The following is a 57,671-nucleotide window of genomic DNA, read 5'->3' as shown; positions in this document are numbered from 1 at the left end:
GAAGGCTGGGTAGTAATAAACTCCCTTAGAGGTGGGGCCGCAGGCGGTGGCACCCGGATGAGAAAAGGGCTGGACAAGCGTGAAGTGGAATCGCTTGCAAAAACCATGGAAGTGAAGTTCACTGTGTCGGGTCCGGCTATTGGCGGGGCTAAATCAGGAATCAACTTCGATCCAAATGATCCCCGCAAAGATGAAGTGCTAAGGCGCTGGTACAAAGTCGTGTTGCCTCTTCTGAAAAATTACTATGGTACTGGCGGTGACCTAAACGTGGATGAAGTTCACGAAGTAATCCCCATCACTGAATCTTATGGTCTATGGCACCCTCAGGAAGGTATTGTAAATGGTCATTTTCATGCTACCGAACCTGAGAAAATCCGAAAAATAGGTCAACTCAGACAAGGTGTTTCCAAAGTCCTTGAAGATCCGCAATTCACTCCAAATGGGACTAAGAAATATACGGTATCAGATATGATTACCGGCTTTGGTGTAGCAGAAGCGGTAAGACATTATTATAACATCTGGGGAGGAACAATCAAGGGCAAGCGTGCCATCATCCAAGGATGGGGCAATGTAGGCGCTGCTGCTGCCTGTTTTCTTGCCGTAGAAGGGGTGAAGATAGTCGGTATCCTTGACAAGGATGGTGGGGTGATCAATGCAGCAGGTTACTCGCTTGACGAGGTCCGTGAGCTCTTCCTCAATAGAAAAGGGAACAAACTGGTGGCCGAAAATCAACTTTCTTTCGAAGAGATTGATCAAAAAATCTGGGACCTGGAAAGCGAAATATTTATCCCAGCTGCAGCCTCACGGTTAATCCGCAAGGACCATGCTGAGCGAATGGTCAATGCTGGCTTGGAGGTCATCTCTTGCGGTGCCAATGTGCCCTTCGCTGACCCTGAGATATTCTTCGGACCCATTGGTGTCTGGACAGATCAGCAGACTTCTGTGATACCTGATTTCATCGCAAATTGTGGGATGGCGCGTGTCTTCGCCTATTTGATGAGCGATAATGCCGAAGTCACTGATATGGCCATATTCTCAGATGTCAGCAGAACAATTGAAAATGCGCTGAAAAATGTTCATTCCGCAAACCCTGAAAAAATTAAACTCGCCGAAAGCTCCTTTAGTATAGCCCTGGCACAACTCGTGTAAAAACATTATTTGTCTTTGCCCGATCGAGTTAATTTTTGAATAAATCAGTCGGGTTGGAAAGTTTTGATTGTGCTGTATCAGGCAAAAGCTGTAGTTTAGCAGACGTCAGAATTGACTAACAGCAAATCAATTATTTGCCTAAATTAACCGAAAAGAACACCCAGCTTACCCTATTAGCCTAATGAAGAATTTTGTCTTAAGTTTCTCCATACTTTTCGGAATATTATTTTTTGGTGGATTAAACACACAATTAGCATATTCCCAAAACACTGATGCTGAGAAAGTTTACCTTGCCCAAGCGGAACATGGGGAAACAGGCCAAGCCGCTGCTCATGAGGATTTGGTGGAAGAAGCCGTCGACGAGGAACATCATACCGCACCGATTTGGCTCGTCATTCCATTTGTGGCTTTACTGCTCATGATAGCCACAGGTCCTTTGTTTTATGAGCATTTTTGGCATAAAAACTACCCGAAAATCGCAATCGGCTTCGCCTTGCTGGTAGTTTTCTACTATTTATTTATCCTGGGTAATGTGCATGCGCCAGTCCATGCTTTGGCAGAATACATCCAATTCATTGCACTGCTGGCTTCATTATATATTGCCTCAGGCGGAATCCTGATTGAAATAGATAAGAAAGCCACACCGTTTGCAAACGTTACCTTGCTGGTCATTGGTGCTTTGATTTCTAACCTGATCGGAACAACAGGAGCCTCCATGCTTTTGATCCGTCCTTTCATCAGATTAAACAAAGGGAATATTCAGGCCTACCACATCATATTCTTCATCTTCATGGTGAGTAATATCGGCGGCTCATTGACTCCTATCGGGGACCCTCCACTATTCTTGGGTTTCTTGAAGGGCATTCCATTCTTCTGGACTTTAGAGCACAACTGGCCTGCCTGGATATTTGCATTAGCCGGCTTAGCCGTTGCCTTCTATTTTATCGATAAAAAATTCGGCAGGGCAAATGATGACAGTGAGCTGGAAGAGACTGCTTACACCAATAAGCTTTCCTTAATAGGAATGAAAAATTTCGGGTGGTTATTTATTATCATTTGCTCAGTATTCCTTGACCCTAATGTGATTGAGGGTGTTCCTGCAATCGTATATGATGGCCAAAAATTCTCCTACATAAGAGAAATCATCATGCTGACTGTAGCTTTTCTTTCCTATAGATTTGCAGATCAGAGAGCTATTAAAGGCAATGAATTCAATTTTGAACCGATTCGGGAAGTAGCATTTATCTTCATAGGAATATTTGGGACAATGATGCCTGCCTTAGAACTCGTCGGTGCATTTGCCAAATCCCCGGAAGGTGCGGCAATGATCACGCACAATACACTTTATTGGGGTACGGGCGTTCTCTCCGGGTTCTTGGACAATGCACCAACCTACCTGAACTTCCTGGCGGCCGCCATGGCTTCCAAAGGTGCCTCCATCAATAACATCGAAGAGGTCCGTCAGTTTGCAGCTGATGGATACCATGACTCGGCGTTTGAACTGATGGCCATTGCCATTGCGTCGGTATTCTTTGGAGCGATGACTTACATTGGAAATGGGCCAAACTTTATGGTGAAGTCTATAGCAGAACAGAACGGTATAAAAATGCCCTCGTTCTTTGGTTACATCATCCGCTTCTCTTTGCCGATCTTATTGCCCCTTTTATTGCTGGTGTGGTTGGTATTCTTCGCTTTCGTTTAAGTTATACCTCCCCAAAGCGGAAACAAGATTCTAGATGGTCATTGACTAGTCCCGTTGCCTGCATGTGCGCATATACGGTCGTGCTTCCCAAAAATTTAAAACCACGTTTCTTCAGGTCTTTGGCAAGCAAATCGGATTCTTTAGTAGTGGCCTGCGCTTCAGCCATGGATGATAAGCGGCTTTGAATAGGCTTGCCTCCCACGAAGCCCCAGATGTACTTGGAAAAAGAACCAAACTCCTCTTGGACTTTCATAAAGCATTTGGCATTATTGATTGCTGCCCGGATTTTTAAGACATTTCTGATTATGCCTGGGTCTTGAAGTAACTCCTGCACGTAACTTTCAGGAAATTCTGCGACTACTTTGTAATCAAAGTCAGCAAAAGCCTTGCGATAGCCTTCTCTTTTCTTCAAGATTGTGGCCCAGCTCAAACCTGCCTGGGCAGATTCTAAAATCAAAAATTCGAAATGTACCCGATCATCCCATACCGGAACACCCCACTCCGAATCATGGTACTCAACATATTCTTTGAAACCAAGACACCAAGGACAACGGGACTTTTGATCAGAAACTTGAAAGGTATTTTTCATTTGCATGGCGGTTAAACAATAAAATTAATCAAGAATTGGGATAAGGGAGTAGAGTACCTTACTTTCTGACTTCAATTGACACATTAAAATGATAGCCACCTCCTCTCTAGAAATCAGCGCAAAGGCTTACCGACAAAATATACGCTATATCCGCTCAGAAATAGGTCCAAAACCAACAATCTCTGCTGTGCTAAAAGGTAATGCTTATGGTCATGGAATTTCTCAAATGGTAGAAATAGCAGAAAAGGCCGGAATCCGCCATTTTAGCACGTTCAGCTCGGACGAAGCGTGGGAAGTATGGGAAAAATCAAAAAAAGAATCTGAAATCATGATCCTGGGCATGCTTCATCTGCAAGAGCTGGAAGAGCTTATTCGAAAGGGAATCAGCTTTTACGTTTTTGACTTTGAAAGGCTGGTAAAAGCAATTTCAATCTCTAAGGAAATCGGTATCCCCGCAAAGCTCCACATAGAAATTGAAACCGGATTTCACCGGACTGGATTTGATTGGATTCAACGGGAGAAACTTGCCGAAATGCTGTTGGAAAATATTGATTTCATCTCAATAGAAGGGCTTTGTACGCATTACGCCGGCGCAGAATCTGTGAGTAATTTTGTACGAGTAAAAAATCAGATTGCCAGATATCATGAATTCAAGGACTTTTTCAGGGAAAAGGGAATACTATTCAAAATCTATCATACGGCCTGCTCTGCTGCTGCACTTATTTTCCCCGAAACTATTATGGACATGGTGAGGATAGGAATTGCAGGTTATGGTTTTTGGCCGACTAAAGAGACATTTTTTGCGAAACTCAATTCGCTTCCTAAGGGAAATAAAAATCCGTTAAAGAGGCTGATCACCTGGAAAAGCAGTATCATGAGTTTAAAATCTGTGAAAACCGGAGAGTTTGTCGGCTATGGTAACAGCTATATGGCTTTGGAAAATATCCGTCTGGCCATTGTGCCTGTGGGCTATGGACACGGCTACAGCCGTCTTCTGAGCAACCAGGGAATGGTGCTGATCAATGGTCAGTATTGCCAGGTAGTTGGGACCGTAACTATGAATGCAATTGCCGTGAATGTGGGAAAGCTCAAAGAGTTGAAAGTCGGCGACGAAGTAGTCCTTATAGGAAAACAAGGGGGGAAAGAGATCACTGTAGCTTCCTTCTCCGAATCCACCCAGATGGTGAACTACGAAATGCTGACCCGGTTACCTAAAGACATCCCGCGGAAAATCATTCCTTAATAGAAAATCACCGTTTTGTTTTTGATTGGCATCACCTTACGATCTATATGATATTTGATGGCTTTGGAGAGCACTACTTTTTCTACATCCTGACCGATTTGCACCAATTCTGAGACTGTATTGTGGTGTCTTACACGAGCCACTTCTTGCTCGATAATCGGCCCGGCATCTAACTCTTCAGTCACATAGTGAGCGGTGGCCCCGATAATTTTCACTCCCCGCTCATAGGCTGCGTGATAGGGTCTAGCTCCTACAAAGGCTGGTAAAAAGGAATGGTGGATATTGATGATCCTATTGGGAAAATGCCTGATAAACTCGGCAGACAAGATCTGCATGTACCGCCCTAGTACCACAAAATCTATTCGATTGGTTTTCATCAGTTCCAGCTGTTTGGTCTCAGCAGTTGCCTTTGTTTCAGGGGTAATGGGAATATAATGAAATGGAATTCCAAACGCCTGCACGATTTCCTTCAGACTTTGATGGTTAGAAACTACCACTGGAATATCTACATCAAGCTGCCCAGCATGATGCCTGCCCAGAATATCAAATAAACAATGAGAAAGCTTGCTGACAAAAATAGCCATCCTTGGTTTTGGGAAATTGAAATGAAGCTTGAAATCCATCTTAAATCTCTCCCCAACTTCGGCCCGGAACCTAGAGGCAATCTCATCTTTTGCCAAAGAAAAAGAATCCAATTCCCAGGCTGCTCTCATGAAAAACATACCCATCTGCTCATCTACGTGCTGATCCACCTCCAGTATATTGCCTTCGTAGGCGTAGAGGAATTTAGAGACTTCCGCGACGATCCCCTTCTGATCAGGACACTGGATGATGAGTATAGCTTTTTTCATATGAATGTAATTTGTCTTTTAAAAGCCATATGGAATCTCACATGCATTATAATCATCCCAGTGTGTGGCTCTTGAGTCATGCTCGATTTCATCTGTTTATTATTGTTTTAAAATGGTCAGATGGAATCTTTGACGACTAAAATAATCATTACCCTGAGTGTTTTAATGATGATTTTATTCGTGTCGATTTCATCTTTTTATTTTTAGTTTTTCAGCGGTATGATTTCAACGTTAAGAATTCCAGATCTTCCACGCTGCTTCAGCTTGCAGTATTAGCATTTCATGTCCATTCTTTGCTTTCCCTCCCTTTGCCAAACATGCTTTCATCAGGGCTGTTTCAGATGGATTATAAACCAAATCATAAACAAAATGTGCTGATGTAAGCTGTTCCAAAGGAATGGCAGGGATACCGTCCACATGGGGGAAAGTCCCCAGCGGAGTAGTATTCACAATCAAGTGGTGTGTTTTCATAATCTCCGGATCTGAAGCCAGGTCGTCGTAGGTAATCTGATCCTCATCTTCGGAGCGTGATACGTTGAGAAACTCAATGCCCAACGCATAGAGTGCCTGCTTGACGGCTTTTGAAGCCCCCCCAGTTCCTAAAACCAAAGCCTTTGGTTTTACAGCTCCTAACCAAGGCACCAGGGAATTTTTAAACCCTATATAATCTGTATTGTAACCTGTGAGCATTCCATCTTGAATGTGTATGCAATTTACCGCACCGATTTCCTCGCAGGCTTCATCCAGCTCATCCAGTAAAGCAATGACATCCTCTTTGTGGGGAATCGTGACATTGATTCCTTCTATCTCCGGATCTTCATTTAGAATTCGCTCCAATTCACGTGCATTAGGGATATCATACAACTCGTACAAGCAGCCTTCAATTCCTTCCTTTTCAAATTTCTCCGTGAAATATTTCTTGGAAAATGAATGCGTAAGCGGGTGGCCTATCAATCCGAATTTTCTCATGATTTCTTTAAATATGCTGCCAGTCTATCAATCCCAACGACCAAAATAACCCCAAAAGCAAAGGCGGCAAGTGCCACCATCAGTTTTGGTTCGAAGCCTGTCTGCTCCAGATACTCTCCTGGAAATAAATTCTTTGTTAAAAATGGTTTCTCTTCTCCACTGGAGGATGTCCGATAGGCTGTGACAATTTTCCATGGCCAAAGCTTATTGATAGAACCCAGCATAAACCCAGAAAGTAAGCCGATTGTAACGGAATAAAACCGCTTCAGTAACCAGGAAATTACCCTGCTAAATGATAGAAGTCCAACAATACAGCCTACTGCAAACACTGCCAATGTAGCAAAATCCCGCTCTGATACGGCATGCAATATCGGCTCATATTTCCCCAAAATCAGTAATATAAAACTTCCGCTAATTCCAGGGAGAATCATAGCACAAATCGCTATAGCTCCTGCTACGAAAGTAAACCAAAGCGCATCAGGGCTACTTGTGGGTGGTAATTCCGTGATATAATAGGCCGCGGCCGTACCGATAAGAAGCGCAAGCACTACTCCCATACTCCACTTTTTGATATCCTTCAATATCAAAAAGGCGCTGACCAAAATCAATCCGCAGAAAAAAGACCAAAGCGGGATGGGATGTTCCACCATCAAGTAAGTGATCAGCTTTGATAGGGAGAAAATACTTGTGAAAATCCCCAAAAGCAAACTCAATAAAAACCCACCATTGACAGCTCTGAAGAATGCTTTGAATTCAAACTTCAGCAATAATCCCAGACTTTCCCCAGTGAGGGAATTGATGCTACGAAGCAACTCTTCGTAGATTCCTGTAATGAGGGCAATAGATCCGCCTGAGACACCTGGAACAATGTCTGCTGCCCCCATTGCCATTCCCTTCAGGTAAGTGAGTACACGTTTTCTGATAAAATCCATAGTCAAAAATAAAGGCTGATCGGAGTATTCCAACCAGCCCGTAATGGGTGGGTTATATTACAATTTGATTTCTCCCAGAAAGTGGTCAAATGTATCACCTCTCAAACCCAGTCGGATAGTTTCCAGAGGAATAATTTCTGAAGGGCTGATATTTCCAAGGTTCACATTTGCTCCGATGAGCTTAATGAACCACACTTGCTGGGACTTAATTGGAGCTTCCCAGATGATGCGCTCTTCAGGGATTTGAGTAAGAATCTCTTCTACCAGTCCTTGTCTTACCTCCCCTGAATCTCTGAATAAACCGACATTCCCACCTTCGCGGGCTTCTCCGATTACTTTCCAGGCCCCTGCATCCAATTCTGTCTGCATCTGTTCGATCCATTTATATGGGGGGATAATTTTGGCAGCATCCTTAGATCCTACTTCCGAAAGCACAGTTACCTGCTTAGCTAATGTAGCAATGTATTCACACTTCTTATCGTGATTGAGGGAAATAGACCCATCTGATACCTCAGCGAACGAAAGATCATATTTATCCAATACTTTTCTATAATCGTCAAATTGACCTCTGACTATAAAAGCTTCAAAAAGTGTACCCCCGAGGTAAACAGGAATTCCTGCTTCCTTATAGATGGTAAGCTTCTCATTTAGGTTTTTGGTCACATAAGATGTAGCCCAGCCAAGCTTTACGATATCTACAAAATCGGAACAACTATCTACAAAATCTTCTGTGGCTCGTAGGCTTAGGCCTTTGTCCATGGCCATGGTAAATCCTTTGGTTCGTGGCTTTTCAGTCCGAACGGGGATATTATTCAGCTCATAATTCATTAGCGAGGTTTTAATGTTAAGACTCGAGATTTTCCTCTCGATATTGGGCAATAATCTTGTACAAAGCCTTCTGCTGTTTCAGCTCAGGCATCAAATCATACATGATGGTATGCTTTTCAAAGTCCAAAGTTAACCCATTTTCCAAAAATGAAAATGCCTCTTTGTAATTGCCCATCTTGATTAAGTAAACAACCAGGCGATAATACAGCTCCGCCTCCTCAGGCATTTCCTCAATCCCCTCTCTTGTCACATCAATCGCCTCTTCGAATCGGTTTTGCTCAAAGTAGATAAGTGCCAGATTTACATAAGTTTCCAAAATTCCAGGCTCAAGATTGATCGCTTCTTCATATGCCTCAGAGCTGGCCTGCATATTTCCCAAATTAAATTCAGCATCTGCCAGGCCTACCCAATAATTAGAATTTTCTTTTGTAAGATTTAATGCCTTTTTAAAATAATGTATCGCCTCAAAAAACTTCTCCTTCTTCAGCATGCACATTCCCAAGCCAAACCACGCATCGTCGTACTCCTCATCAAACTTAGCGGACTTCTTAAAATATTTGAAAGCCTCATCTATTTTATCAAGTTTCTCATATGCGGCACCCATATAGCAGCAATTCTCGGCATTCGCTCCTTCACAGTTAATTGTATTTTGGTATGCTTCCAGAGCCAACTCATACTGCTGGGTGTTCATCAGGGCATTGCCGAGATTGAAATAGGCTGAAGCAAAAGCGTCATCGATCAATATGGCATAATCATACGCCTTGATTGCTTCTTCAAACCTGCCCAGACGGTTATACACTACTCCCAAATTGTACCAAGCACCTGCACTATAAGGATCTTGATCAATAAACTCCTGATAAAAGTCAAGAATCTCATCAAAAGAGCCCTCTTCCTCAGTTATCATCGCCAACTGGAAAAGCGCATCTTCATGATTGATGCGGTTTTTTACCGCTTCTTTGAAATAATGACTCGCCTTCTCATTGTTGTTTTGGACACGATAGAGGTTGCCCAAAGAATAAAATACCTCAGCCTTGTCTTCCGCCAATGGCAGGAAATTCTCCAATAGTTCTATGCCTTCCTTGGGAGTTCCTGCCAAAATATAAGCGTTTGCAAGGGCAAGAATAATCTCTTCGTTGTTAGGAGATATGTTATTGATGTTTTCCAGGATATCCAGACCTTCTTCCAATTCATCATTGAAAATCAGGCATTGTGCCTTCAAAAGTTTAATTTCCACGGAGAAAGGGAATCTTTCCAGGGAAAACTCAGCCGCGCGCAATGCCTTAAGAAACTTCTGCTGGTCAAAGTAAAATCGGATGATATCTTCCAATTCCTCCTCTTCAAAATAAAGGTCCAGATTGGATTGCAGGGAATTTTCAAATCGCTCTACCAGCTTCTTGTCATTTTCCCAATCGTGATCGTGATCTCCGGTCATTAGGATGTGTTATGGTTTAGTTAAGTTACCAATTAATTTGGTCTCTCAAAATCTCGATTTGTTAAATTTTATTTTCCTCTTTCGGAGATGATTGTTTATCTCTTGTGAGCCTTTGAGAAGAAACGATTGAGATCAAAAATAAGTTTACTTTGACCAATCTAAGGTTTCATCTAAGCTGTAATAGCTGCTTCCAAGCAGCTTGTTCACTTTAGTATTATCAAAATAGACTTTCTGTTGGGAGATCATTGCCGTCTTTTTGTTAAGTGGGCTTTTACTTAATCCTACTTTCCTGAGAATTGTATTGACAAACACAGCCGCGCTGAGTAACAGTGGACCCACCGACTTTGACGGAGCTTTCTTCCCAAATGCAAAAGCCATTTTCTCAAAGAATTCTTTATAAGAAATCCGTTCTTTATTTAATATGAATCGCTCGCCCCAAACACCCTTTTCTACCAATTCTCTGACTTGTTTAGCAGCATCCCGTACATCTATGTAGTTCAGATCTCCCTCTGGATAATAGGAATTTTCTTCCAATACATAGTGGTAAATATCCGATGAGCTACGGTCATCACTGATTTTTCCCAACAAGATTGAGGGGTTTACAACTATCAGGTCCAGCCCCTCCTGCTCCCCTCTCCAGGCTTCCAGTTCGGCTAAATATTTAGAAATACCATAATCGGTATTAAGTGGAGATTCCACCCATTTGAAATTCTCATCTAGATGCATCAGCTCGGGGCTTCTTCCAATTGCTGCTACAGAGCTTATGTGAATGAGCTTATTCACACCTATGTTCAACATGGCGTTCACAAGATTAGCCGTGCCGGTCACGTTGGTTCTATGTAGAATCTCCTCGTCTTTGGAATCATATGACACTTTCCCAGCAGCATGAACCACCAAATCCATTCCTTCCAGCGCCGCTTCCAGCGATTCAATGTCAGAAAGTTCTCCTTCGTACCAAGTAATAGGAAACCTATGTCCCTCCAAAAGCCTGAGTGAGGAATTATTCCTGCGGAAGCCATGAATCTCTCCAAGTGCAGCAAATTCTTTGGCTAAATAGCTTCCAAATAATCCCGTAATACCTGTGATGAGAATCTTCATTGGCTTACTCACGAATCAAAGAGAAGAATTGAGCAGGTTGAGTTCTTTGATTTTTCCGTAAAGTTTAGATTTAGGCAGAGTCTCCATCATATCCAAGTAACGGGGATTATGGCAGTCAGTCCCAAAAAATCGAACCAAACCGGTCTCTACCAGCATCTCTCCAAAATCTTTCACTGGTTTGGAATAAAATCCCGTGAGTGACAGCAAGTTCACCTGAAAGAGGATTTTCCTGTCTGTCAGATCCTGTAGTAGTCCTTTGTCAGCAATCAGGTATTGATAGCGCTCAGGATGCGCCAGAATAGGCTTGAAGCCCGCCATTTCCAATTGGAATATAATCTCCAAAAGCATTTGGGGCTTATTGATAAAGCCGGTTTCTACCAGTATATAATTATCACCGAACGTGAGGATTTCTTCTCCATTTTTGATTTTCTCCAGGAAAATCTCATCCATGTAATATTCCGCGGCAGCTTCTATCTCAATGGAAATACCTTCATTTTTCAATGCACGACGAAGATCCTCAAGACCCATGTTGATGATTTCAGGTGTATTGCGATAGTACTCCGACATAATGTGGGGAGTAGTTATTATTTTACGCAAGCCATAACCCGCAAGTCGCTTGATCAAATCAAGTGATTCTTCCATAGTTTTAGATCCATCGTCGATGCCTGGAACCAGATGCGAATGCATATCCACCTCCAACCAACTCAAGTCAAGATCTTCGACAACCTCAGGCTTTTTCTTAAACAGATCTAAAAATCCCATTACAAGCCTCCTTCACTAGCTTTAAATTCTTCCAAAGTAGGCCAAATGGCATCTTTTTCAGAAATAATTGGCTCATTTATTTGCCAGTCTATTTTCAATGCAGGATCATTCCAGTGTATCCCACCTTCACTTTCCCTATTATAATAATTTGAACACTTGTATGCAAAAATAGAATCTTCCAGCACAGAAAAACCATGGGCGAAACCTGTTGGCACATACATCAGGTTGTTTCTGTCAGCGTCAAGAATGGCGGAATATTTCTCTCCGAAAGTAGCAGAGCCTTTTCGTAAGTCAATGATCACATCCAAAACCTTGCCCTGAATCACCCGTACCAATTTCGCCTGAGCAAATTCCCCACGCTGAAAATGAAGGCCACGGACTGTTCCTTTCTGTGAAAAGCTCTGATTATCCTGAACCCATCCATGATTTACTCCTTCGGATTGTAACCAATCCGCCCGATAGGATTCAAAGAAATAACCTCTTTGGTCTTCAAAAACTCTAGGGAAAATTTCTAAGACACCCGCTAGAGGTGCTTTTTTTATTTGGGCCATCTAGGTATATGTTGTTTCCTGAATTAAAAGGCAAAATAACCACCAGTCAAAGGACTATCCTAATCAATTCTAAGGAAATATGTCGAACTTTGTGCCATCTTTTCGCACAATTCGAAAAATCATGGTTTCAACTTGCTATTTCTAAGCAAATAGGAAACTAAATCCCGGTCTTTCGCATTGTTTTGACATAGCCCTTAACTTATGAGTAAACATTCCCGGAAACTTCAAAAACTTCACGAAACAGCTTCAAAAGAAGAAACAGCCATTTTAGTAAGTGTAGTCCGTCAGTACCAAACCGATCAACAGACAGAGGAATACCTGGATGAATTGGCTTTTTTGACTGAGACTTTAGGAGCTAAAACAGTGTATCGCTTTACCCAGAAAATGGAAAAGCCGGATATCAAAACTTTTGTGGGTTCTGGTAAGCTTGAAGAGATTCAGGCATATATAAAGCATTTTGAAGTGGACATGGTCATCTTTGATGATGATCTTTCCCCCTCTCAGATGAGAAATCTGGAGAATGAGCTCAAGGTGACGATCTATGACAGATCACTATTAATATTGGACATATTCCTACAACGAGCTCAAACGGCCCAGGCCAAAACTCAGGTCGAGCTTGCCCGCTTCCAGTACTTACTGCCTAGACTGACGAATCTATGGACTCACTTAGAGAGACAAAGAGGAGGTACTACCACACGTGGCGGTGCGGGGGAAAAAGAGATAGAAACAGATAAACGGGATATCCGAAACCGTATTACGCTGCTCAAAGAGAAACTTCGTGAGATCGAAAAACAGGGAGAAACCCAACGCAAAGGAAGAAAAGGGATTGTTCGTGTAGCTGTAGTCGGTTATACCAATGTTGGCAAAAGCACACTCATGAATCTCATCACCAAGACAAATATACTTGCCGAAAACAAGCTTTTCGCCACAGTGGATTCTACGGTAAGAAAGGTGGTTTTGGATAATGTACCTTTCTTGCTTTCCGACACGGTCGGGTTTATACGAAAACTCCCTACGCACCTAATTGCGGCCTTTAAATCGACATTGGATGAGATCCGTGAGGCGGACTTGCTTGTGCATGTGGTGGATATTTCCCACCCAAATTTCGAAGACCATATTGCTGTAGTCACCCAGACATTGAATGAGATCAAAGCAGGAGATAAGCCGATTTTGCTTGTCTTTAACAAGATAGATTTAGTAGAAACCATGCCTAGTGAGGAGGAGAGCATGAAAATGACAGAACTTGAATTGGAAGAAGCTAACTTTCTGGATTTCGATGCTTTGGCAGAGGCATACAAAAAGAAAACGGGAATTACGCCGGTATTTATGGCTGCAGCAAGTGGACAGAATGTAGAAGGCTTTCGTCAGGCTTTAATCGCAGAAGTGAAAAAACAACACCGAAAAATGTATCCCCATTATTTGGAAGATGAGACTTTCACACTAGAGGGATGAACTAGTTCATTGGCCATCGGTTATCGATGGCCAATCTTTTTTTACTCATCTTTTTCCAGTTTTAATTATTTTTTGTCTATCCTCGTTTAAGTTTTACAGCCAGGCACCCTCAAGTCATAGTAGAATGAATTCGGAATTCTCCCAATATGACATATTCTTTGACTTAACACCAGATTTGGTCTGCATAGCGGGTTTTGACGGTTACTTTAAAAAAGTAAATCCCGCAGTCAAACAAACGTTAGGTTATTCATACGAAGAATTGTATTCCGAACCAATCCATCATTTCATTTACAGAGATGACAAAGAGAAAACTGCCAATGTAAGGAGTGAAATACTCAAAGCAATTCCCTTGATTAATTTCGAAAATAGATATGTCACCAAATCAGGGGAAATAGTTTGGCTTTCATGGACTTCACAGCCGGTAGAAAGTGATCAGGTAGTATTTGCTATCGCAAAGAATATCACCCAGAAGAAAGAACAGGAGGCAGACAAAAATGCGCTTTTGAACAAGCTCACCGAATTAAACAAAGACCTTCGCCATATTGGCCACATGACTTCGCATGATTTGCGGTCCCCCGTGAACAACCTCCTTTCTATTTATGAGTTGATAGATTTTTCCAAAATCACCGATAAAGAAACGTTAGAACTTATGGAGGCTTTTAAAATGTGCTGTGGAGATTTACGGGAAAAATTGAATGTTTATTCCAAGGTGCTCAGAGAAAAGCAGTCTCTTTACGTTCCAATTCAAGAAGTGGAGCTCAAAAAAGCGATAACCAACGTTTCCACTTCCATCGGCGCACTCATTAAAAATACTAAAACCAGTATAGTCACAGACTTTGATAAATTACCAAGAATTACTTCCAATAGTATTTTTCTGGAAAGTATTTTCCTCAATCTGGTCACCAATTCTATTAAGTATAAAAGGCAGGGAATACCCCCTATTATTACCATTTCTTCAAAGTACCTAGAAGATAAAATTCAGCTTACTTTTTCCGATAATGGGCTTGGTTTTGATCTGGACAAAGTCGGAGATAAAATTTTTGGATTCCAACAAACTTTTCACCTTCTCGAAGATAGTCATGGAATTGGCCTTTATCTGGTTTACAACCATGTGCAAAGCTTGGGAGGTACTATTGAAGTGGAAAGCAAACTTGGCGAGGGCACTACCTTTCGGATAATTTTGAATTCTTAGGTAATTCCAAAGCAAATTTAACTTTTTTAAAAAGTTTCCCGCAAAAAAGACGATGCAGGACAGGTAAACCAAATATATCAATTTGTTTGGTGCCATCGAGTAAAACTATTAATTAGCATCAATGAAAAATTTGATATTCCTTTTTTTGATTACCGCTCTAGCGCAATTCTCCTGCTCACAAAAAAAAGAATTTGGAAGTGAGATAAGTTCTGATTCAGAACAGATACAGGCAGGAAAGTTACTCTTTGAAAATAACTGCAGCACATGTCACAGCTTCCAGCAAAATGGAATTGGCCCTAACCTGAGCGGAGTGACCCATAACGTAGAAACTGCGTGGGTCAAAAATTTCATCAAGGATCCTTCCAAAATAATCGCTTCAGGAGATCCACGGGCGCTCAGGCTGGTAGAAAAGTACAAAGCCCATATGCCTCCCTTCGCTGGGTTTTCTGAAGAAGAATTGGATGCCTTGATGGCCTATCTACATACTTACCAACACCTGCCGGACACGTTACCGAAGGCAGGGATAGAAGATCCTATTCCTGATACGGTTCCCGACTCTGGAATTCGTATTGAGCTGGAATTATTCTCCCAGCTACCCGCCTCCGATACCATTCATCCCTTGGCCAAAATGACCAAAATGCAAGCCATTCCAGGAACAAAGCGTCTTTTTATCAATGATCAACGGATAGGGCTTTATGAACTCGTAGATAAGAAGCCAAACTTATATTTGCCTATTAATACGTTGAAACCAGACTTAGTTAGTAGTCCGGGCTGGGCAACAGGTATGGCCAGCTTCACTTTTCACCCAGAATTCAAAGACAACGGGCTAGTATACACTGCCCATACAGAACCTGGCGGTACGCAAAAAGCGGATTATAGCTATCCGGACAGTATCCGTCATTTTATGCAATGGATATTGACTGAGTGGAAAGCCGAAGATCCCAATGCTGTGAAATTCAAAGGCGAAAATCGGGAAATTCTTAGAGTGGATATCCCCTCCCAAGCTCATGGCATGCAAGAAATCACCTTTAATCCGCACGCCAAGAAAGGTGATGAAGATTATGGCCTTCTATATATTGGCTTCGGCGATGGAGGGCTAACAGAGCAGGGATTCGCGCATCTTTCTGATACTAAAGGCCGTGAAATTTATAGCAGCATTCTGCGAATCGATCCTTTGGGAAACAATAGTCCAAATGGCAATTACGGAATACCGGCGACCAACCCTTTTGCCGGGAATCCTGAAAAAGCAGGTGAGGTTTATGCCTATGGTTTTCGCAATCCCAACAGGATTTTTTGGGATAATGATGGAGATATGTTTGCCACAGATATCGGGCAACATAGCATAGAAGAACTTAATAGGATAGAGAAAGGTAAGTTTTATGGCTGGCCGATCAGAGAGGGCAGATTTATTATCAATCCTTATGGCAAGTTTAATGAAATCTTTGAGTTGCAGGAAAATGATGAAAGATTTGGTGTGACCTATCCAGTCATCCAGCTTGACCATGATGAACTCGCAGCGATATTTGCAGGATATATAATGCCTTATGGTCCACTGGAAGGAAAATTTATCTTTGGTGATATTCTTTCAGGCAGACTGTTTTTCGCAGACTTAGCTGATCTAAATTCTGGTGTAAAAAGCTGGGGGGTTATTTTTGAAGGCAAAGAAATAAGCCTTCTTGAGCTATGTGGAGGAAAGAGAGTCGATCTCAAATTCGGACAAGATGCAGAGGAAAATATTTATATAATGAGTAAAACCGAGGGAAAAATATATAAGGTTATAAAGTAAACATCGCTGAGAAAGTCTCCTACTACTCAAAAAAACGGGGAATGCAGCGTATTGCATTCCCCGTTTTTGGTCAATTCCCCGAGATATTCATTGTTCCCACGTAGTAATTTTCATCCACCTGGATTTTGACATTCTTCTGTGGCATATCTACGGATTGCCATTGCTGTGTAGGATTTAGGTGCATCTCCTTTTCATCAACAAAGATTTTTACGGGCATCTCAAACCCATCGACCACATTTTCCCAGCGGTAATTAAGCTTCCCCGCCACCAAATTATAACTGAAAATCGGAATTCGAATATCTCTCAGGTATTGATCAAATACAGGAGTCAGGTTGATTCCTACATTCTGGCTGATGTAATTTTCGATCTGGCGGGTGGAAACAGTTTTATGATAAAACTCAGTATTTAAACCCCGTAAAATTGTTCTCCACTTTTCATCGTCATTCACTAGCTGACGAAGTGTGTGTAACATATTGGCGCCTTTGTAATACATATCACCAGATCCCTCTGAGTTTACATTATACCTGCCAATGATCGGAATGTCATTGTTGATCGCCATCCTGGTCCCCAACACATATTCTTTGCTCGCTTCCTTTCCATAGAAGTAATCCAGGAACAGATTTTCCGAATAGGCAGTGAAACTCTCATGAATCCACATATCGGCTACATCCCGATAGGTGATGTTATTGGCAAACCACTCATGTCCAGACTCGTGGATGATGATAAAATCAAATTTCAGTCCCCACCCCGTACCGCTCAGGTCACGCCCCAGATAGCCATTCTCGTATTCATTTCCATAAGTCACTGAGCTCTGGTGTTCCATCCCCAAATAAGGGACTTCGACTAGCTTGTAGCTGTCTTCATAGAAAGGATACGGCCCAAACCAATGCTCAAATGCTTTCATCATTTTTGGAGCATCTTCAAATTGTTTCCTGGCTTTTTTCAAGTTCTCGCGAAGCACATAATAGTCCATGTCCAGTTCGCCTTTCTCTCCTGCATATTTTTCACCAAAGTGCACATAATCACCTATGTTGATATTAATCCCATAATTATTGATAGGATTTTTCACTTCCCAGTGATAGGTTTTGGTCTTTGCTTCTTTATCATGATCAGTACCAATCAGACGGCCGTTGGATACATCCATTAAGTTTTCCGGAACTGTTACGCTCATTAGAACACCCTGATCCGGCTCGTCGTAGCCATGGTCTTTATTTGGCCACCAGATGCTCGCACCAATTCCCTGATTGGCATTTGCAATAAAAGGCAATCCATTGCTGTCCTTCTGCCAGGTCAGTCCCCCATCCCAAGGAGGACGGATCGCCTCCACCGGTTTTCCTGCAAAAGTCAACACAACTTCTTTTTCTTCTCCCACATTTTGCGATGCTTTCAGGGTGATAAAATGGGCATTTCCCTCGTGCTCGATTTCCAGTTCCACTCCTCCTTGCTCAGCTTTGGTGAGCTGCATGGGGGCCTGCAAGTCAATTTGCATACGCTTCGCAGCTTCCAGCACTTTGTATCTTACGGTGTTTTTCCCCGAAAGTGACTTCGTCGCCGGATCTACTTTTACTTCCAAATGATAATGCTGCAGATCCCACCATACACGCTCGGGCGTAATTGTACCCCGAAGCGTATCCTGCCTGGTAAATTCCTCTCCGTGAGGAAACATTTGGGCCTGGGTACTGAGAGAGAAGACAAAGCAGAAAATAACAAGTATAGACCTCATAGATAAAGCAAAATTTGGGATTTGAAGCCACAAGATACTGGGAAGGATTAATTGAAAAGCCATATTTTTCCACAAAAGGACTTAATTTTAGTAAAAACAACTGCCTGAACTTATGATAAAACCTGATGAATCGATACTGATCAACTACAATAACCGAGCTTTCAGGGCTGTGCAAAATTCTGAAAACGGAGAAACATCAGCTGAGACTATATTCCACTACTACCAAGAAGCCAATATTCTAACTGCAGAGTACGCTGGTGGAAAAATTATCAAAGGCCATTTGATCGGTTTGGTGGATCAGTCAGGAAACATCAACATGCGCTATCATCAAGTGAATTCAGCCGGGGAATTGATGACTGGAATCTGCCATTCCATTCCTGAAATCCTGGAGAACGGTAAAATCCGCCTCCATGAAACTTGGGAATGGACTTCAGGTGATCGATCAAAAGGTGAAAGTGTAATTGAGGAGATTTAATTCATAAGCTGGAAGACCAACCGAAGTAGCCTAAATGCCAATTTTGAAAATAATCTATGTTCCTTTTACTTTAAATTAGTAAGATCCAAATCAAACGGCTATGAAAATCGAATCCTGACTACCAAGAGAGAATTCATTTTTTAAAGGCAATTGAAGAGGAACAATGATATCAAAAACGAAAGCTTTTTGGGTCTGGAAGAAGTAAAGCCAAGACTTTTTGGAAAACTGAAACCGCGATCAGAGGACGCCAAAATGGGAAATTTATCATCCAAGAAGATTTAAAAAAGTAAGCTGAATTGTAAAAAGAAAGTTGCTTAATCTGCGTTCTCCTCTGAAGACCTCGGTGCTCAATGCGGTTATACTAATTTAGAAAAATCGCCCGGTGGATACTTCCACCACCGGGCAAATGATTCTTAGCCCACAGGCTCAGTCACCGCTTCACGCAGTTTCTTCGCAGCAGACACCATTTCGATCAGCGCTTTCCTGGTTTCTTCCCAATGGCGGGTCTTCAATCCACAATCAGGATTTACCCATAAATTCGCTGCTGGGATTACTGCTTTCGCTTTCTCCATTAATGCGATCATTTCGGATTTAGACGGCACCCTTGGTGAGTGAATATCATATACCCCCGGGCCGATTTCATTTGGATAATTAAATTCTGCAAAAGCATCCAGCAGCTCCATTTGGGATCTGGAGCATTCTATAGTAATCACATCCGCATCCATGTCGGCGATATGCTGTATGATATCATTAAACTCTGAATAACACATGTGTGTGTGGATCTGCGTTTCGTCTTTCACCCCGCTTGCGGATATCCTAAATGCACGGACCGCCCATTCCAAATAAGCCTGCCAGTCGGCTTTGCGAAGCGGAAGTCCTTCTCTGATTGCAGGTTCATCGATCTGGATCACTCCTATTCCAGCCTTCTCCAAATCCACCACTTCATCCCGGATAGCCAAAGCAATCTGGGTACAAGTCTGAGACCTGGGCTGGTCATTGCGCACAAAACTCCACTGCAAGATCGTCACCGGCCCTGTTAGCATTCCTTTAACGGGTTTGTCGGTAAGCGACTGCGCAAAAGCTGACCAACGCACCGTCATCGGCTCCGGTCTGTATACATCTCCATAAATAATCGGTGGCTTCACACATCTACTGCCATAGCTCTGTACCCATCCAAACTTGGTAAAAGCAAATCCTGCCAATTGCTCGCCAAAATACTCGACCATATCATTACGCTCAAACTCCCCGTGCACGAGCACGTCCATCCCAATTTTCTCCTGCCAAATGATTGAATCTCTGGTTTCTTCCTCCAGTAATTTCTCGTAGGCCTCCCTGGCCAAATCGCCTTTTTTAAATCTAGCTCTCCAGGATCGTACTTCTGTGGTCTGTGGGAATGAACCAATGGTGGTTGTGGGGAAAAGTGGGAGGCTTAATGACTCCTTTTGCCTGGATTGGCGGATGGAGAACCCACTTTTCCGCTGGTCATCACCGGTTTTGATAGCATTTACCCGGTTTTTCACTTGCTCATTGTGGATAAGTGTAGAAGATTTTCTGCTGGCGCCTGCAACCACATTTTGTGAAAAAGCTTCCAAAACCTCTAAATCTTCATTATTTTCCACCAGCTTTTTCAAGGTCACAACCTCCGCAATTTTCTGCTTTGCAAAAGCCAACCATTGCTTCACTTCTACAGGAAGGGATTCGGTATTTTCTTCCAGATCCAAATCACAGGGTGAATGGACCAGTGAGCAGGAAGGCGCTATCCAAATACGCTCAACACCGATACAGTCTACCGCTTTATTAATCAGGGAAAGGGACTGTTGAAAGTCATTTTTCCAGATGTTTCTACCGTCAATTATTCCCAGAGAAAGCTTCACATTGGCCTTCAATTTCCCCGAATCCAAGATATCATCCAATTGGGACGGGCATCGTACCAAATCCAAGTGTAGGGTGTGAACAGGAAGGGAAAGTGCGGTTTCAAGATTTTCTCCAAAGCAGTCGAAATAATTGGCAAGGATAATTTTAAGAGAAGGATAAGCCTTTTTTATCTCCTCATAGGCATAGGTAAAGCCCTTTTTCTCCTTTTCTGTAAGATCCATAGCCAAGAATGGCTCGTCAAACTGCACATATTCTACGTGAAGGGCATCAAGCTTTTTCACAAGTTCCAAGTAAACCGGAAGCAGGTTTTTGAGCAGATCAATCCGCTCAAAGCCTTCCTCTTTCTCTTTGCCCAAAAGCAGATAGGAAACCGGGCCGATCAGGACTGGCTTGGTCAAAACCCCAAGCTGCTTTGCTTCAGAAAATTCCTTGATGACTTTGGTGGAGAACAGTTTAAACTGCTGGTTTTTGGTAAACTCGGGAACAATGTAATGGTAATTGGTATCAAACCACTTGGTCATCTCCATAGCGGTGATGTCCAGACCATTTTGCTGATAGCCCCGAGCCATGGCAAAATACAGGTCTAGTTCGTTTCCACCTTTCTGCAAAATTACCTCATGATAGCGCTCCGGAATTGCACCGACCATCAGGGACATATCCAAGACTTGATCATAGAATGAGAAATCATTGGAAGGGATTAAATCAATTCCCGCTTCTCTCTGAAGGTTCCAGTTCGCTTGACGGATCTTTTCTCCTTCAGTGAGGAGCTCAGAAAGTGCGATTTTGCCAGCCCAATACTGTTCACAGGCTTTTTTGAGTTCTCGGCGGCTACCAATTCGCGGATAGCCAAGATTATGCGTTTGCATCTCTTTTAACTGTTAATGATGAATAATTAGTTAAAAGCTCTTTGGCTAGATTTCACAATGCATGCGAACTGGCAATCGGAAAAGAGAAATACGCACATAGCAAGTCAGGTCCGGGCCGCAAGACACAGATAAACAGGATATAAGAAAACGTATCAAACTTGACTAAAAGGCCTCATTTCGCGGAAGCAACGTCAAAACGGAATAGGCAGGTCTCCTGACTTGTAGCGACTTTCACCGTCCTTCCCGTCACCATTGGTGTTGGCTACAGTGGACATGCGAGGATGATCGTCTTTGGTATGCTACTTACAGTTGCGCGACAGTTCGTGATTTTCACACGATTCCCTATTAATCTACAGCTAAGTAAAACCTCTTCCGGTTGATTAAGAAATAAAGTTAAGAACTATTTCAGCGGTGAAAGTAGTGAATTTTATATTATGTGCCATAAAACCCCTTCATCGTTTTAGTGTGGATGGGATGTAAGGTACAATGCTAACTTACCTTATGAAAGGATATGTTGACGGATAGTTTTCTGTGATAATTCGCCTATTGGGCAAAGAATCCATCGCCTCAGGGCAAATCCCGGTGTAAAGTACAGGATGTAACAACCCTAATTGAAGAGTGGATCCTTGTTTTAACCATGGATATAAGCTAGAGAATAAGATAGAATACGATGCAGCATGAAGTCGACACACAGGTCATACAAGGTCATGATCTACCTGACAAAGGAACAAGCATCTTTGTTGGGCAAACACTCCGGGCATTGTAGCTTTGCTTTCAACAGGTTCTTAAATAAACGAAAAGAGAAGTATCTGAATGAAAAAAAAACGTAACTAGTATGACAGCGCAAGGACTTTAACTGATCTGAAAAAAGAGGAGGGCTTTCTCTGGTTAAAAGTAGTGAACAGCCAATCATTGCAGGCATCTATCAGAAACCTGGATACTATGTAAAAGAACTTTTTTAACAGGCAGAACAAATTCCCAGGATTTAAATCAAAGTAGGGCAGTCAAAGTTTCAAAATACCACAAAATGTATCCGTCAGTCTCTTTATTAGCAGAAAAACAAAAATATGGCAATTACATTTAGTTAACCGGAAGTTCAGTGTTAGATGCCCGATACCTTCTATACAATCACATCCTAATCCTCCACTCCTTTGGGTAATAGTTATTCACACGGTTTCCGAGATTTTTGACCCAACCCAAGGGAAGGTTTTTGAAAGTTATCAACACCCATCCGATGGGAAGACCAGAAATTTCGAAATCATTTTTCCGCAGGAATTCAATGGCTTCAGTTTCCGAGAGTTCATGGGAAGGAAAACCATGTTTAGGCAAAATCGACAATGCCCACTCGTGCGTAGGAATCCAGTCCCTTTTCTGTTTTTTGCCTATCTCCACTCCAAAATACTTCAAACTCAAATGCTGGGAAATCTTCTGAAAATGAAGGTTCCAGTCCTTCGAAATTCTAAAATAGGAATCATTCAGCGTGTAGTATTTTCCGCTGCCATCAAATCTCAATTCATCATCCAGATCGGAGGATTCTCTATTCCAGACTTCCTTCAAGTAAGGGTGTTTGAAGTCCTTTATTCGCTTTGGTTCTTGAATGTAGGCTTCTGATGATCGCTTCATAACCGTGATAAAAAACCCTTCTCCTTTCACCAGATGAGGGAAAAAGCGGTATCCATAAAAAGTTTTGCCTTCAGTTTCCACGGATGTTTCCCGGATATTCCAAGTGCTCTCGAGCGGAATTCGTACGGGCTCGTATGAAAATTCTTCTGTTAGAAACCGGATCATTTCTTCATTTTCCTGCTCATTGAAAGTGCAGGTACTGTACACCAAATATCCATCTGCTTTCACCAAAGCACCAGCTTGATCCATTATGCGTTTTTGGCGGGCGGAGCAAAGCTGTACATTGTCAATCGACCATTCCTCACGTGCCTGGGGATCCTTGCGGAACATTCCCTCACCGGAGCAGGGGGCATCCACCACAACCAAATCAAAAAATCCTTCCAACGGTCCGAAATGCTCAGGATCATTATTGGTCACAATCGCATTCCCCAGTCCCCATTTAATTATATTCTCCTTCAGAATCTGAGCTCTTGACTGAATGACTTCATTGGCAACCAACATTCCTTCATTTCCTAAATAGGATGAAAGCAAGGTAGATTTTCCACCAGGTGCGGCTGCCAAATCCAGATATATCCCCTTAGGAATATTCAAGGAATGAAGGATATGTTCGATAAAAATCGAGGATGCTTCCTGCACATAATAAGCTCCGGCATGAATTGCTGGATCAAGTGTGAAAGAGGGCCTTTCTTCGAGAAAAAATCCAGTTGAAGACCAAGAGATGGGTGTATTAGCCCAAGTAAGCAAAAAAAATTTAGCAGAATTTAATCTGATGGAAGTGTGTGAAGGGGTGTTGATTGCTTCTTTAAATTGCTCAAATTCGGCTTGACCGAGTAGTTCGAGCATCTGAGACTCGAAATCGATAGGAAGATTAGTTTCAGGCATGAGACAAAGATAGTGATCAGCTTGGAGTGATCTGTCCCAGTAGTAGATTAAAGCCACTGGATAAATTAGTCGTTGAGTGCGTTTAGTCTTTATGTTCTGGACACTGTGACAGTACACTGGATACTATTGCTTATCTTATTGAGAAAATTTCATCTTATGGAACTACTTGCCGATATTCTGATTGGTGCTATTGCCGCTCTCCATCTTTATTTTCTCTATTTCGAAATGTTTGCCTGGGAAACTATCGGCAGAAAAACTTTCAAACAATTACCCGCTGAATTATTTCCCAAAACCAAAGGTTTGGCTGCCAATCAAGGCCTGTACAATGGGTTCTTAGTAGCTGGGTTGATCTGGTCACTGCTGATTGAAGATCCGAGGTGGTCCTTCTATGTTGCTGTTTTCTTCCTGAGTTGCGTGTTAGTAGCGGGAATCTTTGGAGCCCTTACTGCAAGTAAAAAAATCTTCTGGGTTCAGGGACTTCCGGCGTTGATTGGGTTGATTTTGGTGCATTTAAACTAGCTGACCAGCGGGAATTATCGGATTCCAAATTTCCCGCTGGTTATCGCTGATATTTCCGCAAATACCCGAACCCTAAAATTCAGTGAATATCCGCGCCTTGGTTTGAATCACACATCGTCCTCCTCGAAATCATCTCCATCACCCGGCCCCATATCAAACATGGAACTGAACAAATCCTTAAACTTCAAACCTGTATCCAACACTTTTTTGCTGAGCTGGGAGAATTCTGCCAGCCCATGAAGCGCAAATTCCATAAAGAATTCCTTTTCCTTTTCAGGCAAATCTTTCACCAATTGAGTCACTACTTCTTCCAATCCCGGAACGGAATGAAGTGCAGATTTGTAGTCTTTATCTCCCTGAGAAGCTAAAATATCCAACTCATTACCTTCTCCAAACCAAGCCAATGGCAATACATAGGGGTTTCCTTGCCTTTCCTTTCTCTTCTGTTCAGGCGAAGGGAAATAATTCACAAATTGTGTACGAATCGCTTTTCCAATTAAATTGTATGCAACCAATCCTGCACCTTCTTGCTCGCCTTCATAGACAAGTTCTACTTTCCCTGTAATGGCTGGAATCACGCCTATCAAATCGGCAATACGGACGATGGTATTGCTTTCTCCATTCATATACATTCTACGCTCAGCTGCAGAAATCAAGTTTTCGTAAGCAGAGATCGTCAATCTGGCAGAAACTCCACTTTTTTCATCCACATATTCCGATCCTCTGGCTTCGATGGCAATCTGCTCGATCAGGTCCTTCATCAATTCAGGCACGTAAATTTCCTTTACAGGCTTTCCTTTGAGATTTGCCTCCTGCGCAGTAATCCTTCTTCCAATTTCAATGGATTTGGGATAGTGCGTGATGATCTGGCTTTCAATCCGGTCTTTCAGGGGCGTGACAATACTGCCGCGATTGGTGTAATCCTCAGGGTTTGCCGTAAAGACAAACTGTATATCCAATGGCAATCTCAATTTGAATCCCCGGATTTGGATATCGCCTTCCTGCAGAATATTGAATAATGCCACCTGAATCCTCGCCTGCAAATCCGGTAATTCATTGATCACGAAAATGGAGCGATGCGATCTGGGAACCAGCCCATAATGAATTACCCGCTCATCATTATAACTCAGCTTCATTGTAGCCGCTTTGATTGGATCTACATCGCCGATCAAATCCGCCACAGACACATCCGGCGTGGCCAATTTTTCCGTGTAACGATCCTTTCTATGCCACCAGATGATGGGGGTATCATCCCCTTTTTCCTCAATTTTATCTTTCGCATAAGTGCTCAAAGGAGCCAGCGGGTCATCATTCAGCTCTGAACCAAAAACCACAGGAACATACTCATCGAGAAGTTGTGTCATCATTCTGGCGATCCTGGTTTTTGCCTGACCTCGCAGACCCAGCAAATTGATATTGTGCCGGGAAAGAATCGCCCGCTCAATATCAGGAATCACCGTATCCTCATATCCCCAGATTCCTTCAAAGACATTTTCCTTTCGCTTGATCTTTGAGATCAAGTTGTCACGAAGTTCTTCTTTGATGGATTTGGGTTGGTAGCCGGCAGCTTTAAGCTGACCAAGGGTTTTTATTTGTGTGAGTTCTTTTGGTGTCAGTTTTTGGTAGTCCATATTGCTTAAAAGCGTTTCGTTCTATTTCGTCTATAATCTTCAAAAATCAGGTCGCCGAGCCCCTTCAGGCTACTGTAATAGGCATTTCCGTTGTTCACTTTTGTGAATTCTTTTACAAATTCCTTCAGGTAAGGATCCGAGGCTATCATAAAAGTCGTCACCGGAATTTTCAGTTTTCTGCATTGGGCAGCGAGTTTCAGTGTTTCGCTGAGGATTTTGCTGTCAATCCCAAAAGCATTCTTATAGTATTTGATTCCTACTTTCAAGCAGGTCGGCTTGCCATCGGTGATCATGAAAATTTGCTTGTTCGGGTTCTTTCTTCTTCGCAGTAAATCCATCGCCAGTTCCAATCCGGCTACCGTATTGGTGTGATAGGGTCCCACCTGAAGGTAAGGTAAATCCTTGATTTCAATCTGCCAGGCATCATTTCCGAAGACAATGATATCAAGGGTATCTTTTGGATAGCGAGTTTTGATCAATTCTGCCAAAGCCATCGCCACTTTCTTGGCAGGGGTAATCCTATCTTCTCCATAAAGAATCATGGAATGGGAAATGTCGATCATCAAGACGGTGGAAGTTTGGGAGCGAAATTCATTTTCCACTACTTCCAAATCATCTTCGGTCAGTAAATAATCCCCAGAAAAACCGTGGTTAGCCTGCGCATTTCGCAGGGAATCTGTCAAAGCGATCTGATCTAGGTTATCCCCGAATTCATAAGCTCTTCGGTCTGTCCCCCTTTCTTCCCCCTGACCGGAATGTGTGGTTTTATGCTGTCCTGATTTGCCACGTTTGAGTTTGCCAAAAATCTCTTCCAAAGCTGATTTTCGAATCGTCTGCTCAGCTTTTCCAGTAATCTTAAATTCGCCTTTTTGATTTTCCTCGGTCAGATAGCCTTTGCTTTTCAGATCTTCTATAAAGTCTCCGATACCATACTTCGGATTGGTCATGCCATAGCGATTGTCCAAGTTGGTAAGCCAACTCAAAGCCTCCGCTACATCACCGCCGGTCATGGTGATGAGTTGCAAAAATATATTCAGCAGATTCTCAAACGTGTTCTTCTCAGGATCCTGAGTGGGCACGAACTGAGTAAATCGAAATCCTTTCATTGTTAGATTTTAGTAGCAAGATTGAAGATACAAGACTGGTTTTACATCTACCAACTAGTCTCATGCTAAATCATAATAAGCCGGAAACAATTGAAACTGAATAAAAACCTATTTTGAAAATCTCCGACAAATCCCATAACACTCAGATAGCTATTGGAGTTTAATTAACGGAGCAAAAACCCAAAAAAGATGAAATCGAGCATGACGAAAGCATCACACACTGGGATGATTATAATGCATGCGAGGTTCCATTATGGCCCTTAAAAGACAACTTATAAACAGACGAAAAACTATCTGGCTGCAGTGGGGCTTGTCCCGGGCATCCTCATCCTATTCGTAACATCTATCCAGTTCAATTTAGCTATGTTTCTGATTTGGACACTGTTTCTTTCTAGCCCGATTTTGATCTGCTGGATGGTTTGGTCTGTACTCACTGCAGATGTGGTGGTCAAGGAAACTTTTGAGCAGAGATGGCATCAGGATACACCGGAGCTAAACCAATTATAAATCAGCTGGCAAAAAATTCCTTTGAAGAGAGAACAGGGACATCTCCATCTGCATATTTAAAATCTTTTTTATCCCGTGTTACAAAAAAATCCATTTTATTGATGATAGCGGTAAAATATTGAAGCCCATCCTCTTTGTCCTTGAAATCTGAATCCATGGAATTTAAAAATGCTTCTTTTCCTCCCGAAACCACCCCACAAAAACCAATAAACTGAATCAGTTTTTCTTTGGCATCTAATAGCTTGTACCGGTCAAAGGACATGTAAATCAGCAGACCTAAAGAAACTTCAGAAATAAAAAGCTGAGCTTCCCCATCTGCTACCAGAGAAAGAAATGGCTTAGAATCTTCAATAAATGGTTCCCGATTCGCTACCAAATCGAGTGCAACATTTGTATCCAAAAATATCCTATACATACTTTTTATCCCGGTGTTCGCGGATTAATTCTTTGTCTGTCTTCTTAAGGGATTTGATTGGAGTCTCTCTTTTTAATCTCTCCAAAAATCTAGCTGCAGCAAGCTGTTCTGGAGTTTTCTCGACATGCGGAATCTCCTTTTTAAAAATCTCTTCAAACATTCTTGAAAGTGAAATACCTCTGCTGGCTGCTTTAAGTTTGGCCTCCTCTACAATTTCTTTTTCTACAGTGAGCGTGAGTTTGGTTTTCATGGTTACACGTATTTAAATTAAATATACGTGTAATGTGTGGGAAAAGTTCCAAATAGACCTATGATTCTTCCTTAAAACTTAACTCCCCTATCTTTGCCCTATGACTACCTCAGAGAAAAATGCCTCCATTATCAAATCTACAGCCAAGAGGCTGGGGTTTGACTTTTGCGGCATAGCGAAAGCGGGATTTTTGGAGGAGGAAGCACCGAGATTGGAGGACTGGCTTAACCGGAATTATAAGGGCCAAATGGGCTACCTGGCCAATCATTTTGACAAACGCCTCGATCCAACCAAACTCGTGGAAGGTGCCAAAACGGTGGTTTCATTGGTCTATAATTACTATCCAAAGGAGAAACTTTCTACTGGAAAATCGGATATAAAACTTGCCAAATACGCCTATGGGGAGGATTATCACTTTGTGATCCGTGACAAGCTCAGTGAATTTTTGGAAATCCTCAGAGAAGAAATCGGTGAAATCAGCGGTCGTGGATTTGTGGATTCTGCTCCGGTCATGGAGCGGCAATGGGCACAGAAAGCCGGCTTGGGTTGGCTAGGGAAGAACAGTCTCTTACTCAATAGGCAAATGGGAAGTTTCTTTTTTCTGGCCGAACTCATCATCGATCTGGAAGTAGCACCAGATACTCCTCTTGCCAAAGATTACTGCGGCACTTGCACCGCCTGCATCGATGCCTGTCCCACAGATGCCATTGTAGATAACGGTGTAGTTGATGGTTCCCGATGTATTTCCTACCTGACCATCGAGCTGAAAGATGCCATTCCCACCGAATTCCAAGGGAAAATGGAAAATTGGGCTTTTGGCTGTGATATATGCCAGGATGTTTGTCCCTGGAACCGCTTTTCCGAACCAAATCATGAACCTCGGTTTTCACCCAATGAAGAACTGCAGGAATTATCAAAAACAGATTGGCATGAAATCACCGAGGAAACTTTTCGGAAGGTTTTCAAAAAATCGGCAGTAAAGCGCACTAAACTTGCTGGACTGAAAAGAAATATCGACTTTATCAAGTCGAAATAATCAAAGCCGAGATCTTATGAGCCCGCAAGCACCTAATTTAAAATCTGTACAGAAGCTCTTCAAACCCAAAAAGAAGAAAAAGGCAAAGACACATAAAATCGGCTTGCCTCCTGGAGCTTTGGTCTTTACGGGAGATAAAAAACTTGAAAAAGTTTTAATCAACCTCATCGCCTATGATGAAATTGATCTCTACGAGGAGTCTATTCATCTCGGTCAGTTGGAAGAGCATTTGAAACTGAAAAAAAAGGTGCTTTGGATAGACATCATAGGCCTTCATGATGTAGAGTTACTTGAGCAGATCGGATTGCTTTTCGGTATCCACAAACTTACTCTTGAGGATATTCTAAGCGTAGACCAACGTCCGAAAATGGAGGCATTTGAGGACTATCTCTTTGCGGCGATGAAGATGATTCAATGCGCCTCTCCGGAAGCTCCTATAGATGATGAGCAGATCAGCTTTGTACTCAAAGATGGAATTCTGCTGACTTTTCAGGAGAAAAAGGGGGATGTATTTGATTTTGTACGTAGCCGATTAGCGGATCCAAAACGGGCAATACGACAGAGAAAGGCTGATTATTTGCTTTATGCCCTACTCGATGCGGTGATTGACAACTATTTTATCGTAATGGAAAATGTGGGTGAGCGGATCGAAAATCTGGAATCACAAGCCATGACTGCCCCTGGCAATGAAACACTCAATGCGCTTTACAGTCAAAGACGTGAGATGATGGATTTGAGAAGAACGGTCTATCCGCTTCGGGAAGTAATAGGCTCTTTTGACAAATACGCAGATGATAAGATAAGTACAGAGACAAGGCCTTTCATCCGCGATCTTTACGAAAACACCATTCAGGTCATCGAGACCATGGAAGTCTTCCGCGATATGTCTTCGGGTGTACTGGACCTCTATATGAACAGTCTCTCCAACCGTATGAATAACATCATGAAGGTGCTTACGATCATCTCCACCATCTTTATTCCCCTGAGTTTTGTGGCAGGTGTATATGGGATGAACTTTGACAACATGCCCGAATTACACTGGAAGTATGGCTATTTCTATGTAATAGGTGGTATGGGTCTTGCTGCAATTGGAATGCTGTTATTCTTTCGTAGGAAAAACTGGTTTTAAGTTTTACTGCAGCTTTAGGATAACATCTTTACTCCCGTTTTTCAACAGCATCATGTTATCTTTAAATTCATAATACCTCACTTGGTCCAGCAAATCAAGAAACCTGTTTTCAAAATCCATATTCTGACAGGCCATTTTTGTGGCTCCGATTTCTGAAAACCGGATAGCGTTTTTCCTATCCAAAGCATACTGACCAAAGATTCTATTACAACCTCCACTGCCATTAATGACACCGTTTTCTGAATTGAATATCAAGTGCGCATCACTCGTGGACCCAGAAGTCTGTACGGGAGTTCCTGTCATTTCTACGACAGTCAAGTGCTTTCCATACCACTTATTAGTTGGAAATGAATCAGAGCTACAACTAGCTAGCATGAAAGCGGCAATTACATAAATTAAATATTTCATAGTTGGTTTTGGTTAATCTATTATTTAGACACTGATTAAGGGGAAACGTCACACTGGCAGCAGACTCAGAATGCTTTCAAACTAATATCTAGGCTACTAACAGAATGCGTAAGCACTCCCATTGAAATAAAATCAATCCCGCATTCTGCCACGGGAACCAAGGTCTCTTCTGTGATCCCTCCAGAGGCTTCGGTCTTATAGTTGTCGCCTACCATTTCCACAGCTTTTCGCATAGTGGTATAATCCATATTGTCCAGCATGATAAAATCAACTCCGCCGACTTCAATTACCTCAGCCACTTCATCCAGCGTTCTGGTTTCCACTTCGATTTTGAGATCAAGATTATTTTGATTCAAATAGCTTTTACACGCTTCAATAGCCTGGCGTATGCCTCCGGCAAAGTCTACATGGTTGTCTTTCAGCATCACCATATCATACAGCGCGAAACGGTGATTCACCCCTCCTCCGATATGGACGGCCCATTTTTCCATCAACCGGAAATTTGGTGTAGTTTTCCTCGTATCCATGAGACGGGCTTTGGTATGAAGGATCTTCTCAGTCAGTCGATGAGTCAATGTAGCAATACCGCTCATTCGCTGCATACAGTTCAGCACCAGTCTTTCTGAGGAGAGAATGGATGCAGAAAGACCCTTAACCACCAGACCAATATCCCCATACTTCACTTTATCCCCATCTTTGACAAATAATTCTACTTCAAGATTTGGGTCGAAAGTCTTAAAAATCCGTACTGCCAATTCTACTCCGGCTATAATTCCATCGTCCTTAATAATCAATTTGGCCTGGCCTCTCTTCCCATCAGGAATCGATGAAAGTGATGAATAATCGCCCGGGCCGATATCTTCGACAAATGCTGCAGCAATAAAGGAAGAAATGGCTTCTTCAGTGAGATAGGATGGTTTCATGCTCAAAAATAGGCAATCATAAGAGCTTAATTAATTTTTTAGAAAAATTGCCTTATCCTTTGACAAATTCAAGACTGTAGATTTTAAAGTCTGCCGCTTGTTGAGAAACTTTAATAAAAACTTTGAACAGCCCTTGAGCAGACTGATAATCACCGATATAGGAACTTAAGCTAGGATTGTTTTCACTACGGAAAACAAGGCTGAACCCCATAGGTGGATTTTTTCTAAAAAAATCTTTCAATACAAGTTCTGCCTGGTTTTTAGAATAATCTCCCTGTAATCCGTTAATATTTAAAGAAATACTGGAATCAAAATAGTTAGCCAGCTCACTGCTGGATCCATTGTCAATGGCAGAAATAACCGTCTCGATGGAATTCAACGAGCGAATCTCCGCCTTAGGGGATTGGACAACTATGAAGATTGAAACGATTAAACTTAATACTGAGGTCATTGCGCATGCTAGGCAAATATTATTCCAAAAAAGGAATTGTGTTCTGCATTTTAAAGTTTACCAATTACACATCCATGAAGTTTTGTCTAATCGGGATTTCGAGGCAACTTTGCTCTGAATTATAATATATTTGCGGTATGGATAAGAAAGTACTTTTAATGATTTTGGACGGCTGGGGAATAGCCACCAACCCTTCGGTTTCTGCGATTGACAAAGCAAAAACGCCTTTTGTTGACAGCCTTTACACCAAATATCCACACGCTAAATTGGAGGCTTCAGGTCTTGCAGTCGGCTTGCCTGAAGGTCAAATGGGCAATTCTGAAGTTGGCCACATGAACATCGGTGCCGGTCGCGTAGTCTATCAGGATTTGGTAAAAATCAATCTTGCGGTAGAAAATAAGGAATTGAATTCTCATCCGGTATTGGTAAAAGCATTTGCAAAGGCCAAAGCTTCCAACAAGAAAGCCCACTTTATGGGATTGCTTTCTGATGGAGGTGTACATGCACATATTACCCATTTAAAAGGACTTTGCGATGCTGCAAAATTCAACGGTATGGAGAATGTGTTTATTCATGCATTCACAGACGGAAGGGATACAGATCCAAAGGGAGGCATTGGCTACTTGGAAGATCTTCAGGAACACTTGACTCATTCTGCCGGTCAGATCGCCTCCGTGGTCGGAAGATATTATGCCATGGACCGGGACAATCGCTGGGAACGGGTAAAGCTAGCCTACGACGCTATGGTGAAAGGTGAGGGCGAAAAGTCCAAGGATATCATTGCCGCCATGCGTAAATCTTATGAAAATGGTGTAACCGACGAATTTATCAGGCCGATCATCCATGCCGGTGCTGATAATAAGCCTTTGGCGACAATAGAAGATGGTGATTTGGTCATCTGCTTCAATTTCCGCACGGATAGAGGCAGGGAGATTTCGCAGGCACTTACCCAGCGGGATTACGAGGATTTCAATATGAAAAAACTGAATGTAGATTACATCACATTCACGAATTACGATGCTACATTCAATGGAGTGGAAGTTCTTTTCGAAAAAGACAACCTCAATAATACCCTTGGGGAAGTGCTGGAAAGAGCAAACAAAAAGCAGATCCGTATAGCCGAAACCGAGAAATATCCGCATGTTACCTTCTTCTTCTCGGGTGGAAGGGAAGATGAATTCAAAGGAGAAAGCAGATTGCTTTGCCCTTCACCGAAAGTGGCAACTTACGATCTTAAGCCAGAAATGAGCGCTTTTGAAATCGCTTCTAAAATCAACGGTGAACTGAAGAAGAAAAGCGCTGATTTCATTTGCCTTAATTTTGCCAATGCAGACATGGTGGGTCACACAGGCGACTTCGATGCCGCCGTGAAGGCATGTGAAGCAGTAGATGCTTGTGCAGACAGTGTGATCACAACTGCTTTGGCTAATGATTATACTATCATTGTCATCGCCGATCATGGCAATAGTGATATGATGATCAATGAAGATGGCACTCCAAATACTGCGCATACTACTAACCTTGTTCCTTGCATCATGGTGGACAAATACGACCGGCTTACTATTAAGGATGGAAAATTGGGAGACTTGGCTCCGACAATTCTTAAGCTCATGGGCGTGGAAAAGCCAGCTGATATGACCGGGAATATCCTTTTGACTGAATGAAGCCACTCCAAAGTTTTTTCTTCCCCTTTGTCATTCTGATTAATATAGGGCTTTCTTCTTGTGTAGATGAAACGACAAATGCACTTGAAAAACAGCCTTATTTTGACCTTAAAGGATTTATTTCAGAAAAAATCCAAGAAGTTGACAGCGTGGAAGTAATTAAGGTATCCCAGGTTCAAGACGAAGTAAAAGAGACCAATGTAGTGTACTCCATAAAGGATTGGGAGGAAGAATTTGGCATATTCACGGAAGCGGATATAAACAAATCCTCCTTGCTTCAATCCTATGAGACCAACTCATCAGATACTTCACTTACGCATGAGCTTTCCCCCAAAGCAAAGGCAAAAGTGAAATACCTCAGAATCACTTACGCTGATGAAGCAGTAAGCAGTGTATCCATCAAGGTAGCAGAAGAAAACTTATTCTATACTTCTATAACTTTGGCTGAGCTCTTTCTGAATAGTGCTTCCAATAGGATAGACCACTATTCCATTGAGACTACCCAGAAGATTTGGTTTTTGGAGAAAAACCATATGAAAATCAAAGGAACGATAGCCTCAAAGCACTAGGCTCAGCATCAGTACTAAACCAACAAAGGAAAGTTTGGAGATCCCCTTCAGGTCCTGCCTTTGTTGGTTTATTTATCAAACATCGGAGGGCGCCTGGCCTGCCAATCGCTGTTTTTCTGAATTAAATCCCCCAGCATCACTAGTTTTTCTTCCTCAAATAAATTTGCCAGCAAAGTGATCGAGGTGGGATTTCCACTTTTGTTGAAACCATTAGGTAGGCAAAGGGCAGGATGGCCAGTAAGATTGGTGATCTGAAGCTGCGCGCCTCCAAAACTTGGCGTCACTAGTACATCATAGTCCTTCATGATTTCATGCATTTCCCGGATCAGAATAGTCCTTTGCCTGGCAGCCTGCACATATTCGACTGCAGGGATAAATCTTGCCGCACGAAAGGTATTTGGCCACGCATTTTTGTGTTGGGCTACCAGTTGATCATCCCAGCCTGATCTTGTCAGTTCGTCAAATGCTGCTGCACCTTCTACCGAAAGCATGATCTGGATTGCCCTGGGATTGACAGTTGTTTTTAATTCCACCGGATGTAGCTCATATCCCTGGTTTTTCAACAAGTCAAGGACATCCCTGTTGTTTTGCATATCGGGACCAGCTCCTTCGAAATACTCCTTGAAGTAACCTACCTTTAGCGTTTTCACATCCTTATTTGACGAATAATTAAAAGCAGCCTGAATGCTGCTGGCATCCATAACGTCAGCACCGTTGATCACCGATAAAATTATCCCGTCATCTAAGGCTGATCTGGAAATGGGCCCAATTTTATCCATTGACCAGCTCAAAGCCATGGCCCCGTACTTACTCACCCGGCCGTATGTGGGTCTCAATCCCGTGACTCCAGTTCTGGTGGAAGGAGATACTATGGAACCCAGCGTTTCAGTTCCGATGGCAAAAGGAACCAACCCCGCGCTTACAGCAGATGCTGATCCTGCAGAGGATCCACTGGACCCCTGCTCAAGATTCCAGGGATTTTTGGTCACACCTGCATACCATACATCTCCCATGGCCAAGGCTCCCAAAGTGAATTTCCCTACCAAAACGCCCCCTGCATCGTTCAACTTATTCACTACGGTCGCAGTCATATCGATCTGCTGATCCTTATAGGGCATCGCTCCCCAGGTAGTTTTGGTGCCTTTCACAGCCAAAAGATCTTTGACTCCGTAAGGAATACCGTGGAGAGGGCCCCGGTATTTCCCTGCTGCGATCTCCGCATCCATCGCTCTTGCTTTTTCCAACGCTGAATCTTCAAGCAAGGTAATCAGGCATTGTAGGGTATCTGAGTAAGTTCTTATACGGTTTAGGTAGATTTCTGTCAGCCGCTCACTCGTCAGTTTCTTGGTTTTGATCAATACTGCCAGCTCATGCACAGGCAGAAATGCAATATCAGAATCCTTTTCAGGAAGGTGGATTTCCTTAACCAAGCCCCAATCCAGAGGCTTTTGGATTTGATCAGGCTGAAATCCTGTAGGCAGAGGATTGAATACCAGTGAGGGTGCAACGGAATTATCCAGTGCTATTTCCCGTAGTGACTCATATCTGCTTCGCTGGTTCGTTAACGAGCCAACCATACTGTCTTTTTCTGCTGGTGTAAAAGACAAGCCGAAGATCTCAGACGCCCCTTCGATGGAAATAGGCGTGATCTCGCCCGTATTACGACCCAGTGTAAAGCCGAGCAGCATGCAGGATGCAGCGCCGAGCAGCATAAAAGCCCTTGATGAAACTATGTTTTTTGATCCCATTGAATAGTTTTGTAATAATGTAACTCCCTATTGCCGTCTGCATTTGGATTTACCCAAGATAATCAACCTATGGATCAAACACCTCCCTTTCCTGTATTCCCCATGCATTTTCGGGGAATTCTCCTGCTTGCCGGCATGTACTCTTTTTCTTGGTCTGCACTCTACAGCCTAATTGGAGGGTCACTTTTAGAGTGGTTGGCAAATGGAAGTTTAATCGATACCAACTTGCCTGTTTCTTATTATGGGGGTTTTGGAATAGCCGTAGGCTTGTTGATTTTTTTTAGTGCCTTCTATCCTATCAGCTGGGTTTATCTGATTATTGCAGGCATTACGGGAAAAATAATTTCAGCAATCTGGTTTGGATTGGAATTTATACCAGAATTAGGTTGGAATAAGCGAACTGCTTTTCAGTTGATTTTCAATGAGATTTTATGGATCATTCCCTTAATTGTCGTATTTCTAAGGGGCTGTCAGGTGAAAAACCACCTTGCTCAGAATCACGAAAAATAAAAAAAGGAAAGCTATGGTGAGCTTTCCTTTAGTGTGACAATAACAGGTGATCAGGTCACCAAGATCAGAATCAATAAAATAATGATAATAGCACCCACAGAAATATAAACCCCGCCACCTGCGCGCTTGGCTTCCTCTTTCATAGCTTTAAGCTCCATCCGCACGTCCTTCTTTTCCTCTTTACTCATGGTGCTGAAATCCATAGCTTTGATCTCCTCCACCCTGGTTTCAATTTCTGCAAGACGTTCTTTCTGCGCTTCTGTCAATTCTGTGTCTCCCTTTTTGTTTTTAGTATCATTGTCATTAGCAGGTCCCGCCATAACTAGCTGGGCAGAGAGAAACAATGCTAAAATTGCAAATACTTTTTTCATGGTTTTTTTCTAATGGTTTAGCCATCCAAAGAATCAAAATTGCCGCCAAAGGCTGTCAATTCCTGCGGATAACACTATCTTTTGCGTCAGCCCTATCGGAAAATTTGTAACTTACCAAGCCTAAAAATGACCTGCCTTTTATCATAAAATCATCTTAAAATGTCCCAAAAACAGCCCTGTAAGCTTTTTTTACTCGATGCCATGGCGCTTATCTATAGAGCCCATTTCGCCTTCAGCAAGAACCCAAGGATAAACTCAAAAGGACTGAATACCGGCGTAATGCTAGGCTTCACAAATACGCTGCTCGAAATCGTCGACAAGGAAAAACCTACCCATATTGGGGTAGCATTCGATACGCATGCCCCAACCTTCAGACATGTCCAATTCGAAGCCTATAAAGCCAACAGACAGGAGCAGCCCGAAGATATCGCCACTGCCATTCCCTGGGTGAAAGAAATCGTGAAGGCCTTCAACATCCCGATTTTGGAGTTGGATGGCTACGAGGCTGATGATATCATCGGAACCTTGGCAAAACAGGCCGAAAAGCAGAATTTTACCGTCTATATGATGACCCCTGACAAGGACTATGGACAGTTGGTAGATGATCATATTTTCCTGTACAAGCCTTCTTTTATGGGCAATGGCGTGGATATCATGGGGCCAAAGGAGATTTGTGCCAAATGGGATATCGAGCGTGTGGATCAGGTGAGGGACATCCTGGGCCTGATGGGTGATGCAGTGGACAATATCCCCGGAATTCCCGGCATAGGCCAAAAAACCGCTGTGAAACTGCTGAAAACTTACGGGACAGTAGAAGAATTGGTAAAAAACACAGCCGATCTCAAAGGCAAGCAAAAAGAAAATGTGGAAAAATTTGCGGCCCAAGGAATTCTCTCAAAAGAGTTGGCAACGATCAAGTGCGATGTTCCCATAACCTACATAAAGGAAGACCTGAAATACGAGGGAATAAATGAGGAAAAAGTCCGCGCCATCTTTACAGAACTTGAGTTCCGAACCCTGGCATCCCGGGTATTCAAAGGCACAGATAAGATAGCAGCAGTCCAAAAAAATGAGCAGCTGGGCCTTTTTGGCGAAGCTCCTGCTCCCACGGCTACCCTTTCAGTAGAAGTTAAATTTGAAGAGGAAACAGTGAATGTGGTTGAGCAAAAAGCACCCGATACTATTCTCAGCAACATACAAAATTACCATAAAATCAAAGGAGAGGCTGATGTCAAAGAGTTGGTAGAATTTCTTGAAATTCAAAAAGAACTTTGCTTTGATACCGAAACTACTTCTGTGAACCCCATGGAAGCAGAACTCGTCGGGATTTCTTTTGCCTATGTCACTGGAGAAGCTTATTACTTGCCCTGTTCTGAGAATAGAGATGAAACCTTGGCCATCCTGGAACTGCTCAGACCAGTCTTTGAAAATGAATCTATCCTGAAAATCGGACAGAACATCAAGTACGACATTCTGGTTTTGAAAAATTACGGCATCGATGTGAAAGGCGTCCTTTACGATACCATGCTGGCACATTACCTGATCGACGCTGACGGCAAGCATTCAATGGATTGGCTGGCTAAGCAATATTTAAATTATGAGCCGGTTTCTATTACCGAATTGATTGGAAAAAAGGGCAAGGGTCAAGGAAACATGCGGGAGGTGGATGAAGATGAGGTGACAGCCTACGCCAGTGAGGACGCGGATATCACGCTAAGACTGAAAGCAGAATTTGATCCTTTATTGAAGGAAAATAACCTGACAAAACTTTTTGATGAGGTAGAAAATCCGCTGATCAATGTGCTTGCAGACATGGAATTTGAGGGCGTCCGTATCGACACTGAAAGTCTGGCTGAAATGTCCGTTTTACTTGAAAATGAAAGCAGGGAAATAGAAAACAAAGTCTATGAAATGGCCGGAGTCCGCTTTAATTTGGCCTCACCAAAACAACTTGGAGAAGTTCTTTTCGACAAATTAAAGCTCGATCCCAAAGCTAAGAAAACCAAAACCGGCCAATATGCTACCGGAGAGGAAGTCCTCAGCAAACTCGCCCATGAGCACGAGATCATCCAGAACATTTTGGACTTCCGCCAGATGGTCAAGTTGAAATCTACCTATGTGGATGCCCTGCCTACTATGATCAATTCCAAGACAGGGAGGATTCATACAACCTACAACCAATTTGTGGCAGCTACAGGAAGGCTTTCCTCTATCAACCCCAATCTTCAAAACATTCCTATCCGCACCGACCGTGGGCGTGAGATCCGTAAGGCTTTCGTCCCAAGAGATGAAAATCATATCCTTTTAGCAGCCGATTATTCTCAAATCGAACTTCGGATAATGGCTTCTTTTTCAGGAGATGAATCCATGATTGAAGCGTTCCGGGCCGGCCGTGACATCCATGCCACTACTGCGGCTAAAATATTCCAGGTTCCACTTGAAGAAGTGACTTCAGATATGCGTAGAAAAGCTAAAACGGCCAATTTTGGTATTATTTATGGTATTTCCGCATTCGGCCTATCCCAGCGCTTATCCATTCCGCGCGGAGAAGCCAAGGAGATAATTGATTCCTATTTCAAGGAATTTCCAGCAGTAAAAGAATATATGGATGGAGCCATACAAAAAGCCAAGACCCACGAATACGTAGAGACGATCCTTGGTCGCCGCAGATATCTCAGGGATATCAACAGCCGAAATGTAACCATGCGCGGTTTTGCCGAGCGAAATGCCATCAACGCACCCATTCAGGGTTCGGCTGCTGATTTGATCAAAGTAGCCATGATTGATGTGCATAAATGGATGAAAAAGGAGAAGTTGAAATCAAAAATGATCCTTCAGGTTCACGATGAATTGGTTTTTGATGCGCATAAGGATGAAGTGGAAATTCTGAAAGCCAACGTGCCTGGATTGATGTCAAATGCAATCCAAATGGCTGTACCGGTGGAAGTAGAAGTAGGTACGGGAACGGATTGGCTTCAGGCGCATTGATTTTAATAGTAAGTCGTAAGTAGTACTTCATTATTCACGATCCGGTTTCACTTCTGAAGTTCCTCAATCTCATAAATCTTAATTCGTATATCATACCTCCCCAATGGCCAAAATAAAAACCACTTTCTTCTGTCAAAACTGTGGGGCTCAAAGCCCGAAATGGTTGGGGAAATGTCCTGCCTGCGGGGAATGGAATACCTATGTGGAAGAAGTAATCCAGAAGGAAGAATCCGGCAAGGGAACGTGGAAGTCTCCAACCGCTGGCACTAAAAAGGCCAGTGTTCCAAAGAAAATCCAGGAAGTCAATTACGAGGAACAGCCACGGTATGTTACTGGTGATGCTGAACTTGATCGGGTTTTAGGAGGGGGAATTGTACCCGGTTCGCTCGTGCTGATCGGTGGAGAACCTGGAATCGGTAAGTCCACACTGATGCTTCAGATTGCCTTGATATTAACAGGAAAAAAGATTCTATACGTCTCCGGAGAGGAAAGCGAGGCGCAGATTAAGATGCGGGCTGATCGGATGGAAGCAAAGAATCCTGAATGCTACGTGCTTTCTGAGACCAATACCCAGCAGATTTTCCAGCAGATCGAAGCGCTCAAGCCTGATTTACTGATTATAGATTCTATACAGACATTAACCTCTCAATATGTAGAATCAGCCGCTGGTTCAGTTTCGCAGGTACGGGAATGTACTGCGGAATTAATGAAGTTTGCAAAGGAAACCGGAACCCCTGTCTTTCTGATCGGGCATATCACCAAAGACGGATCTATCGCCGGTCCAAAAGTCTTGGAGCATATGGTGGATACAGTTCTGCAGTTTGAAGGAGACAGACATATGAGCTATAGAATTTTGAGAACTTCTAAAAACCGCTTTGGATCCACGCATGAACTCGGAATCTACGAGATGCGGGTAGAAGGTCTTCGGCCAGTAGCCAATCCTTCTGAAATCCTCCTTACCCAGCGGGAAGAAGTACTCAACGGTGTGGCCATCGGGGCTATGATGGAGGGAAACCGTCCTCTGCTGATAGAAATCCAGTCACTGGTAAGTCCCGCTACTTATGGAACCCCCCAGCGAAGTAGCACAGGACACGATGCCAAGCGCCTCAATATGTTGTTGGCTGTTTTGGAAAAGCGAGGTGGAATGCGACTTGGCCAGCAGGATGTATTTCTGAATGTCGCAGGAGGTCTTAGAGTGGACGACCCCGCTTTGGATCTGGCAGTCTGTGCTTCTTTGATTTCAAGCTACGAAGATACACCGGTTTCTGAGCAGATTTGCTTTGCCGCAGAAGTTGGTTTGGGAGGAGAAATACGTGCTGTCCATCGAATTGAAAACCGTATCGCAGAGGCGGAGAAATTAGGCTTCAAAAAAATTATTGTCTCAAAATACGCCGTCAAAGGACTTGATCTAGCTAAATATAAAATTGAAGTAATGGCTGTAAGTAAACTGGAAGAGGTTTATCAGAAGATTTTTCAATGAATGTGTAATAGCTGCCTATCAATTACCGGTATTTTTACCAAGGAATGATCATACGAACGAAAATGGCAAAGTTCTATTCTTAGTCCTAATAAAAGGATATGATCTGTATTCAATGAAGTAGATTAACAATAAATGTATGAATCTTCATCTGAGCCTAATAAATATTCTGATTCTTTTCGGTGCGATCCAGGGATTGATTTTTTCAGTTGTGCTTTTCACTTCCAAGCGCCACCCCGGAACATTTTACTTGGGTCTGGTGATAGTAGCCATGGTTTACAATGGCCTGGAAACTTTCAACTGGAGTTCAGGATTGGAAGACTATTTTTCTTTCTTTGACTTTTACCCATTTGTGACGATCTTTTTACTGGGGCCTTCTTTTTACCTCTATTTCAATGCCCTTTATTTAAGAGACACCCAGGTTTCCAAAGCAAAAAAAGCGCTTTTTTTCACTCCCTTCTTTTTCCAGCTCTTGGTGCTGACAATAGGTTGGATCGCTACACTGTTCAACCTATTGCGCATTTTTGACATGAGGCATTGGCTGGAATGGACGATGAATCTTTACCTAAGCTACAGTGAGCCTTGGAGTTTGCTCTTTTTCCTGATTTTTACCGGATTGGCTTTGCGGGATTTTTCAGGTGATCAGGAAGAAAGAAGAACAGATAGAAAGACGGTTCTCCGAAGTCGGGAAATCAGGTCCTGGGTAAAAAAGCTGCTTGTTTTTCAAACCCTATTAGGTGTGCTTTGGACGGCTACCTTGTTGGTGCCTTATGTACTGGAATGGCCATACAACTGGTCATACTATTACCCCGTGGAGATTTTCTTGGTGATTTTTCTCTACTGGATCGCGATAGTAGGGTATTCTAAATTGAAAACTATCCACTTTCCTGAACCAAACTTAATGCCTTCGACGGAAATTTCCCAAAATGGTGAATCAGCTAAAAGTCTCCGCCTGATCACCCATGCAATGGAAGTGGACAAGCTCTACCTAAATCCGGAACTAAGCCTAGCTATTTTGGCAAGCCATACGGGCATCGCTCCCAAGTTGATTTCTCTCACACTCAACCAACAAGCAAGATCAAATTTCAATGATTTCGTGAATTCATTTCGTGTCGAGGCATTTTGCACCGAAATCCAAAAAGAAGAAAACAGCAAGCTGACACTGATCGGACTGGCTTCTCAATGCGGTTTTAATTCTCCCGCCACTTTCCAAAGGACTTTCAAAAAGATGAAAGGAGTGACGCCAAAGGTTTTTGCCAACCGGCTAAAATTATCCCAAAACAATTGAGAAATTGGAAGAAACCTCTCAAATCAGGATTTGAGAGGTTTTGAGCATGAAAAATGTTCGCCACTTAGCTTGTATTCCCGTTTTTTGAAGCACGAATCCTACTGTTTAGCTTCAATCTAATGAACCAACTTTATCTGAAATTTCACATCCTCCTTTTCTGCTGCCTTGGCATCGCAACGGAGATTTTTGCACAGCAACATGTTTTCAGGGGAAAAGTAGTCAATCTCGCAACTCAAGAAGAAGTCCCTTTTGCACATATCTATTTTCCGGATTTGGATAAAGGAGCCATCGCGGGGCTAAAAGGAAACTTTGAGCTCACCCTGCCCAATAATATTCAAGCAGGTACTCCGGTGATTTTTTCCTGCATGGGCTTCAAAACTGTATATATGGTGTGGTCACCAGCTCTTGGCGTGGTGAAAGTGGAATTGACGGAGGAGTTTTTGGAACTCGATGGAGTGGAAATAAAGCCTGAGGATCCAACCGAACTTATCCGGGAAGCTGGCCGTCGGATTCTTGAAAACTACGGCACAGACAGCGCTTTCCTTCAGGGCTATTTTAAAAATTTCACGCTGCTGGACGGGAAAAATCTCAGATATACCGAGGCATTCATCGATCTCATCAAGCCTCCTTACGCGATGCATAATGAGCAACAGGATCTGGTCAGTGATTCGATCCATGTGCGTGAAGTCCGAACCAAGCCTTCAGAATTTGACGACTGGAAAATCATGCTGCTGACGCCTTGGGAGCTCAATTCCTATCTGCTATTGAACCGGGATCTGGCGAGGGATTTTACTTCGAACTGGCAGATGAGGGAGTTTGTCAGTAGCTACACCTATGAGTTGGAAGATCCGGTCATCCTCGATGGCCGACCCACTTACAAAATCAGAATATTCCCCATTAAAAAAAAGAAATATGGGGTATGGTTGGGACACATCTACCTGGATCAGGAGACGCTGGCATTTGTGAAAGTTGACTTCCGGTCCAGCCCCAAGCTTTTCAAGGATCTCACCAACGAATTCGGCTATCAAGTGGTGACGAATTTATATAGATTTCACTACAATGAAGGGGAATGGAGAGAGGTGATCCAATACCGATATAAAGACGGGAAATGGATTTTTGATGAGGTCAATTCCAGCAAACATTTTGTAGTCACAAGCAAGAAAAGGGGGATGGATCATGTGCCCTTGGTGCAAACCCTTCACTACAAAACCGAATATGAATCGGGGATGCCGAAAGGCCAAGACATTGTTTTCTTACCCCATGATGTAGGTCAGGCCAATTCGTATTTTGAGAAAAATTACCGTGCTGATTTTTGGAGGGATTTTGATAGTAGTAGAGGGGTAGAAATGGACGAAAAAATGTACGGATTCAAATCTCCCGAAATGGAAACCAAGCCTTATGTCTTTTCAAAATTCGATACGCTGAAAGGAACCTTGACTCCGATCCGGACGGCTTTTGATGTGGAATTTTATCACCTGGATGTGGAGGTTTTCACGGAGGAAGAGCTCATCACCGGGAGCAGTTTGGTGAGATTCAGGGTGATCGAACCTAAGGATAGGATCCAGCTGGATCTATATTCTAAAATGGACATTGACAGCATTGTGCACCGATCCCAATCCCTTTCTTTTTCCAGGGAACATGATGCGGTTTACATAGATTTTCCGGAGGTGTTGAAGGTAGAATCCACTGAGGAAGTCCATGTGTATTTCCGTGGGAGACCCTTGGACTACGATCCGATGACTCCTATGTATGCTTCTTTTCTGTGGATTAAGGACGAGGAAGGTAATCCATTTATTCAAGCAATTTGTCAAGGATATGGGGCAAGTGGCTGGTGGCCAAACAAGGACCATCTGTCAGATGAGCCTGATTCTGCACGGATCAGCGTTACTTTTCCTTCAGACCTGAAAGCCATTTCCAACGGAAGAAAAATCGAAACCCTAAGTTTGGGAAACGGGAAAACCCGCTCCACATGGACTGTGAGTTACCCTATCAACAACTACAACATGATCCTGAACATAGGGAACTATGAGACTGTGACGAAACTGGTTTCTTCGCTGGAAGGTGAACTGGACGTGGAATATCACTTCCTGAAAGGCCATCAGGAAATCACCGAAGTCAAGAGCGATTTCATTGTGCCTGTTTTGGAAACGTATGAAAAGTATTTTGGCGCATATCCATTTCCACGTGATGGGATTAAATTTCTAGAAACTCCCCACCCAATGGAGCATCAGAGTGCGGTGGCTTTGGGTACCGAGTTTTTTCGACAGGAGGAGAAAGACTGGAGTAAGTTTACTGATGAGGATTTTGAAAAAAGCTGGATTCCTTCACAGATTCTACTCCATGAATTTGCCCATGAATGGTGGGGAAACAGCGTGAGCTGTGGGGACAATGCAGAGCTTTGGATTCATGAAGCCTTTGCAACCTATTCTGAAGTGCTTTTTATTGAGGATCGCTTTGGCTACGAGTCCGGTCAAATTTACATCAATTCTATATGGCCGAAGGAGGGAGAGAATAGCCCTATCATAGGAAAGTTTGGCGTAAATCATGTTCATTACGACCTCTGGTCGATGTATGACAAAGGCGCACACTTTCTAAATTCCATTCGCAAAATTGTGGCTAATGATGGAGTCTGGTTTGCTTTTCTGAAGGAAATCCAAAGCAAATTCAAGTACCAGGTCATTGATACTTCGGACGTTCTCAACCTTCTCAATGAGCGTTCTGGAAAGGATTTTACCCTATTCTTCGATTATTACCTGAATGAGGTCAGTCTCCCAAAATTGGAGTACTTCCTTGAACAGACTGAGGGTGGTTTCTATGCAAATTACCGGTTGAATATTGACTTAGGTCCACTAACTATTCCAGTCATTTATTCCTTGAAAAATGGAGAGAAGGAACTGCTGTTTCCGACAACAACGTGGCAGAAAATTCTGGTGACAGAAGGAGAAATGGAAGATTTTCAAGTTGATGAAAAGAGTTTTTTGTTGGAGTTTGCCCGGGTGGGGAATAGTGTGACCAATTAAATATACTTGGGTAGATCAGGCGTAAAATGCCGGGGTCACGACTGACACTGGAATTAAGGTTGGGCTCTATCCCATGCCGACACAAAGCACAAACTTAAAAAATAGGAGAAACAAAGCATGTCAACCTTTGAAAGTAGACGCTCCCTTTGAAGAAATCGGAACAAACAATAAGTTCCATTTTGTCATACCTATTCCGATATAACCAGCCTCCATTACGCTATGGAGCTGATAAATGTCATTATATCGTCAACTTTTCAGACTCTCCCGCCAGATATATACCCCCCTCCTTTTTTTCTTATATTATTGGTATATAAAAATTCTTCTACTATGAATTTTACCCTCGCCATTGTTCTACTAAGCCTAGCTTGTAATTATAATCCAGCTAGCGAAGTGACCACTGCTATGATCCCGGAGGCAGGAGATACGCTAACCTACACCAACCCGGTCTTTGAACCGGTATTGGCAGATCCGACTGTGGTAAAGGTTGGCGAACAATTCTATGCGTATGGTACCGAAGATAATTGGGGAGAAGAGGGCGGATACCATTTGGTCCCCGTGATCAGGTCTGAAGATCTTGTCAACTGGGAATTGGTGGGTAATTCGATGGCCAAAAAACCAACCTGGAAAGACCGTGGGGGTATTTGGGCCCCAGATGTCACGCAAGTAGGTGAGCAGTTTTTCATGTATTACTCCTTTTCGACTTGGGGAGATCCAAATCCGGGAATCGGATTAGCAATCGCTGATTCCCCAGAAGGACCTTTTGTTGATCAGGGGAAGGTGTTTGATTCAGAGGAGATTGGGGTTCCTAATTCTATAGACCCGTTTTATATCGAAGAAAACCATAAGAAATTTCTTATCTGGGGAAGCTTTCATGGATTGTATCTGACAGAACTGACAGCTGACGGTAAAAAGCCAACAGGAGAAAAAATTCAACTTGCAGGCGATCATCTTGAAGCTGCCTATATATTCCAAAAAGATGGATATTTTTACTTATTTGGTTCCGCAGGTACTTGCTGCGAAGGAGCAAATAGCACCTATAAAGTTTTGGTAGGAAGATCTGAAAATTTGCAAGGCCCCTATTTTGACAAAAAGGGTAACAATATGCTAAACACAAACGCCGGCACTTTAGTGGTTGGCACGAATAGAAACAAAAGTGGCTACGCAGGTCCTGGGCATAATGCTGAAATCGTACGAGATAAGAAAGGTCAAAGTTGGCTCCTTTATCACGGCATGTCCAAAGAAAAACCGAAACTAAATAATGGCACAAATCGCCGTGTGCTTCTTCTGGACAAAATTCTTTGGGCAGATGGATGGCCTAGTATAGCCGGGCACGAGCCAAGTACAAGTAAACAACACGCACCCATATTCTAACAACCCAACCCAATGAAATTACCTAAAAATTTACTTTTAAGTTTTTGCCTGATCGCGCTCGTTCAACAAATTTATGCCCAAAATAAAGTCGATCTGGATGATTTTTCCACTAAAAATGGAGCCACCGTTACCGAGCAAAATGAGAACATCATTTTATCCTGGCCAGCTGGAAATGGGAAAAAAGGTATTTTAAACTTGGATATGAGCGAAGGAAGCCCCCTTTTCTCCGCATTGCAGATTGAGGATAATAAAGGTAAGACAGCTATTGTAAAGCGGGTTAATCCGCATTTTTTACTGACTGTAGGCCAACGGGATCTAAGCAAGGAAAGTGGGTGGAATATATTTTTTGACCGAACCGCCTACAAACCCTCTGAAGCTTTCAATGTTTCGTTAGAGAAAAAGGGTGCTAAAGTAACAAGTCATGGCCAACGGACTATCATCCGGATTGATTCTATGCAAGCTGGAAATTTTAACGGCTGGCTGGAAATCACCCTTTATCATGGCAGTTCCCTGATGAACATAGCTGCCGTGATGAATACCGCAGAAGATGCCAAGGCAATTATTTATGATGCCGGTTTGGTAGGTAAAGAAAAGTCCTGGGAAGAGGTATTTTGGTCTGACACAGATGGCTACCTGCAGTCTTCCCAAAATACCGGTGTGGATCAAGCTGCTGCAAATCTTGCTGTGAAATACCGCACAATCATAGGCGAAAGTGAAGGAGGCAGTATAGCAGTATTTCCGGCACCGCACCAATATTTTTATCCATTGGACAATGCCTACAACCTGAACTATGTATGGTTTGGAAGCAACTATAGAAATATGACTGAAGGATTTGGAATGGGAATCAGGCAAGATCTGATGGGTGACAACCGTCACGTCCCCTGGTTCAATGCTCCTCCTCATACCAATCAGCGACTGAATTTCTTTGTGCTCTTATCCAGCTCCAAGGACGGGCAGATTCTCGAGGATGTAAAAGCATACACCCATGCTGATCAATACAAGCCATTGGATGGATACCGCACGATGGCCAGTCATTTTCATACCGAGCACATGGATGATATTTTGACTCATAAGCCTATTCCTTCTATCCCTGGACATGTGAAAGCTTTGCGAGGTATGGGTGTAAATATTATGCATTTGGGTGAATATCATCTCGCTGGGAATCCACGCGATTCAGGGCCGAGGAGATTGCCAGAATTGAAATTGATGTTTGAGGAAAGCGCTCGCTTATCCACTGGAGACTTCCTGATGATTCCAGGAGAGGAGCCAAATGTGCATTATGGTGGGCACTGGATGAATATGTTTCCAAAACCGGTTTATTGGATAATGTCAAGAGATGAAGGGCAACCATTTGTGGAAGAGACAGAAGAATATGGCAAAGTATACCGGGTAGGGAACAAAGATGAAATGCTTCAGCTTCTAGAAGCTGAAAATGGTCTAGCTTGGACTGCCCATGCCCGTACAAAAGGTTCTACAGGATATCCAGATAAGTATAAAGAGGAGGAATTCTTTCACTCCAATACTTTCAACGGGGCAGCCTGGAAGGTAATCCCCGCGGACCTATCTCTGCCAAGTATGGGAAGAAGAGTACTGGATCTGATGGATGATATGGCTAACTGGGGCGAACGAAAATATGTAATTGCGGAAGCCGACCTATTTAAACTGGAGCCAGATTATGAGATTTATGGCCCCATGAATATCAACTACCTACAGCTTGACAAGCTTCCAAAATTTGAAGATGGATGGCAAAGTGTATTGGATGCGATGCAAACAGGCAAATTTTTCTCAGGGACTGGTGAAATTTTGATGCCTTTATTTACAGTGAATGGGAAAAGCAGTGGAGAAACGCTCAAATCCATGGGAAATTCCACAGCTGATGTTAAAGTAACTATTGATTGGACATTTCCTCTGAACTATGCCGAGATCATCTATGGAGATGGGGAAGAGGTTTTCCGAAAGAAAATTGATCTGAATGATACGCAATCTTTTGGTAAGCAAGACTTTCAGTTCAAGGTAGATTTGAAAGGTAAAAAATGGGTACGGTTAGAAGTCTGGGATGTGGCTGCCAATGGTGCATTCACTCAGCCTGTATGGATTGAATAAAAATGGCAATTAGAATGAGTTTAAAGTTTTCATTCTAAGCCAGCTGTCTTAACTTTAAGGGTTAAACTGTTTACAATTTTCAATTTTAACCCAAACCTATTATGAAAAAGACATATACTCGAAACACAACTAAAATCAAACCTAGTTTGAAACAAGGTGTTGCGATTTCAGGAACTTTCATTGTTCCAAAACCTCCTAAAAATGTCAAGAAGCCTCTTTAAAAACTCTCTTGTAACACTGCTAATAACGGGGCTGGTAGCTTGTAATGGTAAATTTATCTCTGAGGATGGGGTGGTTACTCTTGTGGACCGCATCCCTTCGGAAAAAACAAATCAGTTTTACATAAGTAACCGTACACCTCTTGTCCCAAGTGCCTTAATCAAGCTTCCGGTTGGTGCTGTAAAGCCTGAAGGTTTTTTGAAGGAATATCTTATTCGTCAGAAAAACGGCTTGACCGGGAATCTTGGAGAAATTTCCGCCTGGCTTCAAAAAGAAAATAATGCTTGGCTTTCTAAGGATGGCACCGGCGAATGGGGTTGGGAGGAAGTCCCCTATTGGTTGAAAGGCTATGCCAATATCGGCTACATCATGGAGGACCAGGCCATGATCGACGAGTCCATGATCTGGCTGGAAAGCGTGCTGAATAGCCAGCGGGAAAATGGTGATTTTGGCCCGAGATTGATGGATGGTGATCATCCTGATTTCTGGGCCAAAATGATCATGCTCTATTGTCTTCAGTCTTATTATGAATATTCAGCCGATGATCGGGTGATCGATTTGATGACCAATTATTTCAAATACGAACTGACTGTTCCGGATGAAGAATTTTTGGAAGGATACTGGCAACAGCTTCGTGGCGGTGATAATCTACACAGCGTAATCTGGCTTTATAATCGAACAGGGGAAGAATTCTTGCTGGAATTGGCAGAGAAAATCCACCAAAACACATCAAATTGGAGAGGAAGAGATTTGCCACTTGAGCAGATCAAGAACCACTATGAAGTTCGGGATGGTGGGGAAGTTCCAGACTGGTACCGGGATCAGGTGGATTGGCACAATGTCAACCATGCGCAGGCATTTCGCGAGCCCGCACAGTATTATTTACTGACCAAAGACGAAAAGGATCTTCAGGCAACCTATGAGAATTTCAAAATTATCCGGAATCATTTTGGTCAGGTTCCCGGGGGAATGTTCGGTTCGGATGAAAATGCGCGGCCTGGCTATGCTGACCCGCGACAAGGAGTAGAAACCTGCGGAATGGTAGAGCAGATGAACTCCGATGAGCATTTATTGAGGATTACAGGAGATCCGTTCTGGGCAGATCATGCAGAAGAAGTCGCGTTTAACACATATCCGGCGGCGGTGATGCCAGATTTCAAGGCGTTGCATTACATCACTTCACCAAATATGGTGCTTCTGGATGCAGAGAACCATTCTCCTGGGATTGCCAATAGCGGCCCGTTCTTGATGATGAACCCTTTCTCATCCCGTTGCTGTCAGCATAATCATGCACAGGGGTGGCCATACTTCATTGAGAATCTATGGATGGCAACTCCTGACAATGGAGTCGTGGCAGCCCTTTATGGCGCAAGCAAAGTGAAGGTAAAAGTTGGTGATGGAACTGAAGTAACCATAGAAGAAACAACTCATTATCCCTTTGAAGAAGAAATCAAATTTGCCATCAGTTCGGAAAAGCCGGTTGAATTCCCACTTTACTTACGAATTCCCGCTTGGGCAAAAGGAGCTACGGTTACAGTAAATGGCGAGTTATTGAAAGAAGATATTTCTGGGATCGGCTATGCCAGAATTAGCAGGACCTGGTCAGGCGGAGACCAAGTCGCGCTGACACTTCCAATGGAAATCCATACCAAAACTTGGGAGAAAAACAGTAACAGTCTCAGCGTGAGCCGAGGCCCATTGACATACGCTCTTAAAATCAGAGAAAAATATTTTAAAAAAGACAGTGACCAGACAGCACAATGGGATTCCAAGTGGCAGAAAGGTGCAGACACAAAGAAGTGGCCGTCATGGGAGATTCATCCCGTTACTGATTGGAACTACAGTTTGGTGATCGATGAAACTAATCCAGCTTCCTCATTTGAAGTAATGAAAGGACATTGGCCAAAGTCTGATTTTCCGTTTACGCTAGAAGAAGTTCCTATTAAAATCGTAGCCAAAGCCCGACAGATTCCTGAATGGAAATTGGATCAGTATGGACTGGTAGGTGAATTAAAAGACCTGCCAAAGACCTCTCTCCAGCCTGTGGTGGATGTGACGCTGGTGCCTATGGGTGCTGCGAGGTTACGGATCACTGCTTTTCCCCAATTAGACAATAATCCACAGAATAATGAATAGGCTTTTTAGCTTCCTTGGAGTTGTTACAACTCTCCTGCTTTTGGTAGTAACCACCAATCATAGTTTTGCCCAAAACCGAGGTTTTGACAATCCTGTATTGGCGGGGGATCGGCCTGATCCCACCGTAGTGAAAATCGGAAAGTACTACTATGCTTCCGCCACTTCAAATGAGTGGGCACCACTTTTTCCTATTTTCAAGTCAACCGATTTAGTAAATTGGGAACTGGTGAATTACATTTTTCCTGACGGTGCCCCTGGCTGGGCGAAGAATAACTTTTGGGCGCCGGAACTTTCTTACGATGAAAGTCAGGGAAAAATTTATGCCTACTATACCGCTAGGGACAAAGACAGCAACCGTCTGAGTGTGGCGGTGGCGAGCGCGGAATCCCCTGAAAGCAAATTCACAGATCATGGCCCGCTTGTAGCACAGGAATATGGTTCCATTGATGCATTCGAGGCCAAGGACGAAAACGGCAATATCTATGTCCTTTGGAAAGAAGATGGAAACAGCAAAGGCCAAAAAACTCCCATCTGGGCACAGAAAATAAATGAAAGTAGGACCGAACTGGTCGGTGAGAAGCATGAGCTTTTTCGTAACGATCAGCCTTGGGAAGGAGGACTGGTGGAAGGTGTAGCTATTTTCCGGAAAAACGGCTACTTCTACGCCACCTATTCGGCACGTGGCTGCTGTGAAATCACCTGCGATTATGTCACTGGAGTTGCCCGAAGCAAATCACTTTTGGGCCCTTGGGAGAAGTATGACATGAACCCGGTACTCAAGGACAATGAGAACTGGAAATGTGCAGGGCATGGCACAGTGGTAGAGAAAGGCGGCGAGCTCTGGATCCTATACCATGCCTACAACACAGAGGGAAGCGTGTATGTAGGACGTCAGGGAGTCTTGGAAAAAATCCAGTGGACAGCTGATGGCTGGCCTATTCTGGCAAATAAGGCAGGTTACGAGCGCAGCAAAGCCTCATTGGAATTTACGGACAATTTCAAAAAGAGATTGGATCCGGTATGGCAATGGAGAGTGACACAGGATATCCAATATGAAACCGGCAAAAAAGGGCTCAAGCTTCAGGCTTCGCAAGAGAATGAAACGTTGGGAACGCTACTCGTGCAAGGCACTAAATCACTCGATTATCAATATGAAGCAACGGTTATTCCGGATGGAGAAGCTTCGGCAGGATTAGCAGTTATTGGTGGAGCAAACAATGGTTTCGGAGCTCCACCGGCGGGAATGGGCATCTCCGTGAAGGGAAACCAGCTAGTTCTCTGGGAGACAATCAACCAAGAGACTAGGGAAATTGCTACGGAAACAATCCCTTCTAATAAGGAAGTGAAGCTTATCTTAACCATGAAAGACGGTTACAGAATGACCACTTCAGCTAGTGTAGATGGAAAAACAATCCAAGTTGGTGAGGAGCAAGATGTAAAGCATTTGGTTCCTTGGGGGATGGGTTTCAGACTGGGATTGGTAGCCAAAGGAACAACAGACGCTTATGCGCATTTTAAGGAAGTGAGGATTTATTAAGAGAAATAAATAAGTAAAAATAGTTTCGTATTTCAGTGAGTAGCCCTTATTCCCCGAATTGGATTACAAAACATTTCAGTAAATACAATATTCACAACTTCTCGCGAAGATAAATGAGTGAAGTAAACAACTTTCTGCTATACACTGCGCCCTCGGGTGAGATTCGGGTACAAGTTTTCCTGAAAGATGAGAGCCTTTGGTTGACTCAAAAGGCGATGAGTACGTTGTTTGGTGTAAATATACCTGCGATAAGCAAACACCTTAGTAATATTTTTGAAGAAGGTGAACTTCATGAGAGTTCAGTTATTTCCATTTTGGAAACAACTGCTTCCGATGGAAAAAATTACCAAACTAAATTCTATAATTTAGACGCAATTATCTCAGTTGGATATCGGGTCAATTCTACTAAAGCTACACAATTTAGGATCTGGGCCACACAAACCTTAAAGGAGTATATCATCAAGGGATTTGTAATAGATGATGAACGACTAAAACAAGGCTCAACTACATTTGGCAAAGACTACTTCAAGGAATTGCTTCGCAGAGTTCGCTCAATCCGTGCCAGTGAACGCAGAATCTACCAACAAGTAACAGATATTTTTGCCGAGTGCAGTATAGACTATGACCCCAGATCTGAGATCACCAGGAATTTCTATGCCATGGTGCAAAACAAATTTCACTTTGCTATCACCGGTAAAACGGCTGCTGAAATTATTCATCTTGCTGCTGATTCAAAGAAAGATAATATGGGGCTCACCACCTGGAAGAACAGTCCCGATGGCAGAGTGCTAAAATCCGATGTGATCATTGCCAAAAACTATCTTCAGGAAAAAGAAATCCAGCAACTTGAAAGAACAGTATCCGGCTACTTTGACTACATAGAAGGACTGATAGAGCGGGAAAACACGTTTACCATGGAAGGGTTAGCTGAAAGCGTGAACAAATTTCTGGCATTTAACGAGTACAAAGTGCTTTCGGGAAAAGGTAGTATCTCTAAATTAAAAGCAGACAAAAAAGCAGTAAGTCAATACGACGAATATAATAGGACTCAAAAATTCATTTCTGACTTTGATAAAGAAATCAGAAAACTAAAAAACAAGTAATTTATAAGAAATCGCTTTAGTCTGATTTTAAAATAACTGACTTTAAACAGCGATACACATAAACCTATCCCTATGAAGAAAACACTGATCTTGGGAGCATGTCTGCTTTTTGCGCAGCAGCTGGCGACCGCACAAACCACTACCTACAAGCCTGTAGAAGGTAAAATCATGACGGAATGGGCCGCTCAGGTCACTCCTGAAAATGCCCATCAGGAATATCCAAGACCGCAGATGACCCGGGAAAACTGGGTGAATCTAAACGGGCTCTGGGATTATGCCATCAAACCAAAAGGACAGGCGATACCTTCCGCATTTGACGGGGAAATCTTAGTGCCGTTTGCTGTGGAATCTGCACTTTCGGGCGTTGGAAAAACTGTTGGAGCAGATAACGAGCTTTGGTACAGCACCACATTTGAGCGACCAAAGAAATCTTCGAAAGACCGTGTTCTGCTACATTTTGGAGCTTCTGACTGGCAAACTGAAGTATTTGTCAATGGAAAAAGTGTAGGTAAGCACAACGGTGGATATGATCCTTTTGAATTCGACATCACTGAGCAAGTGACCGGTAAAACAAATACGTTGCAGGTACGCGTGTGGGATCCAAGTGACGATGGACCACAGCCCCGCGGCAAGCAGGTTAAGAATCCCCATGCCATTTGGTACACCCCCGTGACGGGAATATGGCAGACAGTTTGGCTGGAAACCGTGCCTAGCTCCTACATCACTGAACTGAAAAATGCATCAGACATCCATAGCAAGCAGCTATTGGTAACCCCTGAAGTAATTGGAGCTGAGGAAGGTCAACAAGTAAAAGTAAGCGCCTGGAAAAACGGACAGCTACTGGCCGAGCAGACAGTGAAGCCTTCCCAGACAGCTAAGCTGACCATTGAAGATGCCCAACTGTGGGAACCTGGAAATCCTGTGCTTTATGAGTTGAAAGCGGAACTTGTAGATGGGAAAAAAACTTTGGATGCAGTCGGAAGTTATGCTGCGTTGAGAGAAATCTCCATGGCTCCAGATGCGGATGGAATTCAACGCATGATGCTAAATGGCAAATTTTTGTTTCAATACGGCCCGCTAGATCAAGGTTGGTGGCCTGATGGTCTATACACAGCTCCAAGTCATGAAGCGATGGTTTTTGACATTCAAAAGACTCAGGATATGGGCTTCAATATGATCCGAAAGCACGTAAAAGTGGAGCCAGCAACCTGGTATCATGCCTGTGATAAAATGGGATTACTCGTATGGCAGGATATGCCAAGCGGAGATATGGGCAACGGCTGGGAGATGAAACTAGCCGTGCTCGGTGAGCAGTCAGACCGGGACAGAACTCCAGAATCTGAGGCTATTTACCGGGAAGAGTGGAAAGAGATTATGGATGATTTTTATAATTTCCCTTCGATTGTAGTGTGGGTACCTTTCAACGAAGCCTGGGGCCAGTTTAAAACCAAGGAGATCACCGCATGGACTAAAGCGCATGATCCATCCAGATTGGTGAATTCTGCCAGTGGCGGAAACTTTGAAATGGAAGGAACAAAAATAGCCGGTGACATCATCGATCTACACAATTATCCGGATGCGAAAATGCCAGATCCTAAAATCTATGGTAAAGACAACATCCTTGTTTTGGGCGAATTTGGAGGTTTGGGTCTTCCTGTGGATGGTCATGTCTGGCAGCAAAAAGACAACTGGGGCTATCAAAGCTTTAAAAACCAAGATGAGCTTTTTGACCGATACGCAGGTCTGGTGAAAAGGCTTGGCGAATTGGTGGATGCTGGTCTTTCGGCGGCAGTCTATACCCAGACCACCGATGTAGAAATAGAGACAAACGGCCTGATGACCTACGATAGGAAAGTGATCAAATTCGACGTGTCCAAAATGAAAAGCTTACATTCCCCTCTCTATAAAAAGTAAATGCTATGAAATCGACACAATTAAAATCATCATTAAAACACACAGGCCAATGATTATTTTAATCGTCAAAGATTCCATACGACCTTAGAAAGACAAATTATAATCATATGAATAATCATTTCAACAAAATACTTGGTGCAGCTGCACTTGGGATTTTACTTTACAGTTGCGAGAGCAAACCCAAAGAAGAAACCAAAGTTGAAGAACCTTCACAAGAGAGGACATTCGGCACAACTTATCAAAACAAGAACGTGGAAACATACGAAATTAAAAATGCCAATGGCATGAAAATGAAAGTCACCAATTTCGGCGCAAGGGTTATTAACCTGTGGGTGCCGGACAAAGATGGCAACCCGGTGGATGTAGTCCTGGGATTTGAAACGTTAGACGAGTATCTGAAAAGCAGCGAAAAGTACTTCGGTGCGGCGATCGGACGGTATGGAAATCGTATTGCCAATGGAAAATTCACCTTAGATGGAGAAGAATATACCTTGCCGCAAAACAACAACGGGCAAACCCTACATGGCGGCCCAGGCGGAATGGATTTTGTGATCTGGGACGCGGAGAAGTCAGGAGAAAATGGATTGGTCTTCACCTATACTTCTCCGGACGGAGAGGAAGGTTTCCCAGGTGAACTGAAAGTAAAAATGACCTATACTCTCACAGATGACAATGAATTCAAGATCACTTATGCAGCGGAAACGGATAAAGCTACACCTGTGAATTTGACTCATCACTCATTTTTCAATCTGAATGGCGCTGGAAACGGGGATGTGCTTGATCATACGCTCCAATTAAACGCCAGCAAATTCACTCCAGTGAATGATGTGCTCATTCCAACAGGAGAGGTGGCCACGGTAAAGGGTACCCCGTTTGATTTTACTTCGGCTACGCGGATCGGAGAACGGATAGCTCAGGAAAACGAGCAGTTAAAATTCGGTGGTGGATATGACCACAACTGGGTGCTGGACAAATCAGGCAGCGAACTGACTCAAGCCGCAGTAATTTCCTCACCACAAACGGGAATCGAAATGGAAGTTTGGACTACAGAGCCCGCTATTCAGTTTTACAGCGGAAACTTTCTGGATGGAACAATCAAAGGCAAAGGGGGTAAAGTTTATGAGCTTAGATCGGCATTTTGTCTGGAAACCCAGCATTATCCTGATTCCCCAAATCAACCTAATTTCCCTTCCACAGTTTTGAAACCGGGAGAGAAATACGGACAGACTTGTATTTATAAGTTTGGCACAAAATAAAAACAGAAAGCCATCTCGAAATCGGGATGGTTTTTTTGATCC

46 protein-coding genes and 1 riboswitch (1 of these 47 running past the window's edge) are annotated in these 57,671 nt (G+C 43.0%); of the genes, 25 read left to right on the top strand and 21 right to left on the bottom strand.

The features are described from left to right. Positions 1 to 1,149: the 3' portion of a Glu/Leu/Phe/Val dehydrogenase dimerization domain-containing protein gene (locus AS141_RS08460; RefSeq protein WP_057937200.1), read on the top strand. 78 nt of this gene lie to the left of the window's left edge; 1,149 of the gene's 1,227 nt are visible here — the last part of the coding sequence; its start codon lies off the left edge, out of view; the stop codon is at positions 1,147 to 1,149. A gap of 181 nt (positions 1,150 to 1,330) precedes the next feature. Beyond that, a complete protein-coding gene (locus AS141_RS08455) occupies positions 1,331 to 2,851 on the top strand; it encodes a sodium:proton antiporter (RefSeq protein ID WP_057937199.1) in 1,521 nt (506 codons plus the stop codon). A 1-nt stretch (position 2,852) separates the two neighbouring features. Here the strand turns inward: AS141_RS08455 and AS141_RS08450 are convergent, their stop codons facing one another. Further along, positions 2,853 to 3,440 (bottom strand): DNA-3-methyladenine glycosylase I, encoded by a 588-nt coding sequence (locus AS141_RS08450; RefSeq protein ID WP_057937198.1) that lies wholly within the window; start codon positions 3,438 to 3,440, stop codon positions 2,853 to 2,855. Between the two features lie 88 nt (positions 3,441 to 3,528). Between AS141_RS08450 and alr the strand changes: the two genes are divergently transcribed. Continuing rightward, on the top strand, positions 3,529 to 4,683 hold the full coding sequence (gene alr / locus AS141_RS08445; RefSeq protein WP_057937197.1) for an alanine racemase: 1,155 nt from the start codon (positions 3,529 to 3,531) through the stop codon (positions 4,681 to 4,683). On the opposite strand, the gene purU is transcribed toward alr, so the two are convergent. From purU to rfbC, 8 genes are all read right to left on the bottom strand, one after another. Beyond that, a complete protein-coding gene (purU, locus tag AS141_RS08440; RefSeq protein ID WP_057937196.1) occupies positions 4,680 to 5,534 on the bottom strand; it encodes a formyltetrahydrofolate deformylase in 855 nt (284 codons plus the stop codon). The genes alr and purU overlap by 4 nt on opposite strands. A gap of 231 nt (positions 5,535 to 5,765) precedes the next feature. After that, positions 5,766 to 6,503 (bottom strand): shikimate dehydrogenase family protein, encoded by a 738-nt coding sequence (locus tag AS141_RS08435; RefSeq protein WP_057937195.1) that lies wholly within the window; start codon positions 6,501 to 6,503, stop codon positions 5,766 to 5,768. Next, the gene (locus AS141_RS08430) at positions 6,500 to 7,435 is read right to left on the bottom strand and encodes a DUF368 domain-containing protein (protein ID WP_057937194.1); all 936 of its coding nucleotides are present in this window, start codon (positions 7,433 to 7,435) and stop codon (positions 6,500 to 6,502) included. Before AS141_RS08430 ends, AS141_RS08435 begins: the two co-directional genes overlap by 4 nt. Positions 7,436 to 7,492: 57 nt before the next feature. Continuing rightward, positions 7,493 to 8,263: a phosphosulfolactate synthase gene (locus AS141_RS08425; RefSeq protein WP_057937193.1), complete on the bottom strand. Its 771-nt coding sequence runs from the start codon at positions 8,261 to 8,263 to the stop codon at positions 7,493 to 7,495. Between the two features lie 16 nt (positions 8,264 to 8,279). Then, on the bottom strand, positions 8,280 to 9,695 hold the full coding sequence (locus AS141_RS08420) for a tetratricopeptide repeat protein (protein ID WP_057937192.1): 1,416 nt from the start codon (positions 9,693 to 9,695) through the stop codon (positions 8,280 to 8,282). A gap of 144 nt (positions 9,696 to 9,839) precedes the next feature. Next, complete coding sequence (locus AS141_RS08415; RefSeq protein ID WP_057937191.1) at positions 9,840 to 10,793, bottom strand: NAD-dependent epimerase/dehydratase family protein; 954 nt, start codon at positions 10,791 to 10,793, stop codon at positions 9,840 to 9,842. 15 nt (positions 10,794 to 10,808) lie between these two features. After that, positions 10,809 to 11,555 carry a tyrosine-protein phosphatase gene (locus AS141_RS08410; RefSeq protein WP_057937190.1) on the bottom strand — a complete coding sequence of 249 codons (747 nt, stop codon included), beginning with the start codon at positions 11,553 to 11,555 and terminating at the stop codon, positions 10,809 to 10,811. After that, complete coding sequence (rfbC, locus tag AS141_RS08405; RefSeq protein WP_057937189.1) at positions 11,555 to 12,106, bottom strand: dTDP-4-dehydrorhamnose 3,5-epimerase; 552 nt, start codon at positions 12,104 to 12,106, stop codon at positions 11,555 to 11,557. Before rfbC ends, AS141_RS08410 begins: the two co-directional genes overlap by 1 nt. 201 nt (positions 12,107 to 12,307) lie before the next feature. On the opposite strand from rfbC, the gene hflX reads away from it, so the two are divergent. The 3 genes from hflX (at position 12,308) to AS141_RS08390 (ending at position 16,536) form a co-directional block, all read left to right on the top strand. After that, positions 12,308 to 13,558, top strand: coding sequence for a GTPase HflX (gene hflX, locus AS141_RS08400; RefSeq protein WP_057937188.1), 1,251 nt, complete (start codon positions 12,308 to 12,310; stop codon positions 13,556 to 13,558). A 124-nt stretch (positions 13,559 to 13,682) separates the two neighbouring features. Beyond that, positions 13,683 to 14,750, top strand: a complete 1,068-nt coding sequence (locus AS141_RS08395) for a PAS domain-containing sensor histidine kinase (RefSeq protein WP_057937187.1) — start codon at positions 13,683 to 13,685, stop codon at positions 14,748 to 14,750. A gap of 121 nt (positions 14,751 to 14,871) precedes the next feature. After that, positions 14,872 to 16,536, top strand: coding sequence for a PQQ-dependent sugar dehydrogenase (locus AS141_RS08390; protein ID WP_057937186.1), 1,665 nt, complete (start codon positions 14,872 to 14,874; stop codon positions 16,534 to 16,536). Positions 16,537 to 16,606: 70 nt separating this feature from the next. On the opposite strand, the gene AS141_RS08385 is transcribed toward AS141_RS08390, so the two are convergent. Beyond that, positions 16,607 to 18,259, bottom strand: coding sequence for a M1 family metallopeptidase (locus AS141_RS08385; RefSeq protein ID WP_057937249.1), 1,653 nt, complete (start codon positions 18,257 to 18,259; stop codon positions 16,607 to 16,609). Between the two features lie 112 nt (positions 18,260 to 18,371). On the opposite strand from AS141_RS08385, the gene AS141_RS08380 reads away from it, so the two are divergent. Further along, positions 18,372 to 18,734: a n-acetylglutamate synthase gene (locus AS141_RS08380; protein WP_232424850.1), complete on the top strand. Its 363-nt coding sequence runs from the start codon at positions 18,372 to 18,374 to the stop codon at positions 18,732 to 18,734. A 413-nt stretch (positions 18,735 to 19,147) separates the two neighbouring features. On the opposite strand, the gene metE is transcribed toward AS141_RS08380, so the two are convergent. Beyond that, positions 19,148 to 21,475, bottom strand: coding sequence for a 5-methyltetrahydropteroyltriglutamate--homocysteine S-methyltransferase (gene metE, locus AS141_RS08375; protein WP_057937185.1), 2,328 nt, complete (start codon positions 21,473 to 21,475; stop codon positions 19,148 to 19,150). A gap of 187 nt (positions 21,476 to 21,662) precedes the next feature. Continuing rightward, positions 21,663 to 21,861: riboswitch (cobalamin riboswitch) on the bottom strand. Positions 21,862 to 22,152: 291 nt separating this feature from the next. Here metE and AS141_RS27380 point away from each other — a divergent pair. Next, positions 22,153 to 22,305 carry a helix-turn-helix domain-containing protein gene (locus tag AS141_RS27380; protein WP_082632229.1) on the top strand — a complete coding sequence of 51 codons (153 nt, stop codon included), beginning with the start codon at positions 22,153 to 22,155 and terminating at the stop codon, positions 22,303 to 22,305. 298 nt (positions 22,306 to 22,603) lie between these two features. On the opposite strand, the gene AS141_RS08370 is transcribed toward AS141_RS27380, so the two are convergent. Beyond that, positions 22,604 to 23,980, bottom strand: a complete 1,377-nt coding sequence (locus AS141_RS08370; RefSeq protein WP_057937184.1) for a methyltransferase RsmF C-terminal domain-like protein — start codon at positions 23,978 to 23,980, stop codon at positions 22,604 to 22,606. A 156-nt stretch (positions 23,981 to 24,136) separates the two neighbouring features. Between AS141_RS08370 and AS141_RS08365 the strand changes: the two genes are divergently transcribed. Then, positions 24,137 to 24,499 carry a DUF1304 domain-containing protein gene (locus AS141_RS08365; protein WP_057937183.1) on the top strand — a complete coding sequence of 121 codons (363 nt, stop codon included), beginning with the start codon at positions 24,137 to 24,139 and terminating at the stop codon, positions 24,497 to 24,499. 107 nt (positions 24,500 to 24,606) lie between these two features. Here AS141_RS08365 and AS141_RS08360 read toward each other — a convergent pair whose 3' ends face one another. The 4 genes from AS141_RS08360 to AS141_RS08340 form a co-directional block, all read right to left on the bottom strand. Continuing rightward, positions 24,607 to 26,130, bottom strand: coding sequence for a P-loop NTPase family protein (locus AS141_RS08360; protein WP_057937182.1), 1,524 nt, complete (start codon positions 26,128 to 26,130; stop codon positions 24,607 to 24,609). Positions 26,131 to 26,135: 5 nt separating this feature from the next. Beyond that, positions 26,136 to 27,236 carry a vWA domain-containing protein gene (locus AS141_RS08355; RefSeq protein WP_057937181.1) on the bottom strand — a complete coding sequence of 367 codons (1,101 nt, stop codon included), beginning with the start codon at positions 27,234 to 27,236 and terminating at the stop codon, positions 26,136 to 26,138. Positions 27,237 to 27,744: 508 nt separating this feature from the next. Continuing rightward, complete coding sequence (locus tag AS141_RS08345) at positions 27,745 to 28,158, bottom strand: type II toxin-antitoxin system VapC family toxin (protein WP_057937179.1); 414 nt, start codon at positions 28,156 to 28,158, stop codon at positions 27,745 to 27,747. After that, positions 28,151 to 28,408 (bottom strand): DUF6364 family protein, encoded by a 258-nt coding sequence (locus tag AS141_RS08340; protein ID WP_057937178.1) that lies wholly within the window; start codon positions 28,406 to 28,408, stop codon positions 28,151 to 28,153. The genes AS141_RS08345 and AS141_RS08340 overlap by 8 nt, the downstream gene beginning before the upstream one ends. 100 nt (positions 28,409 to 28,508) lie before the next feature. Here AS141_RS08340 and queG point away from each other — a divergent pair, with 100 nt between their 5' ends. Together queG and corA are read left to right on the top strand one after the other, a co-directional pair. Beyond that, a complete protein-coding gene (gene queG / locus AS141_RS08335; protein WP_057937177.1) occupies positions 28,509 to 29,444 on the top strand; it encodes a tRNA epoxyqueuosine(34) reductase QueG in 936 nt (311 codons plus the stop codon). Between the two features lie 16 nt (positions 29,445 to 29,460). Further along, positions 29,461 to 30,573: a magnesium/cobalt transporter CorA gene (gene corA / locus AS141_RS08330; protein ID WP_057937176.1), complete on the top strand. Its 1,113-nt coding sequence runs from the start codon at positions 29,461 to 29,463 to the stop codon at positions 30,571 to 30,573. Between the two features lie 3 nt (positions 30,574 to 30,576). Here the strand turns inward: corA and AS141_RS08325 are convergent, their stop codons facing one another. From AS141_RS08325 to AS141_RS08315, 3 genes are all read right to left on the bottom strand, one after another. Beyond that, positions 30,577 to 30,981: an META domain-containing protein gene (locus tag AS141_RS08325; RefSeq protein ID WP_082632228.1), complete on the bottom strand. Its 405-nt coding sequence runs from the start codon at positions 30,979 to 30,981 to the stop codon at positions 30,577 to 30,579. A gap of 65 nt (positions 30,982 to 31,046) precedes the next feature. Then, positions 31,047 to 31,904, bottom strand: a complete 858-nt coding sequence (gene nadC / locus AS141_RS08320; protein WP_057937174.1) for a carboxylating nicotinate-nucleotide diphosphorylase — start codon at positions 31,902 to 31,904, stop codon at positions 31,047 to 31,049. A gap of 52 nt (positions 31,905 to 31,956) precedes the next feature. After that, entirely contained in the window at positions 31,957 to 32,355 is a 399-nt protein-coding gene (locus AS141_RS08315; RefSeq protein ID WP_082632227.1) for a DUF4783 domain-containing protein, read from the bottom strand. A 137-nt stretch (positions 32,356 to 32,492) separates the two neighbouring features. Between AS141_RS08315 and gpmI the strand changes: the two genes are divergently transcribed. Together gpmI and AS141_RS08300 are read left to right on the top strand one after the other, a co-directional pair. Beyond that, the gene (gene gpmI, locus AS141_RS08305) at positions 32,493 to 34,019 is read left to right on the top strand and encodes a 2,3-bisphosphoglycerate-independent phosphoglycerate mutase (RefSeq protein ID WP_057937171.1); all 1,527 of its coding nucleotides are present in this window, start codon (positions 32,493 to 32,495) and stop codon (positions 34,017 to 34,019) included. Continuing rightward, complete coding sequence (locus AS141_RS08300; protein ID WP_057937170.1) at positions 34,016 to 34,588, top strand: hypothetical protein; 573 nt, start codon at positions 34,016 to 34,018, stop codon at positions 34,586 to 34,588. Before gpmI ends, AS141_RS08300 begins: the two co-directional genes overlap by 4 nt. Before the next feature lie 68 nt (positions 34,589 to 34,656). On the opposite strand, the gene AS141_RS08295 is transcribed toward AS141_RS08300, so the two are convergent. Then, entirely contained in the window at positions 34,657 to 36,336 is a 1,680-nt protein-coding gene (locus AS141_RS08295) for an amidase (protein WP_057937169.1), read from the bottom strand. Between the two features lie 69 nt (positions 36,337 to 36,405). On the opposite strand from AS141_RS08295, the gene AS141_RS08290 reads away from it, so the two are divergent. Beyond that, positions 36,406 to 36,846 (top strand): hypothetical protein, encoded by a 441-nt coding sequence (locus AS141_RS08290; protein WP_057937168.1) that lies wholly within the window; start codon positions 36,406 to 36,408, stop codon positions 36,844 to 36,846. 50 nt (positions 36,847 to 36,896) lie between these two features. Here the strand turns inward: AS141_RS08290 and AS141_RS08285 are convergent, their stop codons facing one another. Further along, complete coding sequence (locus AS141_RS08285) at positions 36,897 to 37,217, bottom strand: hypothetical protein (protein WP_057937167.1); 321 nt, start codon at positions 37,215 to 37,217, stop codon at positions 36,897 to 36,899. A gap of 159 nt (positions 37,218 to 37,376) precedes the next feature. Between AS141_RS08285 and polA the strand changes: the two genes are divergently transcribed. The 11 genes from polA (at position 37,377) to AS141_RS08230 (ending at position 57,629) form a co-directional block, all read left to right on the top strand. Beyond that, entirely contained in the window at positions 37,377 to 40,205 is a 2,829-nt protein-coding gene (polA, locus tag AS141_RS08280; RefSeq protein WP_057937166.1) for a DNA polymerase I, read from the top strand. Between the two features lie 103 nt (positions 40,206 to 40,308). Then, positions 40,309 to 41,685, top strand: coding sequence for a DNA repair protein RadA (gene radA / locus AS141_RS08275; RefSeq protein WP_057937165.1), 1,377 nt, complete (start codon positions 40,309 to 40,311; stop codon positions 41,683 to 41,685). 136 nt (positions 41,686 to 41,821) lie between these two features. Continuing rightward, complete coding sequence (locus tag AS141_RS08270; protein ID WP_057937164.1) at positions 41,822 to 42,970, top strand: helix-turn-helix domain-containing protein; 1,149 nt, start codon at positions 41,822 to 41,824, stop codon at positions 42,968 to 42,970. A gap of 119 nt (positions 42,971 to 43,089) precedes the next feature. Further along, the gene (locus AS141_RS08265; protein WP_057937163.1) at positions 43,090 to 45,990 is read left to right on the top strand and encodes a M1 family aminopeptidase; all 2,901 of its coding nucleotides are present in this window, start codon (positions 43,090 to 43,092) and stop codon (positions 45,988 to 45,990) included. 327 nt (positions 45,991 to 46,317) lie between these two features. Further along, positions 46,318 to 47,361: a family 43 glycosylhydrolase gene (locus tag AS141_RS08260; protein ID WP_057937162.1), complete on the top strand. Its 1,044-nt coding sequence runs from the start codon at positions 46,318 to 46,320 to the stop codon at positions 47,359 to 47,361. 12 nt (positions 47,362 to 47,373) lie between these two features. Continuing rightward, positions 47,374 to 49,464: a CehA/McbA family metallohydrolase domain-containing protein gene (locus AS141_RS08255; protein WP_057937161.1), complete on the top strand. Its 2,091-nt coding sequence runs from the start codon at positions 47,374 to 47,376 to the stop codon at positions 49,462 to 49,464. Positions 49,465 to 49,665: 201 nt separating this feature from the next. Further along, positions 49,666 to 51,819, top strand: coding sequence for a beta-L-arabinofuranosidase domain-containing protein (locus AS141_RS08250; protein WP_057937160.1), 2,154 nt, complete (start codon positions 49,666 to 49,668; stop codon positions 51,817 to 51,819). Next, positions 51,812 to 53,356, top strand: a complete 1,545-nt coding sequence (locus AS141_RS08245) for a glycoside hydrolase family 43 protein (RefSeq protein ID WP_057937159.1) — start codon at positions 51,812 to 51,814, stop codon at positions 53,354 to 53,356. Before AS141_RS08250 ends, AS141_RS08245 begins: the two co-directional genes overlap by 8 nt. A gap of 113 nt (positions 53,357 to 53,469) precedes the next feature. After that, the gene (locus AS141_RS08240) at positions 53,470 to 54,459 is read left to right on the top strand and encodes a virulence RhuM family protein (protein ID WP_057937158.1); all 990 of its coding nucleotides are present in this window, start codon (positions 53,470 to 53,472) and stop codon (positions 54,457 to 54,459) included. 72 nt (positions 54,460 to 54,531) lie between these two features. Beyond that, positions 54,532 to 56,373 (top strand): glycoside hydrolase family 2 protein, encoded by a 1,842-nt coding sequence (locus tag AS141_RS08235; RefSeq protein WP_057937157.1) that lies wholly within the window; start codon positions 54,532 to 54,534, stop codon positions 56,371 to 56,373. Positions 56,374 to 56,480: 107 nt separating this feature from the next. After that, a complete protein-coding gene (locus tag AS141_RS08230) occupies positions 56,481 to 57,629 on the top strand; it encodes an aldose epimerase family protein (protein ID WP_057937156.1) in 1,149 nt (382 codons plus the stop codon). Positions 57,630 to 57,671: the final 42 nt, after the last annotated feature.

This window comes from Algoriphagus resistens, assembly GCF_001442615.1.
In the GTDB taxonomy this organism is placed as follows: Bacteria; Bacteroidota; Bacteroidia; order Cytophagales; family Cyclobacteriaceae; genus Algoriphagus; species Algoriphagus resistens.
Note: the sequence above shows the minus strand (reverse complement) of the source record. Positions and strands in the feature narration are given on the sequence as shown.

Bases quoted from the DNA above. Each gene is read 5' to 3' on its own strand.
- AS141_RS08455 (WP_057937199.1), top strand. From the start codon at position 1,331: ATGAAGAATTTTGTCTTAAGTTTCTCCATACTTTTCGGAATATTATTT.
- AS141_RS08450 (WP_057937198.1), bottom strand. From the start codon at position 3,440: ATGAAAAATACCTTTCAAGTTTCTGATCAAAAGTCCCGTTGTCCTTGG.
- alr (WP_057937197.1), top strand. From the start codon at position 3,529: ATGATAGCCACCTCCTCTCTAGAAATCAGCGCAAAGGCTTACCGACAA.
- purU (WP_057937196.1), bottom strand. From the start codon at position 5,534: ATGAAAAAAGCTATACTCATCATCCAGTGTCCTGATCAGAAGGGGATC.
- AS141_RS08435 (WP_057937195.1), bottom strand. From the start codon at position 6,503: ATGAGAAAATTCGGATTGATAGGCCACCCGCTTACGCATTCATTTTCC.
- AS141_RS08430 (WP_057937194.1), bottom strand. From the start codon at position 7,435: ATGGATTTTATCAGAAAACGTGTACTCACTTACCTGAAGGGAATGGCA.
- AS141_RS08425 (WP_057937193.1), bottom strand. From the start codon at position 8,263: ATGAATTATGAGCTGAATAATATCCCCGTTCGGACTGAAAAGCCACGA.
- AS141_RS08420 (WP_057937192.1), bottom strand. From the start codon at position 9,695: ATGACCGGAGATCACGATCACGATTGGGAAAATGACAAGAAGCTGGTA.
- AS141_RS08415 (WP_057937191.1), bottom strand. From the start codon at position 10,793: ATGAAGATTCTCATCACAGGTATTACGGGATTATTTGGAAGCTATTTA.
- AS141_RS08410 (WP_057937190.1), bottom strand. From the start codon at position 11,555: ATGGGATTTTTAGATCTGTTTAAGAAAAAGCCTGAGGTTGTCGAAGAT.
- rfbC (WP_057937189.1), bottom strand. From the start codon at position 12,106: ATGGCCCAAATAAAAAAAGCACCTCTAGCGGGTGTCTTAGAAATTTTC.
- hflX (WP_057937188.1), top strand. From the start codon at position 12,308: ATGAGTAAACATTCCCGGAAACTTCAAAAACTTCACGAAACAGCTTCA.
- AS141_RS08395 (WP_057937187.1), top strand. From the start codon at position 13,683: ATGAATTCGGAATTCTCCCAATATGACATATTCTTTGACTTAACACCA.
- AS141_RS08390 (WP_057937186.1), top strand. From the start codon at position 14,872: ATGAAAAATTTGATATTCCTTTTTTTGATTACCGCTCTAGCGCAATTC.
- AS141_RS08385 (WP_057937249.1), bottom strand. From the start codon at position 18,259: ATGAGGTCTATACTTGTTATTTTCTGCTTTGTCTTCTCTCTCAGTACC.
- AS141_RS08380 (WP_232424850.1), top strand. From the start codon at position 18,372: ATGATAAAACCTGATGAATCGATACTGATCAACTACAATAACCGAGCT.
- metE (WP_057937185.1), bottom strand. From the start codon at position 21,475: ATGCAAACGCATAATCTTGGCTATCCGCGAATTGGTAGCCGCCGAGAA.
- AS141_RS27380 (WP_082632229.1), top strand. From the start codon at position 22,153: ATGAAGTCGACACACAGGTCATACAAGGTCATGATCTACCTGACAAAG.
- AS141_RS08370 (WP_057937184.1), bottom strand. From the start codon at position 23,980: ATGCCTGAAACTAATCTTCCTATCGATTTCGAGTCTCAGATGCTCGAA.
- AS141_RS08365 (WP_057937183.1), top strand. From the start codon at position 24,137: ATGGAACTACTTGCCGATATTCTGATTGGTGCTATTGCCGCTCTCCAT.
- AS141_RS08360 (WP_057937182.1), bottom strand. From the start codon at position 26,130: ATGGACTACCAAAAACTGACACCAAAAGAACTCACACAAATAAAAACC.
- AS141_RS08355 (WP_057937181.1), bottom strand. From the start codon at position 27,236: ATGAAAGGATTTCGATTTACTCAGTTCGTGCCCACTCAGGATCCTGAG.
- AS141_RS08345 (WP_057937179.1), bottom strand. From the start codon at position 28,158: ATGTATAGGATATTTTTGGATACAAATGTTGCACTCGATTTGGTAGCG.
- AS141_RS08340 (WP_057937178.1), bottom strand. From the start codon at position 28,408: ATGAAAACCAAACTCACGCTCACTGTAGAAAAAGAAATTGTAGAGGAG.
- queG (WP_057937177.1), top strand. From the start codon at position 28,509: ATGACTACCTCAGAGAAAAATGCCTCCATTATCAAATCTACAGCCAAG.
- corA (WP_057937176.1), top strand. From the start codon at position 29,461: ATGAGCCCGCAAGCACCTAATTTAAAATCTGTACAGAAGCTCTTCAAA.
- AS141_RS08325 (WP_082632228.1), bottom strand. From the start codon at position 30,981: ATGAAATATTTAATTTATGTAATTGCCGCTTTCATGCTAGCTAGTTGT.
- nadC (WP_057937174.1), bottom strand. From the start codon at position 31,904: ATGAAACCATCCTATCTCACTGAAGAAGCCATTTCTTCCTTTATTGCT.
- AS141_RS08315 (WP_082632227.1), bottom strand. From the start codon at position 32,355: ATGACCTCAGTATTAAGTTTAATCGTTTCAATCTTCATAGTTGTCCAA.
- gpmI (WP_057937171.1), top strand. From the start codon at position 32,493: ATGGATAAGAAAGTACTTTTAATGATTTTGGACGGCTGGGGAATAGCC.
- AS141_RS08300 (WP_057937170.1), top strand. From the start codon at position 34,016: ATGAAGCCACTCCAAAGTTTTTTCTTCCCCTTTGTCATTCTGATTAAT.
- AS141_RS08295 (WP_057937169.1), bottom strand. From the start codon at position 36,336: ATGGGATCAAAAAACATAGTTTCATCAAGGGCTTTTATGCTGCTCGGC.
- AS141_RS08290 (WP_057937168.1), top strand. From the start codon at position 36,406: ATGGATCAAACACCTCCCTTTCCTGTATTCCCCATGCATTTTCGGGGA.
- AS141_RS08285 (WP_057937167.1), bottom strand. From the start codon at position 37,217: ATGAAAAAAGTATTTGCAATTTTAGCATTGTTTCTCTCTGCCCAGCTA.
- polA (WP_057937166.1), top strand. From the start codon at position 37,377: ATGTCCCAAAAACAGCCCTGTAAGCTTTTTTTACTCGATGCCATGGCG.
- radA (WP_057937165.1), top strand. From the start codon at position 40,309: ATGGCCAAAATAAAAACCACTTTCTTCTGTCAAAACTGTGGGGCTCAA.
- AS141_RS08270 (WP_057937164.1), top strand. From the start codon at position 41,822: ATGAATCTTCATCTGAGCCTAATAAATATTCTGATTCTTTTCGGTGCG.
- AS141_RS08265 (WP_057937163.1), top strand. From the start codon at position 43,090: ATGAACCAACTTTATCTGAAATTTCACATCCTCCTTTTCTGCTGCCTT.
- AS141_RS08260 (WP_057937162.1), top strand. From the start codon at position 46,318: ATGAATTTTACCCTCGCCATTGTTCTACTAAGCCTAGCTTGTAATTAT.
- AS141_RS08255 (WP_057937161.1), top strand. From the start codon at position 47,374: ATGAAATTACCTAAAAATTTACTTTTAAGTTTTTGCCTGATCGCGCTC.
- AS141_RS08250 (WP_057937160.1), top strand. From the start codon at position 49,666: ATGTCAAGAAGCCTCTTTAAAAACTCTCTTGTAACACTGCTAATAACG.
- AS141_RS08245 (WP_057937159.1), top strand. From the start codon at position 51,812: ATGAATAGGCTTTTTAGCTTCCTTGGAGTTGTTACAACTCTCCTGCTT.
- AS141_RS08240 (WP_057937158.1), top strand. From the start codon at position 53,470: ATGAGTGAAGTAAACAACTTTCTGCTATACACTGCGCCCTCGGGTGAG.
- AS141_RS08235 (WP_057937157.1), top strand. From the start codon at position 54,532: ATGAAGAAAACACTGATCTTGGGAGCATGTCTGCTTTTTGCGCAGCAG.
- AS141_RS08230 (WP_057937156.1), top strand. From the start codon at position 56,481: ATGAATAATCATTTCAACAAAATACTTGGTGCAGCTGCACTTGGGATT.